This window comes from Actinomyces sp. oral taxon 175 str. F0384 (assembly GCF_000223355.1).
Classification (GTDB): Bacteria; Actinomycetota; Actinomycetes; order Actinomycetales; family Actinomycetaceae; genus Actinomyces; species Actinomyces oris.
The window spans coordinates 687,325-744,995 of sequence record NZ_AFUR01000001.1 but is presented as its reverse complement, the minus strand read 5'-3'; the positions used below and the strand labels follow the sequence as shown (position 1 = coordinate 744,995).

Below are 57,671 nucleotides of genomic sequence, written 5' to 3'. Positions count from 1 at the left end.
ATAGCTGTTCATGAGACCGAGCTTCACCATCGTGATGGTGTACGGGATGGCGAGCAGAATCGGCGGGAACATGTAGGTGCCGATGAGGAGCTTGGTCAGCTGCTTGCCGACACGGGGGAAGAATCTCACGATCCCGTAGGCGCCCAGCATCGAGACCAGGACCGCAATCACCGTCGAGCAGCCCGCGATCAGCAGCGAGTTCTTCAGGTTCGTCAAGAACCCGATCTCGTTGACCACCTTGCTGTAGTGCTCGAGGGTCGGCGAGCTCGAGAACAGCTGCAGCGGATTCTGCGCCAGCTCGTGGGAGGTCTTGAACGATGAGGAGACCACCCATACGAGCGGGAAGACCGCAACGAAAGCAGCCACGATGAGAATGAGATACACGCACACGGTGCCCCACGGGCCACGACCAGCACGTCGCATGATTCAGCCCCTTTCCTTTTCCCAGCGGTTGAGCATCTTGAAGGCGCCGAAGGCCAGCGCCAGCAGGAAGAGGAGCAGCAGGATCGTCACGGTGGAGGCGACCCCGAGCTGCCGCAGATTCCAGCCCTCCTGGTAGGCGAAGATCGGTAGCGTCGTCGTCCTCTCCCCCGGACCTCCGCCCGTCAGGAGGAAGAGCATGTCGAAGTTGTTGAAGACCCAGATGGTGCGCAAGATGACCAGCAGGCCGATGACCTCTCGAATATGAGTCAGCGTGATGAACCTGAACCTCTGCAGCCCAGAGGCACCATCCACCATGGCCGCCTCGTACTGCTCCTGAGGGATGGTCTTGAGGGCAGAGAGGATATTCACCATGAACATCGGGGCGCCGAACCAGATGTTGATTCCCAATGCCACCCAGAAGGTCGTCGAGGGGTTGCCCAGCAACGCCATGTTCTTATCAGTGAGACCGAGAGTGGTCGCAAGATTGGGCAGGAACCCGTAGACGTCGTTGAGGATCCACTTCCAGGCGAACGCGGTGATGATCGCCGGGAAGGCCCAGGGCACGATGAGGAGTGTCCGGAACACCCCAGAGCCCCGGGGCACCCGGTCCAGCGCCAGGGCCAGAACCAGGCCCACAGCGAGCTGGCCGATGATCGACGCCGCGGTCCACTTGATCGACACCCCGAACGCGTTCCAGAAGCTGGAGGATGCCAGAAGGTCGGTGTAGTTGGACAGACCCACCACGTGATAGCTGTGGCGCAAGAGGTGCTTGTCGGTGAAGGAGTACCAGATGCTTGAGAACACCGGGTAGATCAGCAGGGCAAGAACAATGAGTATGGATGGCGCCACGAAGACGACGCCCGTCCAGTTCATTCGCTTCATTCGAGTCATGAGCTCACCTTTCGGACTGGGCGGTGGGGAGATTCCTCTCCCCACCGCGTTGCCGAATCACTTGATGCTGGCTCCGGCGGCCTTGAAGGCCTCGTTGAGCTTCTTCTCGCAGTCCTTGGCGGCGGCCTCGACATCGGTCTTGTCGATGATGATCGAGTGGTACATCTTCTCGATCAGCCCCTGGCTGGTGAGGACTCCTGCCTGGACGAGCGGGCCCTTCTCCATGCCGATAGCGGTGCCGACACCCACCTGGTCCTGAATCACCTTGATGGAGTCGGAGTACTTCTTGATCGTCTCGTTGTTCGTGTAGCTCGGGTCCTTGGCGATGTCGTTGAGAACCGGCAGCATGCCTCCGGGGACCGAGTGCAGGAACTCGATGTACTTGTCCTTGGTGAACAGGAACTCCAGGAAGGCCTTGGCCTCCCGCTTGACCTTGGAGGCCTCCCACACCACCAGGGGCACGTTGGATACCTCGGCCGGGTAGTTCGCCGGGTCGGAGGCCTTCATACGGGGAAGAGGCGCCGCAGCGATGGAGTCGACCAGGTTGGGGCTGTCCTTGGCCACTCCGGAGATGTGGAAGCCGGAGTTGAAGTCGAAGGCGGTCTTGCCCTGGTAGAAGAGCGTTGCCTGGTCGAGGACCGCGTAGTCCAGCGATCCCTCCGGGGAGACTGACTTGTACAGGTCAGTCCAGTACTTGATGCCGCCCAAGGCGGCCTCGGAGGTGAGGTTGGCCGTCCCGTCGTCCTTGAGCAGCCTCTGGCCGGCGGAACGAACATAGAAGTTGAGGTAGCGGGCGCCCAGCATATCCCCCGTCCCCAGAGGCACGGAGAGCCCGTAGAGGCTGTCGGACTTTCCGATGGCCTTGGCGGCCTTGGCCAGCTCCTCCCAGGTCGTGGGCACGGACAGCCCCTTGGAGCTCAGCACGTCCTTGCGGTACCACATCACCTGGGCGTGGGAGTAGATGGGCACGGAGTAGGACTTTCCGTCCGACTGCCCCTCGGCCAGCGCCTGCTTGGGGAAGCGGTCCCGGCCAATGGAGTCGATGACCTTGTCCAGCGGCACCAGGGCCTCGGAGTTAATCATCTCCACGACGTCGTTGGGCAGGGCGGTGGAGATATCCGGCACCTGGCCCGCGGTCAGTCCAGTGGTCCACTTCGTCTTGAACTCGGACCAGGAGAACTGCTCGATCTTGACGGTGACGTCGGGGTTCTTCTTGTGGAACTCCTCGGCCATCTTCTTCATCCAGTCCGCACGGGGCCCCTGGGTGAAGGAGGACCACATGGTGACCGTGCCACGCAGGGGCCCGGTCCCCTCGTCCTCGGCGGAGTCCTTGCCGCCGCATGCGGCCAGCGCGCCGCACATGCCGATGCCGCCCAGGACCATGAAGCCGCGACGGCTGAGTGCGGAGGCCGAGTGGGATGAGACGGGGGTGGAGGGAGTCATGACAGTTCTCCTTTGAACGGGGGATGACGGATGGGTGGTGAAGTGAGGTGTGGATGACGGGTGATTCATCGTCATGACTGTGAGTCCTGCGACTCGGCCTGACGGGGATCGACGGTCTCGAGGCCGTCGGAGAACCAGCTCAGGGGCAGGCGTGAGAAGTACAGGCCCTGACACTCGTTCTCCCAAAGAATCCCGATCCTGCCGTCGGGTAGGACGCACATGCACTGGTAGACGTAGTGCCCGGGGTTGAAGGTCCGCGAGTACTTCCAGCTGCGTCCGCCGTCGAGGCTGAGCCGAATGACTCCGCAGCCTCGAAACGGGAGCATGAGCGAGGCGTTGGCGAAGACGATGCGGTCCTCCCCCTCGGGCGAGGGCAGACTGATCGCATTGGGCTGGCACCAGATCTCGGGCAGCGCCTCATCGAAGCGGATCGGCCCCCAGGTCTGCCCCGCGTCGTGGGACTCGCTGACGGCGACCCGCCCACGGGGGTGCTGGTTGCGCATGAACAGCACGAGCACGCCGTCGTGCCGTTCGACCACGGCGGCCTCGTGCAGCGACCAGGTCTCGTCAACGAAGGTCTGCGGGTCGAGCTCCCCCTGGGGGGTCTGCCGCCCTTCATTGGGGCCGTGACCGAGCTGCCAGGTCTCGCCGTGGTCGTCGGAGTAGGCGACTGTGGCGCACATCGCCAGCCAGTTCTGGTCGTTGTTGAAGTAGAGGGGAACGATGAGGCGTCCGGCGTGAGGGGCGTTCCTCAGGGAGATGCCGTTACCCGGGCAGGTTCCCAGGAACCTCATCCACGGCTGCTTCAGTTCGGGGTTGAGGTCCCGCGGCCGGCTCCATGTGAGGCCGTCGTCGTCGGAGTAGGCGATCTGCAGGTAGCTGGTGGGGATGGCCAGGAGGGTCTCGGCCGGGTCCGCTCCGGGGGCCAGCTCGATGTTGCCTGCCGGGTTGCCGTCACGCAGCACGGTGCCGTCATCCAGCACTCGGAACTCGGTGGCCTGGCCCTCGATCGTTGTGACCGTGCCATCGGGCTCGACGACGTAGCGTCCGTCGTCGAGGTCTCTGAGCTGCCGCCTGCCGTGCTCGTCGAATCCGGTGGAGGCCCAGCAGTTGGGCTGTCCGATCCCTCCCGGGAAGTGGTCGATGAGGACGTAGACCCGTCCGGTACTCGGATCCTGAACCATGCAGGAGTCGATGACTGACGAGGCGTCCTCCCCAATTCCCGGGCAGTCGATGACGGTGCTCGCCGGTTCCCAGCTCCGTCCCGCATCCAGGGATCGGCGCACGACGAAGTTGATGTCGTTGGGAGAGTCGTTGGCATTGGAGACCCGCTGGTCGGCCCCGGCCAGGATGGTGCCGGAGGACAGCGTCAGCAGGGAGGGGATCCGGTAGGAGGCCGAGCCGCAGTAGCCGCGGTCGAACAGGGCGTCGGTCTCGATCGGCTCCACCTCGGACAAGCGCTTGATCTGCGCGTCGCTAAGCGCGTGATCGTAGAGCCCCGCTCGTTGGACCTCTCCGGACAGACGCACCCCCTCGCAGTCCTGGCCGACGACGATCTCGTCGAGCCCCTCGACCCCTGCGAGGAAGAACTCACCTGGAGCGTGCGTCTCACGGAAGCCGTCGACGTAGAGGTCGACCGCACCGTGCCCCACAGAGACCACGACCTCGTGCCAGCCGCCGTCGCTCCAGGCCCCTGTGGCCTTGACCTGTCTGCGCTCCCCCGTGGTGCTCACGGCCGTGTAGGCGATCCCCTCGGGCCCCACGGACACGGTGAGCTGCTCGCGCCCGTGTCCGCCGGCGGCGAGGAGGGCCCCTTGTTGCATCCGTCCCCGCACCCGGAAGCGCAGCCAGAAGGAGCCGTGCCGCACGTCGGCGAAGCGGGCGACGTCGTGAGGGCTCAGACGGTTGGCGGCGACCTCGACCAGGGGCTCGGCTCGCTTGGACAGGGCGAGGACCTCCCTGGATGTCAGGACCCGGGGGTGCACCGTGAAGGCTGTGACCTCAGGACTGTCCCCCTGCCCCACGACGGCCTGCGTCAGACCGGGAAGGTCCTTGAGGAAGGTCGTGGTGGTACCGCAGAAGACCTGGTAGCCGTCGAGGTAGAGGCGGGTACCGGCAGAGCTGACGGTGACGACGGCGCTGTGCCAGCGCCCGTCGTCGAGTGAGCGCACGTCCTCGGCCTCCAGCTTGCTCCACCTGCCTGGAACCGTCACCTCGTACACGAGTGACGATCCCACGATGCGCAGCTCAAGACCGGCCCCGTCGCCGCCTCGCAGCGCGAAGAGATTACCGTCGGACCTCGACCGGAACTCACAGGAGATGCTTCCTGTCTCAGAGTCGAGGATTTCTTCATCAAGCCGCAATGCGGCACAGACTGACTCAGTCACTTGTCACCTGTTTCTTAAAATGGGCATAGAAGTACCCATCAGTCACTATGTGGATCACAATCCCTGGAATTCCGCACCCAACATCATGGGCCGGCCTCATCAAGAATGCGTCTGATCGCAGACGCGCCCGGCTTCAGCGACTCACGCGCGTCTCGACTTTCTCATCACCTCATGCTTCGCCGCGATGAGGCGGCACCGGAGGAGCGCTTACCGCGCCTCACTCGCCCCTGACGCGACCCTCTGGTTTCTCACCAGCTGGTCAGAGGCGAATCAAGGACGGGCCCCGACCCTCACGCACGACGGACTGGCGACGCGCCGTCGTGGTCACACGCCATGGCGCTGTGACATACATAGGAGACCCTCCTTTACATTCAACACCTTTGTTGGCGGCTGTGTGTGCCGCTATCAGCTCCTCTCTGAACTGATAAAAGTAATCTACACGACATGTGACCCAGAAGTCAATGCTCACACGCTCAGATTTCATACGAGATCGGAAGAGAAATCTCTCGCAATCACCACACCAGCACCCGGCCTCTAACAGCATCGACATAGATAACAATCCCCCTCTTGAACGGAACCGATAGACAGGTGAGGGGCGGACCCAGTGGGTACGCCCCTCACCTGGAGGTGCTAACGCCGCCGGCCGCGACCGGGCGCCGTCTACTCAGACATCGAGCAGTGAGGGCACTGCCGACAGCAGAGTGCGCGTGTACTCCTCCTGAGGGTTGTTGAAGATCTCCTCAGTGGTGTTGAGCTCGAGGATCTTGCCGAAGTACATGACGGCGATCCGGTCCGAGACGTAGCGCACCGTGTTGATGTCGTGACTGATGAACACCAGCCCCAGTCCCAAGGAGGCCTTGAGGTCCTGGAGGAGGTTGAGCACCTGGGCGCGCACCGAGACGTCCAGTGCGGAGGTGGGCTCGTCGGCCACGATGATGTCGGGGTCCAGGGCGAGCGCTCGGGCGATGGCGACGCGCTGGCGCTGACCACCGGAGATCTGCCGAGGCAGCACGTTGAGTGCGCTGGGGGGCAGCCCGACCAGGTGGAGCAGGTCGCGCACCTTGGCCTCACGCTCCTTGGGCGACCCGATTCCGTGCACGTTGAGCGGGTCGATGAGCGCGTCGTGCACGATCATGCGCGGGTTGAGGGCCGTGGCCGGGTCCTGGAAGACCACCGAGATACTGCGCCCCAGATCGCGACGGTCCGAGGCCGAGCGCCCCAAGGGACGACCCTTGAAGATGACCTCACCGGAGGTGACCGGCTGCAGCCCCACCATGACTCGGGCCGTGGTGGACTTGCCGCAACCCGACTCCCCCACGAGTCCCAGAGTCTCTCCGCGCTTGACGCTCAGCGAGACGTCGTTGACCGCGTGAACCGTGTCCGGGTGGAACAGGCCACCGGTGCGAGACTTGTGGATGACATTGACATTCCTGAGCTCGACGACCGGCTGGTCCTCGCTCCATGAGGACGATGCAGACGTGTTGGGCGACATCAGTGCTTCTCCTTAGCGAGCAGAGCCTCGAGCTCGGGGGTGATGGCGTAGCTGTGCTCCGTCGTGCCCGGCACGGGCTTGAGCACCGGACGGGTCTCAAGTCCGACCGTCGGGTGGGACGATCGCGGAGCGAACCGGTCGCCCTTGACGAACTCGCTGGGTGAGGGGACGACCCCTCGCACCTGGTGGAGTCGCTTGGAGCCGGACTCGATGGAGAGCACCGCGCCGAGAAGGCCCCGGGTGTACTCGTGAACCGGGTTGGCCAGCAGCTCGCTGGTGGGCGCCTGCTCAACCACCTGGCCCGCGTACATCACGGTGATCCGGTGGGCCAGCTTGGCCACGAGGGCCAGGTCGTGCGAGACGAAGACCATCGCGAAGCCGAGCTTCTCGCGCAGCTCGTTGAGCAGGTCGATGACCTGCTTCTGAACGGTCACGTCCAGCGCGGTCGTCGGCTCGTCGGCCAGGACCAGGGAGGGGTCTCGGGTCAGCGCCATGGCGATGAGGACGCGCTGACGCTGACCGCCGGAGAGCTCGTGCGGGTAGCTGCGCAGCGTACGCTTGGGGTCGAGCCCCACCAGCTCGAGCAGCTCGGCGGCACTACGGGTGCCTCCGCGCGCGCTCAGCTGGGCCATCTGGGTGCGGATGAGCATGGAGGGGTTCAGTGAGGACAGAGCGTCCTGGTAGACCATGCTCATCTCGTGACCACGCAGCGCGTTGTGCTCAGCCGGCGTCATCTCAAGGATGTTGCGTCCCTTGAAGAGGATCTCGCCGGAGATCCGGGCCGAGGGAGGCAGCAGCCCCATGACGGCCATCGAGCTGATGGACTTGCCGCAGCCGGACTCGCCCACCAGGCCCATGGTCTCGCCGGGACGCACGGAGAAGGACACGCCATCGACGATGTTGACCTCACCGTGCTGCTCGGGGAAGGCGATCGTGAGGTTCTTGACCTCCAGAACCGGGTCCTCGCCGGTGTCCTCGTAAACCAGGCGGTCTCGCCGGGCGAGCTCGGCCACCCGTAGGGAGCTGAGCCGCTCGGACAGAGGAACATCCTCGGTTGCCGGGGCGGCGACGCCGGTCAGTGAGCTGAACCCATTCGTGGCGTCGTCCCCGTCGGCGACGGAGGCGTTGGCGACCACCGCCTCAGCGGCGTCGTCCCAGGCGTTCAGGGTCTCCTGGGCCTCCATGGCCTCCTCATCGGCCTGGACGTCGGGCTTGGCCTTGATGCGCGGGGAGGCCATCGCATCAGTGAGCCCCTCGGACAGGATGTTGAGGCACAGGGTGGTGATGAGGATGAGCAGGCCGGGGAAGAAGGTCGGCCACCAGTGGCCCGACAGGAGCAGTTTCTTGCCCTCGGCGAGCATGTTGCCCCAGGTCGGGGTGTTGACGGACTTGATGCCCGCACCGATGAAGGACAGCGAGGCCTCGAAGACGATCGCGTCGGCCACCAGGACGGTCGCGAAGACCATGATGGGGGCGATGCAGTTGCGGGCCACGTGCTTGAGGAGGATCCACGGCACCGGGGCGCCCATCACCTTGGAGGCGGCCACATAGTCCTCGCCGAACTGGGAGATGATGTTGGCGCGCACCACGCGGGTGAGCTGGGGGATGTAGAGGATGCCGATGGAGACGATGATGACCGGCAGCATCGGCAGGCGGGTCGACATCGCCGAGACGAGGACGGCCGCCAGAGCGATGCCGGGGAAGGACATGACGACGTCGAGCACGCGCATGAGGGTCTCAGCGATCCACTTGCGCGACGTGGCGGCGACGGCACCGAGGACCGAGGCCACCAGGAGGGCCAGGCCCGTGGCCGTCAGGCCGACGACCAGCGAGACCCTGGAGCCGTAGACGGCGCGGGAGAAGATATCGCGGCCAGTGTCGTCGGTGCCGAACAGGTGCGACATCGAGGGGGCCACGGAGAGGTCGCTGGTGGTCAGATTGCCGGCGCCCTCGATATTGGCGGTCGACTTGGCCACCGCGAGCCCGGTCTCGTTAGGAGAGTAGGGGGCGACGACGGGGGCCAGGATGGCGATGAGAGCGATGAGGCCGAGCACGACGACAGCGATCTTGGAACCCAGGGGAAGCGCCTTCCAGCCCTGAAAGCGGGTCCCGGGCTTGGAGGCCTTGTCCAGTGTGGAGCGGTGCAGCATCAGATGCTCCTGATTCGTGGGTTGACGAGGACGTAGAGCATGTCAACAACAATGTTGATGATGATGAAGGCCAGTGCCACCGTGATGGAGACTCCCTGAACGACGTTCACGTCATTACTGGTGATGCCCTCGTAGATGAGCTTGCCCATCCCCTGGATGTTGAAGATCATCTCGATGACGACGGCGCCACCCATGGCGTAGCCGAAGCGCAGGCCCAGCACGGTCAGTGGCGTGATGAGCGCGTTGCGCAGCACGTTGCGAGCCACGACGACGTTCCTGGGGACACCGCCGCCGATGGCGGTGCGCACGTAGTCACGGTCGAGCTCCTCGACCATGGCGGTACGCACCACACGAGTCAACGATCCGGCATTGGGCACCGCGATGGCCAGGGCCGGCAGGAAGATCTGATTGACATAGGCAGCAGGATCCTCATCAAGAGGCACCCATTCGGCAACCAGCGCAGGGAAGGTCCCCGTGCCGCCCGGGACCGTGGAGAACCACTGAATGAGCAACAGGGCGAGCCAGAAGGACGGGGTGGCCAGGCACGCGATGGAGATGACGCGGATGACCTGGTCCTGCCACTTGTCGCGATAGAGGGCCGCAGTGATGCCCAGGACCGTGGCCACGATGACGGCGGCGAAGATTCCGATGAAGGTCAGCTGGAGCGTGATGGGGAAGGCCTCGGCAACCCGCTGGGAAGTATCGACTCCGGTGAAGGAGGTGCCGAGGTCTCCGTGGACCAGGCCCACGAGGTAGTCCCAGTACCGCTGAAGGAGGGGATCGTTGAGGTGGTGGGCGACTCGGTACTGCTCGAGGGCGTCTGGCGTGGCCGACTCACCCAGCGCGAGGCGCGCCGGGTCTGCCGAGGAGAACGACATGACGACGAAGACGAGCAGCGTCACGCCCAGCACCATGACCGGAAGCGCGACCAGGCGCCGTCCGATCAGGCGGATGAGGTTGGACACTGAAATGCTCCTTTGCGTTAGCGTCCTGCCGCCTTAAGCGGGCGGCTGGGTGACGTGGCGGTCGCAAGGTCGACCACCACCCCAATTGTCTGATGTCTGACGTCAGATCGCAAGTCCGTTACTTTCACCTCGGACACACTGACGCCGCGAGCGCAACGCGGGCGGCGCGGCACCTTCCAGTGGTAGCCACACCGCCCGTGCGCGATTCTCAGGACTTGGTCGACCCCGTCCCCACGAAGGACAGGGCAGTCAGCTTGATCGGCTGGAAGTCCTTGAGGGTCGAGGAGTTGTAGGCAATCGGGCTCTTGCGGTGGAAGATCGGATAGAGGGGAACCTCCTCCGAGATCTTGTCCAAGGCCTCCTGCCACTTGGCGATCTGCTTGTCACCCTCGAGCTTGGCCCCCTCCTCGAGCAGCGCATAGATCGCTTTCTGCCCCTCCGAGCCCTTCCAGTGCATGCGCTTCTCAGTCCATACAGGCTGCTCATACCACCAGCGCATGAGCAGGTCCGCATCATCACCGAAGACCGAGGGATCCCCGGGCGCGATGACGACGTCCCACGCCTTCGCCCCATCCTCGGAGTCAATGAAGCTGTACAGATCAAGCGACTTCTTCTCGTCATAGGTGACCGTCACCCCGAGGGCCTCGAGGTTCTCCCGAATGACGGGACGCACCCCGGAGAACCAGCCGTGGTCCGAGCACAGCATCCTGATGCTGGTGATCCCCGCCTCAGCCAGGAGTGCCTTGGCCTTGTCGAGATCCTTGGAGTAGACCGTCTTGGCCTTCTTGTACGCGGGGTGCCCCTCCTGGAGGAAGCAGGTCGCCGGCGTCGCCAGCCCGGCCATGACGTCCTTGCAGATCTTGTCGTAGTCCAGGGCGTAGAGCACCGCCTGACGGGCCTTGACGTCGGAGAACGTCGAGGTGTTGAACATGGCGAAGAGCAGGCCGAATCCCTGCAGCGCCGACACCTTGACCGGCTCCGTGAAGGTCGGCAGGTTGGCCGCAGGCACTGCGTCGATGGCCTGTACCGTCCCCGAGGTCATCGCGTTGGTGCGGGTGGTGTCATCAGGCATGATGTTCCACTTCATGGTCTTGACCAGCGCCGGGTACGGACCGTTGTAGTGGTCATTGCGCTCGAACACGATGACCTGCTTCGCCGCACCGTTGTCCGTCATCTTGTAGGGTCCAGTGCCGACGACCTTGTAGGTGAAGTTCTTGGGGTCGGCCTCGACAACCGCCTTGGGGACGATCTTGACGACGCTGAGACGCTCAGGCAGGAGCACGAAGGCGTGCTTGAGCTTGAAGGTGATGGTGCTGGCATCCTTGGCCTCCACCTTGTCGACGAAGGACAGGAACTGGGCGTACAACGACTTGTTGGCCGGGTCGATCACGCGCTGGAAGGAGTAGAGGACATCCTCGGTGGTCACGGGCGAGCCGTTGGAGAACTTCGCATCCTTGCGCAGCGTCACCTCGTAGGTGGTGTCGTCGACCTTCTTGGGCATCTCCGCCGCCAGAGCCGCGTACACCTTACGGGTCGCCGGGTGGATCTCGGTGAGCCCCTCCATGGTGTGCCAGTTGGCCGCAATCGTGAGAGCGGCGGTGGTCGACGCGGGGTCGTAGCCGTTGGTGCCCAACTCATAGGAGATGCCCGCCGTGATGACACCATCCTTCTTCGCCGCCTTCCCTCCCTTGCCGCACGCCGCCACACTGGCCGCAAGGCCGGCAGCCATACCCAGGGTGCCAGTCAGCCTGATGAAGTTGCGGCGGCTGGTACCCGCCGGAGTCGTGATCGCCATTGATTCTCTCCTGATGTCTGACGTCTTATGTCTGACGTTGGTAGGATGACTGTAGCAGAAGTCAGGGCGTCCAGACCACTCACGACCTCGCAGGCAAGGCGTTCGCGAACTGCCGCCCCACCGCTGGGGCGAGTCGTTCGACGAGCGGAATCACATCGTAGTGACCAACAATGATTGACAGAGCAAGAACCGTGGCCGACACCAAGAAGAGCAGCACCATGAACAGAGCCTCCACGCCGCAAGCAACCACCACCACAGGAAAAGAGATGAACCTCACGTCCGCAGTCGATGAGCCGATCATCCCTCATGGCCCCTACTCCACACTGATGGCGTCGCCCACTACCCAGGCGGAAGCCACGATGGCGGAGATCAAGAACTACATCCTGCGCTCCGGTCTGCAGATGGGTGACGCGTTGCCCACGGAGTCCCAGCTGTGCACCGACCTAGGAGTATCCCGCTCCTCCGTGCGCGAAGCCGTCCGCACCCTCGTCGCCCTCGACATCGTCGAAGTACGCCACGGACACGGCATGTTCGTCGGCCAAGTCTCCATGCGCCCCATGGTCGAGTCCCTCATCTTCAAAGGCCTCCTCAACCCCGGAGACGACCACCGCGGACTACGCGACATCGTCGAAGTACGCATCACCCTCGACAACGCCCTGGCCGAACCCGTCACCCACGCCTGGCACAACCGCCACGACCCCGAGCTCAACACCCTCGTCGACAACATCGAGCACCTCGCCTCCCAAGGCAAGCTCTTCACCGACCAGGACCGCTGCTTCCACACCCGCCTGCTCCAACCCCTCGACAACCACCTCTACCTCCACCTCACCGAAGCCTTCTGGGCCATCCACACCCTCACCGTCCCCCTCCTGGACGCCCCCAAGCTCGAAGACCTCACCAGCACCGCCAAAGCCCACCGAGCCATGCTCCAAGCCGCCCACGCCGGAGACACCCCCGCCTACCGCAAAGCCATCACCGACCACTACGCCCCACTCCTCGCCGTCCTCACCTAAGACAACCCAGCGGAGAACTCCTCCGTCAGGGCCGGATAGGTGCCGGCCTGCGCCACGGCCACGACATTGAGGCGCGGGTCCTCCGGACGAAGCAGCCTGTCCATCCACAGATCGCGTGCCGCCGTCAGCCCCTGCGCGAGCCAACGCGCGTTGACGAACTCCATGGCGTGAGTGCCCCCGGGATAGACGTGCAGCTCGGCATCTCCGCCATCGCGCCACACCCTGGAGGCGAAGGCGACGTCCTCGTCCCGGAAGACCTCTGCGGAGGCCACCGAGATGAACAGCGGCGGCAGCCCGCCCAGCCAGGGGGCACGGGCGGGGGCCTCATAGGGGGTGACCGATTCCGTGCCTCGCCGCTCCCCCAGCGCCGCGTCCCAGGCGACGTTGTTGTACGCCGTCGGCCAGGTGCCGTCGTCCGGGTACTGACGCGCCGAGACCGATCCCTGCCAGTGCGGCATGCCGGTGCGGTCATCCAGCATGGGGTAGTCCAGCAGCCCGCCAAGAACGGCCGGCCCTCGCCTGTCTCGCGCCATGAGCAGCGTGCCGGCGCTCAGCCCGCCCCCGGCACTCGGCCCGACGACGATGACGCGCTCCGGATCAGCACCGAGCTCCCCGGCGTGCTCGACCGCCCAGCACAGCGTGGTGTAGCAGTCCTCGACGCCGGCCGGTGCCGGCTCCTCGGGAGCCAGACGGTACTCGGGGCTGACGATGACGCCCCCGTACCGCCGCAGCCACGGGACAACGGTCGACAGACCATTGAAACGGCACCCCATCACCAGCCCTCCCCCGTGCAGGGAGAGGAACAGGGGGCCGGGGCGGCCCACGCAGGCGCCCTGGGCGCTTCGTGCAACCGCAGCGAGAAGCGTCGTCCCGTCCTGCCGAAGGACGTCAACGTCCTCCAGGTCGATGTCGGGGTGCCTGAGCTGGAAACCTGCCCGGACCTCGTCAGCCGGTGCACGCCAGCTCGGAATGGCCTGCACCGTCATGGTCCCGAAGACGCCGAGCGGCTCGATACGCTCGAGCAGGGCGGCGGTGGCACTGTCGTAGGCAGGACGAGCGGGGAGTTCCTCATGCGTGCGAGACATGCCGCAACTGTTGCACTGTGAGCGCTATAGCAGCAAGCCGCTCACAATCGGTCACTGACCTGCGGTACCAAGCCCCACTTCCGACAGCCGCCCGACGATGGACTCCCTCGAAGGCTTCCTCCCTCAGCACTGCAGCTGCTCGAAGCCTTGAGAACGCACGGGTGAGTGCGGTTCGACATTCACCAGCGTAAATGAACCAAAAGTCGGACAATGGGGCCATGCAGATCTCCCGCGGTGTCATGTCCGGCCTCACCACCACCCCGATGACTCAGTCATCCACGGCGATGGCCGAGATCAAGAACTACATCCTCACCAAGGGTCTGCATCCTGGTGACGCGTTGCCCACGGAGTCCCAGCTGTGCACCGACCTAGGAGTATCCCGCTCCTCCGTGCGCGAAGCCGTCCGCACCCTCGTCGCCCTCGACATCGTCGAAGTACGCCACGGACACGGCATGTTCGTCGGCCAAGTCTCCATGCGCCCCATGGTCGAGTCCCTCATCTTCAAAGGCCTCCTCAACCCCGGAGACGACCACCGCGGACTACGCGACATCGTCGAAGTACGCATCACCCTCGACAACGCCCTAGCCGAACCCGTCACCCACGCCTGGCACAACCGCCACGACCCCGAGCTCAACACCCTCGTCGACAACATCGAGCACCTCGCCTCCCAAGGCAAGCTCTTCACCGACCAGGACCGCTGCTTCCACACCCGCCTGCTCCAACCCCTCGACAACCACCTCTACCTCCACCTCACCGAAGCCTTCTGGGCCATCCACACCCTCACCGTCCCCCTCCTGGACGCCCCCAAGCTCGAAGACCTCACCAGCACCGCCAAAGCCCACCGAGCCATGCTCCAAGCCGCCCACGCCGGAGACACCCCCGCCTACCGCAAAGCCATCACCGACCACTACGCCCCACTCCTCGCCGTCCTCACCTAAAACAACCCAGCGGAGGACCCGACGCCTGGAGCGCTGCCACAGCAGGACAAAACGAGGCCCCGCCACCCTCAATGTGGGTCGCTACCCAACTGCAGCGGTTCGTGCTATGCTGGATACAGCTCATCAACCATGCGTTGAAGGAGTATCTGGAGCCGTTCACTGGGTGGGCGGCTCTTGTTTTGCCCAGTAGCCGTCATGCTCTCGCTTGAGCTTTCGCCGGCGATGCGCTTGTTCAGCGTAGTAGGCAGTAACCAGTAATGCGTAGCCCTTACGTTGCTCGACGACCACGACATAGTCGAAGTTTGGACGAGTGATGACATATCGTGGCTTCGACGCGCGTTTCGTATCAATCCACCAGCGAATATCGAATTCGCGAGGGAACTCCGCGTTGAAGATCTCGATGATAATTCGAATCCAACGCAAACGTATGCACCGTTGAGGCTCCAGTTGTCGACAAGACTCATCGCCAGATCCACCTGAGATGATATGCCAAAAGATCGCATGACGGCCATCAATTTCTGGATTCCTGCGGAGGCTTACCGTCAAACCGTCTCGCTTCCAATAGAGAGGGCGAGATACGAGGTCCGCGAGAAAGATTTTATACAGGGCATGGACGTATTCGTCACGCGTCGTGATACCTGAGTCGAACCTCGGACCAAGAGGAAACAGTTTGTTCACTGTGATCACTGGGCCCGCCATCGAAAGATGTTCATCTTTGTCTCGGATAGCAACGTTGTATGAGTCAGACTCACGCCAGACCGGCCCCGAATTCGCTCGATCAACCGCAGCTTTGCCACACTCGAACTGTCACCACGGTTGGCATAGTTGACTGCACCAATGAGTAGATCCGCAAGCTGGAGGGGTCCGACTTGATTTGACTCAACGATTTGAAGACGTCGAATCTTGCTGCGTCCGAAATCGTATTCCGCATTGGCGATCACGTTACGGAGTCGCTCGATCTTCTCTTGCCCGTTAGTATCTTTCTTATCGAGATAGATGAAAGCCTCGTCTTGAGCTGGGAGTACGTTCCTGACGAGATAGAACATCATTTTATAGTACCAGTCATCGTGCGTCTGTGCGAAGCGCTCATGATCGAGTCCCGCCTTGGGGGCTACGACGGCACGAAAACTAAGATCATCATCATCAAAGAAGTAGTCGATAACATCGAGGTAGAAATCGATTTTCGACGGGGAAACCTTTGTCCATTTGATCTCGACATCCGGACGAATTTTATGCTTTGCGCGAATCTCCCTTAGTCGAACGGCAATCTCTCGGGCACGGTTTGCGGGGCACACGATAGCCCCAAGAACCATGTAAGGTCGACCGTCATTGGGCAGATGTGTACTCTCATCACAGTAGATATTCAATGAGGACACCGCTTCGCCTCCTTCAAGCGGAAAGATGCACAAGGACGCGACACCGGAAGCGACGGGACTTGGCTGGAAGACACCTGAGGTGGCTCAGAGTCTAACGAGGCTGCGCCCCTGGTTGCGAGCGGGCGCGCCGCGCACCTTCGGGACGCTAAGACCAGCAGCCCTGGACACCCACCGAAGCGGGCAGCGGAACCGGTCATGTTGCCCCCGATGCTACCCCACCTGCCCCATATCGACTAACCTGTTTCAGCGTTAATGTCCGTTTTAGGCGATTGGATCAGACATCATCGTGGTCTTCTGGGTTGGTTTGATTGTGTCGTTGTCGTCGGTTGTAAGCAAGTCGTTGCCGGCGGCTCGCTCCAGGCCGTCCTGGCGGGCTTTGCGGATGGCTGTTCCGCGTCCCTCGTGCTCGTTGAGAGGAGTGACGTAGCCGATACCTGAGTGCAGTCACCGGCTGTTGTACTCGGTCCACACCAAGTCGAGCTCGGCTCTGAGCACGGCGGGGTCGGTGATGGCCAGCAGATGAGGCCACTCGGCCTTGAGCATTCCGTTGAGTGACTCGAGCCAGGCCTGATCAGTGGGTGTTGCCGGGCGGCAGAAGTGTCAAAAATCGGCCAGAACTAGCCAGCAATCCGTCATCTCTGACGCGCGTCATAACGCTCTCACTAGGGCTTTTGCGTCGAAAACGTGAAGTCTCACGCACGGGGGGCCAAAATGGCACACGCGCAAAACAAAGCGCCTGCTGGCACGTGAGCGCATCAGCGCCAGCAGGCACATGGTGGAGATGGGGGGAATCGAACCCCCGTCCGACGGCCGCACAACAGGACTTCTCCGGGTGCAGCTCGCTAGCGTTTTTCTCAGCCCCGGCGTCTCACGCGAGCAAGGACGCCGACGGGCTCAGTCGATGAAAAGTCCCAAGAGCCCTACCGACACGGGCTCTCAGCAGTGGCTTCCTAGATGACGCCAGGAACCGGGGCGGAAGCGCTCCCCGGGCTGACGGACTTCGAGGCTCGCTCAGGCGGCGAGGGCGAAGTCGGTGCGAGTGTTATCGGCACCTATTGGTTCGCGCAGAGCGTTGACGAGATGACTGCGCATCCTCGACCCGCTTCTCCTGAACCTACGACCGTCGTCGAAACCGATCATCCCCTATGAAGGTGTCACCGGGCTCCTGCAGGAGACCCGGAACGCGCTCTCAGCAGAGCCAGGCCATTCTAGCAGAACCAGGAGACGAGAGCACTGAGGGCTACTGCTCCATACCTCACGCGGCCGGTCAGCAGGTAGAAACGCTCGGGGAGCCCTGCTCCCTCCTGCCTCAGCCCCGACGCCGGTTGGCGGCTGCCATGGCCCGGGCCGCCTCCCGCTTGTCCTGCGCCTCACGCAGCGCCTGGCGCTTGTCCCAGTCCTGCTTCCCTCGAGCCAGGGCGATCTCCAGCTTGGCGCGTCCCCCGATGAAGTACAGCTCCAGCGGGACCACCGTGTAGCCCTTGGCCTGGACCCTGGTCTCGAGGCGTTCCAGCTCGCTGCGGTGCAGGAGCAGCTTGCGCTTGCGACGCGGGGAGTGGTTGTTCCACGTCCCCTGCAGGTACTCGGGGATATGCGCCCCCTGGAGCCAGGCCTCGCCATGGCGGTCGATCTCGATCCAGGCCTCGGTCAGCGAGGCCCGCCCCATGCGCAGCGCCTTGACCTCGGTGCCGGTGAGGACCAGCCCCGCCTCGTAGCGGTCCTCGATGAAGTAGTCATGAGTCGCCTTGCGGTTGCGGGCCACCGTCTTGTGGGCGTCGGAGGCGGCCTTCGCCTTCTGCCCTGCCGTTGGCTTGGGCGCCCGAGCGGACTTGGAGGCAGGGGTCATCGGCCTGTCCTTTCACGAGTACGGGATGGCTGGCACTCCCCGTCAGGACGACCCGGAGTTCCCTCCGAGCGGGCCGAGCCCGACCGGGGCATCGTGGCGCGACACGACGACGCGCAGGGACAGGAGTCTACGGGCCCCGTCAAGAACGACCCGACTAGAAGCCGGGCAGGGACATCGGGTCGATGTACGCCCCGTCCTGGGCCACCTGGAAGTGGACGTGCGCCCCGGTGGCGTAACCGGTTGAGCCGGTCGCACCGACGACGTCACCGCGCTTGACCTGCTGGCCGTCGGCGATGCTGCGCGAGGAGAGGTGGCACAGGGTGATGACGTAGGAGTGCCCGTCGATGATGCCGCCGTTGATGTCAATGCCGATGCCGCAGGACTCGGAGTCCCAGTAGGTGGCCACTCCGGAGACCGCCGCGTACTGGGGCGTTCCCTCACTCGCGGCGAAGTCGACCCCCTGGTGTCCTGTGGCAACACCGGTGACCGGGTGGACGCGGTACCCGAAGGGTGAGGTCACCTCGAGCGGGCCGGTGATCGGGTGTCCGATGTACCCGCTTCCCAGGGAGTCGGCGCCGATCGAGCTGGCGGGGACCGAGGGCATCGTTCCGGCGCTGGCCGCGGCACGGTTGGCGGCGTCGATCTGGGCGACTCGTGCGGCCGCTGCCGCGGCATCGGCGTTGGCCTGGTTGAGCTGGGACTGCAGATCGCTCTTACGGCTCTCCAGCGCCTCGGCGGCCGACTTCTTCTGGGCAGCCAGCTTGGCGACCTCGTCCCGCTTGGTCTTGGCCGCGTCCCGGGCGGCCTTGGCGTTCGCCTCGGCGGTGTCAGCCTCGGTCTTGAGCGTGCTGACTCGCGTGGTGGCAGCATTCTGCCTGGCCTCACGGTTGGCGTTCTGAGCACGCTCGACCTCGGCGGCGGACAGTACCGCCTCCTGGACTCCCGAGCCGATCTCAACCGCTGAGGCGCGCTGGCTGAGCTCCTCGACGTCCTGAGAGGCGAGGACATAGCTCCAGGAGGTCACCGAGTTGTCCCCCTGATAGGTGGACACCACGATCTCCGCCACCGAGTCGGAGGTCTCCTCGGCCGTCTTCTTGGACGCCTCGGACTCCTTCTTGACCGTCTCCAGGCTGTTCTGCGCCGTGGTCAGGCGGTCACTGGCGATCTGCTGCTCTCTCTCCTTGGCGGCCAGATTCGTCTCAGCGGTGGTCAGCTGAGTCTCCGCGGTACTCAAGGAGGCCTGGGCATTCTGAAGCGAGATGTATGCCTGTCCCAGATCGGCGCTGACCCCCTCCAGCGAGGACATCACCTGCTGCTGCTTGCGCTGCGCCTCATTCTGCTTGGCAACGGCGTCGTCTCGCTCATCGGCCAGGGAGATGTCCCCGGAGTAGAAGAAGACGAGGCTGGCGGCCGCCAGGGCGCAGACTGCGGCACGCCGGCGTGAACGGCGCAGGAACAGACGAGACAGCATGTGAGATCAGATCCTCGTGTACTTGGACAGCGATAGGGCGGAGGAGACCGCGGCCAGGGCGATGGCGGCCAGGATCAGCCAGGGCGACAGGAAGAGGACATCCCTGGTGCTGATGAAGGCGCTCGTGAAGGAGATGGATGAGGCGAGCCACCCCTCCACGACGTAGCGGACTCCCAGCCACAACGTGGCCACGGCAAGAATCGCCCCGGTCAGTGCGGCGATGACCCCTTCGAGGATGAAGGGCAGCTGGATGAAGAGGTTCGAGGCCCCCACCAGACGCATGATCCCGGTCTGTCGGGAGCGGGACATGGCCGACAGCCTGATGGTCGTCGAGATGAGCAGCACCGCGGCCACCGCCATGATGGTCGCCAGCCCTCCCGTGATCCAGGAGGCCCGGTTCATCACGAGGAAGAGCGGCTCGAGGGTGGAGCGCTGGTCGACCACCCGCTCCACGCCGCTGTGCCCCTCGAACTGCTCGGCCACCAGCTTGTAGTTCTCGGCGTCCTTGAGCTTGATGCGGAAGGACACGGGCATCATGTCCTCCGTCGCGTTCCTCCCGACGGCGGACTTGGCGTAGGCCTTCATGAAGTTCTGATAGGCCTGGGCCTTGGTCTCCATCTGGTAGGACTTGACGTAGCCGGAGGGGGCGCCGCTGGTGATGAGGTTCTCGACCTCGCTGATCTGAGCGGCGGTGGCCTCGCCGTTGGCGCAGTTGGAGGAGGCCGAGGACTTGGGGCACATGTAGACCGAGACCTCGACCTTGTCGTACCAGTCGCCCTTCATGGTCGAGATCTGGCTCTGCAGCAGCGACGAGGCCCCGACGAAGAGCAGCGACACGAAGGCAACGAGAATCACGGACACCGTCATCGCCAGGTTGCGGTACATGCCCTTGGCGGTCTCCGACAGGACGAAACGCAGTCTCACAGTTCTTCTCCTTCAGCGGTCCGAGCCGTAGACGCCGCGGTCCTGGTCGCGCACGACCTCGCCGCCCTTGAGCTCGATGACGCGTTTACGCATCTGGTCGACGATCTCGTCGTCGTGAGTCGCCATGACGACCGTGGTCCCCTGCCGGTTGATGCGGTCGAGCAGACGCATGATCCCGACCGACGTCGAGGGGTCCAGGTTCCCGGTGGGCTCATCGGCCAGGAGGAGCTTGGGCCGGTTGACCATGGCGCGGGCGATCGCCACGCGCTGCTGCTCACCCCCGGAGAGCTCGTGCGGCAGGCGCCTCTCCTTGCCGGCCAGCCCCACCAGGTCGAGGGCCTCGGGCACAGCGGAGAGGATGTAGTGGCGCGGCTTACCAATGACCTGGGAGGCCAGCGCCACGTTCTCCAGAACGGTCTTGTTCTCCAGGAGCCGGAAGTCCTGGAAGACGAAGCCGATCTCCTGCCGCAGCTGGGGCACCTTCCACGAGGAGATCTTCGACAGGTCACGTCCCAGGACGTGGATGCGTCCCTTGGTGGGGCGCTCCTCCCGGATGACCAGCCTCAGGAAGGTCGACTTTCCCGATCCCGAGGCGCCGACAAGGAACACGAACTCGTCACGATTGATCTTGATATCGACGTCGTCGAGCGCCGGACGCATCCCCCGGTCATAGACCTTCGAGACGTGGTTGAAGCGGATCATCTGCTCGTTGCTCCCCTGCTGCGCCCCGAGCACGGCACTCGGGTTCATGGCGTTGTGGCCACCGTATGCGCCGACACGCCATTTTTCCGCCGTGACACGCCCAGCGTCGATGTGGCTTGTGATGGCCGGGACGCGGCGTGATCCTCCTGTGATCCCAGACCCCGACAGCCCCAAGCTCCAACCACTGACCGGCAACGCGCCCTAGGCTTGGGAGCATGAGTGAGACCTCCCTATCGCCCGCGCTGACACGTGCCTTCGAGGATCGCGTCGACCTGGGTTCCTGGGCGGGCTTCACCTCGTCGCTGGCCCGGTTCCTCGACGAGGTGTGCAGGCCGCCCGCGCACCGGGGAGAATCCGCCGAGGCCGCCGTTGACCCCTCCGGCGGTACCCTGCTGCTGACTGCCCCGCTCCCCATGGTCAAGCCCGAGGAGCTGGTTCCCCAGGGGCGCTGGTCGCAGCTGCTGACGAGGCTGTCCCTCGTCACTCCCCCGGTCCCCTCCCCGGACCTGCCGGGCGTGGTCCTCGTCGGCCGCTCCGACGGCGTCGAGGTATCGCTTCCCGAGCTCGATGCGCAGGGACGGGTGCTACTGGGCCCCACCGAGCGCAGGATCCTGGGGGCGATCGGTTGGCAGGAGAGCCATCACGTCTTCGCCAGGCTGCTGTCCGACGCAGACGAGACCGCCGACCTGGTGACCCGCATCCTTATCGAGGTGCTCGAGGTCGCTCATCCCGCGGACCTGGACTACCTCCTGCGCGCACACTCCGACATCAGCTGACCCCGAGGGCCTGCTCGACGAGATCATCGGCGAGCTCATAGACGGGCCACGGCTCCCCGGTCTGGTCCTCAGTGCGCGCACAGGCCGGATCGATGACGAAGGACTCAGGCCTCTGCGCGTGCGTCGCGCTGGACTGACCAAGCCCGGTGGGCTCAGTGGACTCGGTGGACTCACTGAGCTCGGTGGACTCTGCGGACTCTCGGGGGTCTCCAGGCCCCGGGGCCGGTGAAGCCGAGGCGCCTGAGGCCACCGCCTCAACCTCCCAGTGATCCGACGGGACGCGCTCCTCGCCACCGGGCTCTAGCTCGGCATCACCGGTTCCCGCCCCGGAGGAGGCCGACGGCGCCGACTCCGCGGCTCTGACGCGCGCAAAGCGGGACTCCCCTCTGGTCAGGTCGTGACCGGCGGCCTGAAGCGTGATGACGTTGGTCTCGTGCTTCCTGCCGTTGCTCTCCCAGGACTCCTGGGAGAAGCGTCCGGTGAGCAGGACTGCGTCCCCTTTGCGCAGGGAGTGGCTCAGATTGGCGGCGAGCTGGCCCCACGCCTTGGCGGTGAACCAGATCGTCTCGGCATTGTTCCAGCCCTGCTCGGTGCGGTAGGTGGGGGTGACGGCGACACGGAAACGGCAGTAGGGACGGGCATTGTCCCCGACACGGGACAGGGCCGGATTGGTTCCGACGACGCCCTGGACGGTGAGGTCGAGCTGACGAGTCATGAGGGGCTCCTTGGTTGTGGGCGGGCGGCCCTCTGCCGCCCCTTCACCACAACGGTGCTCGGACCGTCCCTCAAGTGCCCAGCCGGCCGCGCGCTCAGTCCCCACCTCTGTCTCGCCGAAGGGCAGGCTCAGGGCTGTGGCCACACGGCTGCCTTGCACAGACGGGGTTAGAGCCCCAAAGCCGATTGCAGCACCCGGTGCTTGTCCAGAATCTTGGCGGCCGGCCGGCTCAGTCCTCGCTCAACCACGGACTCCAGGCGGTCACGCACCCGTTGTCCATAGCGCTGCGCCTCACGGCGCGCTCTGCTGCGCCGGCGCACCGTGGCGATCAGGAGCGCCAGGAGTCCGACGGCGACGAGGCAGACCGGGGCGATCTCGATGCTGCGGTGCAGGACCTCGAGCCCCTCTCGCACCACGGAGGCGGTCAGCCACGACACCCCGCCGAGCACCATGAGCAGGCCTCCCCACCACAGCAGGTCGATCAGCGGCTGGCGGTGCCCCGGCAGCGCCACTGAACCGACCGCCTCGGCGGTCTGCCCCGCTAAGGTCTCCGGGGAGGCGACGGAGGCCTCCAAACTCCGGGCCCACGTGGGCGGCAGCCCCTGCGAGGTGCGGTGGACCCAGGTGGAGTGGGCCGAGGACACCGCGGTGCGCGAGGGCGGTTCGGGACGGGCCAGGGCCCTGGGCAGCACCCTGGACAGCCCGGCCCTCACCGAGTCCTCCACCGCCTGGGCGCCGGAAGCCTGCAGCAGCACCTTGGTGGTCTCCTCAGTGAGCTCGGCATCGAGCTCCACCTTGTTGCGAGCCACCGTGGGACGCAGACGACGGGTGATCGCGTCGAGCTCGGCCGAGGCCGTGCGTGCCGCGTTGGACTCCCGGGCGACGCGCTGGCGCAGCATGCTGCGCACGACGTCGAGGTTGTCGCCGCGCACGGCCGAGACCGGGAGCACCTGAACCTGGCTGAGCCCGTCGTCCTTGAGAAGAGACCCGACGTCGTCGAGCAGACTCGCCAAGCCGCTCTCCGGGAGGGTGTCCACCTGGTTGACCAGGACGAGCATGTCCTCCTGGCGGGCGCCCAGTCCGCGCAGGTAGCCGTCGTGCAGGGCCGCGTCGGCGTACTTCTGAGGATCGACCACCCACACGAGGATGTCCGCCAGCGGAACGAGGCGATCCACCTGTAGGGAATGCTCCGTCGTCACCGAGTCGTAATCGGGGACGTCGAGCAGGACCAGACCGGCCATGGAGCCCTGGTCCTCGCCGTCGAGGATCGAGTCCCTCCGGATTCGCCGTTCCGAGGAGACCCCGAGGAAGTCCAGGAGCGGGCCGGCGTCGTCACCCCAGGAGCAGGCGGCGGCCCGCGACGTCGTGGGGCGACGCGCGCCGACATCCGCGAAGTTCAGCTGAGTCAAGGCGTTGAACAGCGACGACTTGCCCGAGCCGGTGCCCCCGAAGAGCGCGACGACGGTGTGATCCACTCCCAGCGCCAGACGCTGGGCCACGGCATCAAGTGCCTTGTGAGCAGGGATCGACAGGGAGGCCGGAACCTCCGTGGGGCACAGACGCAGCGCCTCCCGAACCGCGCTGAGACGGGCATCGAGGTGCTCGGCGTCGAGCACCTCGAACCCTCGGTGCGCCGAGGAGGTGGAGGGGACGGATTCGGAATGGCTCATGCTGTGGCTCCGGGACGGGTAAAGGGCTTGAGCTCGCCCGAGCGCAGACGCAGCGCAGCGGCGAACCCAGGGGCGGGGGCGAGCGAGGTGGCCGCCCCCTTGGGGACTGTGGCAGTCAGCGCCTCGGTGACCGCTTCCACCAGGAGAGCACTGGCCTGAGCGGTCTGCTCCTCCAGTCCCAGGCGTCTGGCGGCTGCAACAGCCCCGTCGACACCGGCCGCCGCGGAGATGAGGAGGTCGATGACACTACCGGGGCTCAGTCTACGGATGTCCTGCGGGTTCTCGATATTGGCCTCCAGGTAGCCGACCCAGGCCTCAATGGTCGCGGCTGCGTCATCACCCTGCCCCAGGAGCCTGCGGGCATGCTCCTCGGCCCCCGCTTCGGCCCAGGCCCTACGAGCCTCGGCACTCAAGGCGATCATGGCGGCCTGGAGCTGGTTGGCCAGGGCCTCGCGGGCATCGGTGGCCAGCTGGGAGAGCCCCTCGGCCCGGGCCTTGTCCGCCCGCCCCAGGAATCCTCTGCGCAGCCTGCCTCCCTGGGCCAGCGAGGCCAGAGGGCCTCCGGAGGAGGCCAGGGTGATCCACCGGGTGGCGGTGGCGCCCTGACCTGCTGAACCGGCCCTGATGTCAGCGCTCAACGCCTCAATGGCGGTCTCCCTCAGCTCCTGGCACGTCCTCTCCAGCTCCTGGGCCACCGCGTCCTGGGCGTCGACGTCGTCGGCCAGGCGCTCCAGGTCGGCGCGCAGAGTGCTCCACACCCCCCTGCCGGTACGCCGCACGAGACCGGCTGCACGGTGACGCCCGGCGAGGAGCTGCAGCCAGTCACGCAGCTCGCTGACGCCGTCATCCGACAGGAGCCCCTCGTGCGGCCCGGCATCCGGAACGACGAAGAAGGGCGCCTCCGACAGCCCCAGCCCCTGCAGGCGGGTAATGAGATCCCGACGCACCTCGGGCAGGATCTTCGCCGGTACCCGGTTGAGAACCACGCCGATGGGGGTCTCGCGGCGCGCGGCCTCCTCCAGCGTCGTCCACGGCGTCTGGTCGCCGTAACGCGCCGCGGTGGTGACGAAGAGCCACAGGTCGGCGGCCTCCAGCAGCCTGCCGGCCAGAGCCCGGTTGGCCTCGTGCACGGAGTCCAGGTCCGAGGCATCGATCAGGGCCAGGCCGGCCGGAATGGCAGCGGAGACCTCCTGGCGGCAGACCTGGGTCAGAGGGTGCTCGGACAGCGAGTCCATATCCTCAGGATTGGCCACCAGGACCGGGGTTCGAGTGGTGGGCCGGAGTACTCCGGCGACTGAGACCTCCTGGCCGAGCACGGAGTTGACGAGTGTGGACTTCCCGGCTCCCGTGGATCCCCCAACCACCACGATGGAGGGAACATCAGCATCCTGGAGGCGGGGAACGACCTGGTCACGGACCTGCCCGATGAGACCGTCGCGCAACGTGCGCGCAGCCTCGATGCCATCGGCACTCAGGGCCAGGTCGAGGCGCTCGAGGTCCCGGACCAGGTCGGACAGGACATCGAGGAGCTGAGCGCGACTCAGGGCGGAGACGGGGGCGTCGTCCTTGGAGTGGCGCGAGGGGACAGGAGCGGGCATGTGCCAACACTATGAGCACAGCGCAGCAGAGTCGACGATTGATCTCGACAGTTCACACCACATGTGTCGCAAGCTCAGTGAGAATCTCCTGTCACTCCGCTGTGACCACCGCGAGCGCGCGCCGAGTCCCCCTCGAGAAGGCGGATGACACTCTCAGGCGGGCCGGGAACGCAGCCGCCGGCCACGTCCTCAGAAGCGGGGAGCTCACGGGGCGATGAGTGCGACACCATCGTCACAGCCCCGGCGAGCCGGCGACCCGAACGGTCGATAGTCCGCGGAATATCAACCTTCTCGGCCTCGACCGCCAGTGCCCCCGGCCGGACTCGAACCGGCAACCTGCGGATTAGAAGGCCGATGCTCTATCCATTGAGCTACGGAGGCGTGCGCGAAGCGCCTCACCAGCCTACGCCATCAACCCGACGGCCCCACCCCCGACGAGGGGGACGTCCCGAGGCGGTCATCAACACCAGAAAGCGATCTCGAGAAGATCACATCGCCATGACGAGAACGCATCGATCTGAACGAGCGAATGGTTCTGCGCAGCCGCGACGTTCACGCCTCACACTGCTGAGCACAATCACCGCAATACGACCGTGATCGCACTGCAACAACCCTGTGACCGATTCGATCGACACCGGGGAGGGCCCGCACCTGCCCCGACGGCGTCGTCCGCATGTATCCAACCTCACGCTGGGGAGTCCTCACTCTTAGCGACGACGGCGAAACACCAGTATCGTGGCCGCAGCCCCATCCCACACCTCCGGAAGGACTGCGCCTTGCCCACTCCCGCACTCATCGTGCGTTCCCTCTCTGCCCAGTCATCACTGGAGCCCCACACCTTCACCGCTCCTTTCACCGTGGGACGCTCACCGGACAGCGACGTTCAGATCGTCCACCCCCTCGTCTCCCGCACTCACCTCCAGGTGACCCCCACCCCGACCGGGTGGGCGGTGAGGTGCCAGGGCCGTAACGGGATGCTCGTCAACGGGGCCGTGACGCGCGAGGCTCTCGTGACTCAGGGGACTCGAATCCAGCTGGGCGACGCCTCCGGGCCAGCGCTGGGGCTCACTCCGGTCGTCTCCGGCAGCGCGCCTCAGGCCGGCGCCCCCAACCAGCCCCGGCAGATGGGCCGGCCCGCGCCATCCGCGCCGAGCGCCCCGTTCATCCCATCGCAGCCGAGTGCGGCCTCCGCCCCGCAAGCCGTACCCCTCCAGCGCCCGGCAGGCCCGACCCCGGCCGCGGCCCTCCCGGCGCAGGCCGCGCCCATGCCCCAGGCCATGGCATCGGCGTCCTCTGCAGCCACCTACGTGGCACCCCCGGGCCGCCAGGCGCCTCCCTCATCGAGCTCAGCGGGCTCGGGAGCCTTCCCCACCTCACGCCACACGCTCAAGTCCTTCCGCGTCACCTCCTCGGGCACCATCGGGCGCGCGCCCGACAACACCCTGGTCCTGGATGACCCGCTCATCTCCAAGCACCACGCCCGTATCGACGTCTCCCCCAACGGCATGGTCGTCACCGACCTGGGATCCACCAACGGTCTGTACGTCGCCGGGCAGCGCGTGTCACAGGTCCAGGTCACCCAGCCCGTGCTGATGGGTCTGGGATCGACCTTCATCGCCCTGAGCCCGGACGGTCTGTGCGAGGTCCAGGTCGCCGGCGGAGCCGGCGGCGAGCTGGTGGGTAAGGACCTGACCTTCCGGGTCAACAACGGCAGCATGACGCTGCTCGACGGCATCTCCTTCTCGCTGCCGGGCAACGAGCTGCTGGCCGTCGTCGGCCCGTCGGGAGCCGGGAAGTCGACGCTGCTCAAGGCCCTCACCGGCGAGCAGAAGGCCCAGGAGGGCCAGGTGCTCTTCAACGGGCTGGACGTGTACGAGCACTACCCGGTCATGCGCAACAAGATCGGCGTGGTCCCCCAGAGCGACGTCATCCACTCGGCCCTCACTGTCCGCAAGACCCTCGAGTACGCCGCTGAGCTGCGCTTCGCCAAGGACGTGTCCAAGGCCGAGCGGCGCCAACGCATCGCCGAGGTCCTGGAGGATCTTGACCTGACCGCGCACGTGGACAAGCGGGTCAAGAAGCTCTCCGGAGGCCAGCGCAAGCGGGTCTCCACCGCCATCGAGCTGCTGACACGCCCCAGCCTCCTGTTCCTCGACGAGCCCACCTCCGGCCTGGACCCCCAGCTGGACCGTGACGTCATGGACCTGCTGGCGTCCCTGGCTCACGGCACACGTCCTGGTGACACCGGCCGCACGGTCGTCGTCGTCACCCACAATGAGAACCACATCGACCGCGCGGACAAGGTCCTCATCCTGGCTGCGGGAGGCAAGCCCGTCTACTACGGCTCCCCCCGCGAGGTACTCCCCTACTTCCGCCAGAGGCTCAACGAGATCGCCTCCCAGGGCCGCCTGCTGCTCAACACGCCGAAGGGCACCCTGCCCGACCCACCCGCCGTGGACGGCTACGCCGATGTCTACGCCCTCATCCGCAACCACACCGCGGAACTGCGTCAGTACATGGAGGCCACGGTGCCCTCGACGCGGCGCGGAGGGGCTCCCGCAGCGGCCGCGGGGCCGGCGACGCAGGAGAAGCCGCCCAAGCAGCAGTCCGTGCTCAGGCAGGTCTCGACCCTCGTGCGGCGCCAGCTGCGGATCGTGGCGGCGGACCCGTCCTACCTCGCCTTCATGCTGCTGCTCCCCATCATCATGGGACTGCTCACCAAGGCCATCGAGGGCAGCGACGGCTTCGCGGTCCCCCACTACCCGGAGCCCACTCCCCCAACACCGGAGAACCCCACTCCCCCGATCATCAGGTACTCCAGCCAGGCCCTGCAGCTGTTGGTCATCCTCATCACCGGGGCGGCGTTCTCCGGGATGTCAGCAACCATCCGCGACCTCATCGGGGAGCGGGACGTCTTCCTGCGGGAGAAGGCCGTCGGGCTGAGATCCGGCGCCTACCTGTTCTCCAAGGCGACCATCCTGGCGCTCATCACCACCATTCAGACCGCACTGATGCTGGGCATCGCCCTGGCCCTCAACAAGGGCCCCTCAGATGCCGTCATCCTGGAAGGGTGGCCGGGGCTGGAGCTGGCCTTCTGCTGCTGGGCCGTCGCCTTCGTCTCCGGGCTCCTGGGGCTGGCCGTCTCCGCGATGGTCTCCTCCTCCGAACAGGTCATGCCGGTCCTGGTGGTCTCCATCATGGCCCAGCTGGTCCTGTCCGGTGGCATCATCCCGATCTCGGGACGGGCGGTCTTCGAGCAGCTCGCCTGGTTCATGCCGTCGCGGTGGGGTTATGCCATGGCCTCCTCCACGTTGGAGATGCTCGCCATCCTGCCCAACCGTGACGACGCGTTGTGGAAGCACGAGACCGCGCAGTGGCTGACGGACTACGGCATGCTCTCAGCCATCGGCCTGGTCTGCATGGTGGTGTGCTACGCCGCTCTGGCCCGCCGCGGGCGTCGCTGATCCTTCCAAGTCCTCCCGACATGAGCGCCGGGGTGCCGACCACTGATCTGGTCGGCACCCCGGCGCCACGTATCAGCCGTGTATCGCAGGTGCTCCTACTTGCTGGTGATCCGGGAGACCACCAGATCGAAGTAGAAGGAGGCGCCTTGGGCGACCAGAAGACGGGCCTCGCTCTTGCCCTTGGCGGGAGGGACCGTGCCGCCATAGGCGCCGGGGGTCTTCCAACCGACCTTGCCCGTATCGGGCGACACGGCGACGACGAGGTTGCCCGGTTCACTGTCCCAGATGCTCTGCCTTCCTACCTCAACCAGCACCTGTCCGTCACTGAGTAGCCCGATGGGCCTGATGTGGCAGCCCTCGCGCTGCGAGAACTCAGGCAGCGCGAGCTTCTTGCTGCCGACCTTGGCCGTGCAGGCGCTCGTATCAATGGCGACGTTGACCGTGCCGCTGGGGCCGATGACCGGAGTGGTCGAGGACGGTGCCTTGGCCAAGGAGGAGTAGGCATCCTTCAGCGCCGAGACATTCAGGGGCGCCGACGCCGCCCACCAGTGCTTCTCCGAGAACTTGCCTGAGACGGATGCCGCCTCGCTGCCGTTGGCCTTGTAGATCGTGGCACCCGAGGACGTCACTCTCGAGAAGGCCTCTGGCCCGGACACGATATTGAACCCACCGGGGAATCGAGTGTCCTCATCGAAGTCCGAATCCGGCTGCTTTCCGGGCTCGGAGACGAGCACCTCACCGTTCTTGGCCGACAGCACCTGGAACTGTCGCGACTTGATCTCGTAGGTGAGGATGAAACCGTTGTCGACCCTGCCTCCCTTGTACTGCCCGGAAGCAGTCCACTTCTCCTTGCCGGATGCGTCGTAGGCCTTCATGATGCCTCCGTCGGAGGACTCCCCCTTGTCGGACACGATGCCGAGGTCAGGTGTCGCGCCGATGTAGAAGGAGCCCTTGGAGAAAGGCACCTTGGAGGTCTTGCCCGCAGCCCCGATCACTGTGGACTCGTCACTGGTCTGGGTGCAGAGCATCGAACCACCGACCCAGGGGCGCACCTTGAAGCACTCACCGCTCCACACCGGCGTCGTCGTGCTCTTCGTAAGATCCACAAGGTGCTTCTTGCCATCGCGTTGGAAGGCGATCGTGGTTCCGTCTGCGGATGCGACGGGCTCGGAGACCTCCGCGTAGCGCAGCTCCTCCTGGACACCGTTGCCGGCTGGTAGCGCCGCCGCCCACCGGTTGTCGATCTCCGCTCCGGAGAAGAAGTACCACCAGGTCGCGCTCGCCCCCACCACTGCCAGGACGGTGACCACGGCGGCCACAGCCACCCACCGACGGCGCCACCACCGCCGACGCGCGCCGGCCTGCGGTCCCCCCGCCGTAGCCTGCGGGTGCTGCGAGCCCGGCTGACTGTAGAAGGCGGGCGTGGAAGGACTGGAGATACCGGGGCCGGCCGGCATCGCAGGAGCGGCGAAGCCCGCGGTCCCTGCCGTTCCCGGGCTGAGGGGAACCTGTCCGGGTCCCGGGACGTACTGCTGCCCGCCCACCAGTGTCGGCGCATCCGGGGCGAAGGCCATCGTGGCCGAGGTCACCGCCGGACTCGGCAGCGTCGCCGGCGGAGCCGCGGGCTCGGCAGGAGGGAGGGCGTCCCAGTCGTAGGGAACGAGCGAGGCCGTCGACTGCGGGGGTGAGACCAGTCGCCGCGCTGCGGGAAGACCGGCCAGAGCGGACTGCATGACGTCCAGGCGCTGGGCGACGTCCTCAATGGAGGGACGCATGTCGGGCTGCTTGGAGATCATCGCGGCGATGAGCTCCCACAGCGGGTCGGGCACTCCCAGAGGCCGGCCCGCATCGCGTCGGGCGTGCTGGCTCAGCAGCTGGGCGGGCTCCCCCACGAACGGCGTCGTCCCGCACGTCATCTCGTAGAGCATGATGCCCAGCGAGTAGATGTCGGCGGCGGAGGTCGGGGCCTGCAGCGACAGGATCTCCGGCGCCATATACAGCGGTGTGCCGATGGCCCCGGTGAGGTGGGAGGCGGAGAAGGTGTCGCAGATGCGCGCCACCCCGAAGTCCGCCAGTCGGGGTACAACAGTCTCGGGCACCTCCCCTCCCGGGGCGACACCGACGACGACTGTCTCAGCGGGGTCGCCGCCCCGGCTGGGACGGGAGCTGAGCAGGACATTGGCGGGTTTGATGTCCCGGTGGATCACGCCGGCGCGATGAACCGCGGACAGTCCCTGAGCGATACGCGTCCCCAGGGACGCCACCTGCGCAGGCGGCAGACTGCCGTGAGACCTCAGCAGATCTCGCAGGTCACCGCCGTTGACGTAGTCCATGACGATCGCGAAGGTGGAGCCCTCGATGACGACGTCACGGATGGCGACGACATAGGGGCTGCGCACCCGCAGCAGAGTGGAGCGTTCCTTGATGAAGCGCTCCACGACGTCGGGGTTCTCCACCAGCTCCGCACGCAGAACCTTGAAGGCCAAGGTCTCCCGGGCGTCGGTACGCCGACCGCGCCAGACCTCTCCCTGGGCACCCGCACCGATCCGGGTCTCCATGATGTAGGAGCTTCCGAGGTGACGGGGGTCGGGGCTTTGGGACATGAGTGCTCCGTGTTGCTCAAGGGCGGTCAGACTTCATAGAGACCTTATCGCGATCTTTGCGCCGCCGGACCGCTATGCCAGGACGCGGTCACCCATCCGCCTCGAATCTCACCACCCCATGGGAGGGTCCACGGTTCTGAAGCTCGCCGAGGTGACTACAGTGGTTCCCGTGAGCAAGCAGATGACTACCTCTGACCCGCTGGTGTGGATCGACTGTGAGATGACGGGGCTGGACCAGAGCGCCGACGCGCTCATCGAGGTCGCCGTCGTCGTCACCGACTATGAGCTCAAGCCCCTGGCGGAGGGAATCGATGTGCTCATCAAGCCTCCCGCCGCCGCGCTGGAGCAGATGGACGACTACGTGCGCACCATGCACACCTCCTCGGGCCTCCTGGCCGCCCTGGAGGACGGGGTGACCATGGAGACCGCCCGCACCAAGGTCCTGGACTACGTGACCTCCCTGGTTCCCGAGCCCCGCACCGCCCAGCTCGCGGGCAACTCCGTGGGCACGGACAAGGCGTTCCTGGCCCGCGACATGCCCGAGCTCATCGAGCACCTCCACTACCGGATCGTGGACGTCTCCTCCCTCAAGGAGCTGGCCAAACGCTGGTACCCCAGGACCTTCTTCCACGCGCCGAAGAAGGCCGGCGGCCATCGCGCGCTGGCGGACATCCTGGAGTCCATCGACGAGCTGCGCTACTACCGCGAGGTCCTGTTCCCCGCCGGGGAGGGCCCGAGCTCTCAGGAGTGCAAGGACGTGGCTGAGCGGATCCTCAACACGCCTACCAGGTGAGCGGGACGACAGCGTCCTCGGCGCACCCCTCGAACGTGACGTAGTGCACCGACTCCAGTTTGGTGTGCGGGGAGAGGAGCGGATACAGTACCGACTCGTTGCGGTGATACCGTACATGGTGGCTGTAGCTCAGTCGGCAGAGCGCCTGGTTGTGGTCCAGGAGGTCGCGGGTTCAAACCCCGTCAGCCACCCCACGATGGCGGATCATCCGCCCCCTCCCCCCCTCCTGCGGCAGCAAACGACGCTGCCACCTTAGCGGCGCAGGCTTGCTGCGGACAGCGATGGCTTCAGCCTCTCTCCTGCGCCCCGACAAATGAGCAGCGCGCTCACTGCGACGCCCCTGCCGGCGGAGCAGGTGCTCGATGCTCTGACAACCACCCTTCGAGAAAGTCCCTCCCATGCAACGCCGCGACTTCCTACTCGCCCTGGCCGCCGGAACCGCAGGCTGCCTCAGCGCTTGCAACACCGCACGACCGGCGGCCCATTCCACCTCAGCGGCCTCGTCCCCGACGCAGGGCTCACCCCTGGCCTCCACGTCACCCTCCCCCACACCCTCGCCGACCCCCTCCCTCAGCCCGCTCCACCTTCAGGACGGTCCACCACCACTTCCCGCGCCCAGTCCTGCAGACTCGCTCATCACCGGCCTGCCGGAGAACGTCGGCAACGTCGTGGCCATCACCATCGACGACGGCGTCGACTCCTCAGTCGTGGACGCCTACCTGGACTTCGCCAAGGACTCCGGAGTCCGCCTGACCTTCTTCGTCACCGGCTGCTATCCGAGCTGGACCGACAATCGGGACAAGATGAGGCCCCTGGTGGAATCCGGGCAGATTCAGCTGGCGAACCACACCTGGACGCACCCCGACCTGACGACGCTGTCGGAGGGCGGGATCATCGACGAGCTCACCCAGTGCGAGAACCTGCTGCGCAACACCTACGGTGTCACAGGCGCGCCCTTCATCCGGCCCCCCTACGGCGGCCGCAGCTCCTACACCGACTCGGTCTGCGCCAAGATCGGCTACACGACCACGACCATGTGGTACGGCTCCTTCGGAGACTCAGGGCAGCTCACGCCGGAGGTCCTTCTCGGTGAGGCGCAGAAGTGGCTGCTCGCCCAGCACATCGTCATCGGTCACGCGAACTTCCCCACCGTCACTTCCGTCTACGGTCAGATCATCGACATTCTGCGTCAGCGCTCTTTGCAGACGGCCACGCTCGACGACGTCTACTTCGGCCCCGGACACAATCGTCACGCCTGAGGGCGCTCACCGCACGAGAGTCTCCCGGGCCTCCTCCTGTCCCTCGCCGCACGGTCGCGTCCGATCGAAGGAGCCGATCTCCGGGGTCCGCGGAAGGTAGGAGATCTCGCAGCGGCCTTCGAGCTGCTCGTCGAAGGTGCCGACCCAGTCATCGCCGATGACGAAGACATCGATGCCGTACTCGTCGATGTCCCGACTCTTCTGCCCCCAGGTCTGCTCGGGAACGACCATGTCGACATAGCGGACGGCCTCAAGCATCGCCTTGCGCTGCTCATAGGTGAAGTAGGCGCGCTTCCCCTTGGAGGCGCTGAACTCATCGGTCGACAGCGCAACAATGAGATAGTCACCCATGGCCTTGGCCCGGCGTAGCAGCTCAATGTGCCCGTAGTGGAGCAGGTCGAAGGAGCCGTAGGTGATGATGCGTTTCATAGGGATTGTCCTCGCGGGTTGAACCCGTCGATCTTTGTATGAATCACACAAGAATCGATGGTGTTGTCGTTGGTTGCACGTATGGCGGTTGAACGCGCTCGCCACTAAGTCTAGGCACGAGACACCCCCCAAGAATCCTTTGTTACCCCTCTGAAGCAGGCTTTCAACTATGTCGGCCGTCACCCACTATCGCGTAACCCAATGAATGCGCGAAACTGCCACCCCACCCCTCGGCTCGGGACACCACAAGCTGAGGCCATCATGTGACAGAACCCCAGTATTCCGCGGTATAGCAACGATTACGAGCGGTTTCGGCGCCGTCACGATAAGCCCTGAACATCACAGTCTGATTGCAGACGAGCCAATCATGACGACTACCGCTTTTCCTACTGGGCGACACAACTACCGTTATAAGAAAGCGAGTAAAGAAGGCCGCAACCCCAGGCCTTTACCGTCCCAGAAGACCGGAGGTCACCAGTGGTCGCAGTAGTTCCTGCCCGACCCCTTGCCGCCCCCTCCCGCACCTCCTCCAGTGTCCCCTCCGTGGCCGCTTCAGCGCCCGGCCTCCCGTCTGATTTCTCGGCAGTGAGCCGAGACATCGCCTCCTGGGCGCTGTGGCTCTTCCTGGCGACCCTTATCAGGGCGCTCTTATCAACGCATCGAATTCTTTATCCGCGTCTGCTCCTGATAGGGGTCGCGGCCGCGGTTCTCATTCAGGTGACCGCCTGGTGCGTGACATGGCATTACTGGCCGTGGGCCTCGACGCGGGTCATGCCCTTCATCATCGTGGCCGGGGCTGGGTTCGCAGTCGGTTCCTGCTTCCTCGACCTCGCCACGCAGGTCCATCTGCTTCCGTGGACCGCGGGCCTGGCAGGGTCGGCCGTCGCGGTGGCGGATCAGTGGCGACTCCGCCTGAGATGGCGGGCTCACGCCCGGCGGGCCCTGGAGGCGGCCTCATGACCACCCTGCTCCTGAGCGGACTCGCCGTGACAGCAGCCGTCTGCGCCTCCTTGACCGCGGCCGTGATCCCGCTTCTGAGGAGAGCCCGCGTCGTCGACGTCCCCGGGGACAGATCCCTGCACAGGACGCCTGTCCCCCGCGGTGGTGGACTCGCCATCGTTCTGGCCGCCTCACTGGCCACCTGGACAGCGGTCCTCGCTGCGGTGCACCTGCAAGGCGCTGTTCACGCGATGTCCGGGGTCGACGTCGCGCTCATGGGGCTGGCGACCGTGCTCGCCTTCGCGCTGCTCGGGCTGATCGAGGACCTGTTCTCGGTGTCCGTCAGGGCCCGTCTGGTTCTCCAGCTCGTCCTGGGCGCAGGGCTCGGTCTGGTGGCGCACAGCGCCTTCGAGGTCTCACTGTGGTGGACCCCGGCGATCTGCGTGGGCACCGCCGCGCTGGTCAACGCCACGAACTTCATGGACGGCGCCAATGGTCTGGCCTGCGGCCACGCCCTGCTGACCTCCCTGTGGTACGTCCAGGTGGCGGCCGTCGCCCCGGTCGCCGGGCTGGGGCTCGTCATGGTCTCGGTGGCCGGAGCCTGCCTCGGCTTCCTGCCATTCAACACGCCTCGCGCCAAGGTGTTCCTGGGTGACTCCGGCTCCTACGCCCTGGGCAGCGCCTGGGCCTTCGCCGTGACGGCCTGCCTGTCCCGGGGTGTGGCCGTGGAGGCGGCTCTCGCCCCCGTCCTCGTGCTCCTGGCCGATACCGGCTACACCCTGTGGATGCGGCTGAGAGCGGGCCAGTGCTGGTACGCGCCGCACCGGCTGCACGTCTACCAGCGCCTGGTCTGCGCCGGATGGCCGCACTGGGCCTCGGCCCTCCTGGTGACCCTGGCGGCCGCGTCGTGCTCCGCCCTGGCGGCCAGCAGCCTCCTGACCAGCAACCGGCTCTGGATGCCCCAGGTCGCCATGGCAGCAGTCCTGATCGTCTACCTGAAAATGCCCTCCATCATCGGAGCCCCCAACCCCTTCCCCACCCTTCGAAGGGCGAGGTGAGGACATGCGCATCCTTCTGCTCACCCACTACTGGGCACCGGAGGTCGGCGCCCCCCAACGCCGTTGGAACCGGCTGGCCGAGGCGCTGATCTCACGGGGCCACGAGCTGGCGGTGCTGGCTCCGGCCCCCCACTACCCGGGCGGTCGTCTCCTGCCAGGCGGCGCGGCCCACGTGGCTGGTTCGATCAGGCGGGACGTCACCGGGGCGATGGTGCACCGCACGATCTTCCGCCCCTACAGCAGCGGAATGTGCGGACGCGGCACCGATCAGATGGTCGCGGCGGCCGACTCCGTGCGCCTGGGGGTGGCGCGCTTCCGGGGCGCCAACCGTCCCGACGTCATCCTCGGCTCGGTTCCCGGGCTCCCCACCCTCCCGGCCGCGCTCGCCGTCGGCAGGGCCCTGCGCCGCCCGGTCGTGGTGGAGCTGCGCGACGCCTGGCCGGATCTGCTCCTGTCAGCCGCGCAGTGGTCCGAGCCGGCCACCTGCCCATCGGCCCTGGCATGGGCCCACCGAGCCCGCCGGCTTCACATCGTCGACCACGGTACGCGTAGCCTCCTGCCACCCCTCATCACCCGCCTGGAGCGGGAGGCCACGGCCGTGGTGACGACGACCGACTCCTTCGCCCAGGTCCTGCGCTCGCGCGGGATACGCCGCGTGGTGACGGTGCGCAACACCGGCGCCGCGGTGCAGACAGGCCGCACGGGTGCCGACCGACGCCGCTGGGACGGCACCCTGCACGTGCTGTACCTGGGAACCGTGGGGCGCGCTCAGGGACTGGGCTTCGCGGTGCGGGCCGCACACATCGCTCAGCGCAACGGCACGCCCGTGGTGCTGCGGATCGTCGGCGACGGCGCACAGCTCCAGGAGGTGGCGGCCCTGGCCCACAGGCTCGCCGCCCCCGTGGAGATCCTCCCCCCTGTGCCCTGGAGCGAGGTGGATCAGCACTACGCCTGGGCCGATACGGCGCTGGTGAGCCTGCAGAACTGGCCGGCCATGTCCATGACGGTCCCCTCCAAGCTCTACGAGATCATGTCCGCCGGAGTGCACGTGTGCGCCTCGGTGGACGGGGAGGCCCGGCGTATCGTGGAGGACGCCGGCTGCGGTGACGTCACCGCCCCGCAGGACCCGCAGGCCCTGGCCTCCCTGTGGAGCACCCTGGCTGCCGACCGCAGCCGTCTGGACGTGACGGGCGGACGGCGCTGGCTGGCGGTTCACGCCGACGCCGAGGCCATGACCGACCGCTACGAGTCCCTCCTGAGGCAGGTGGCCGGTGACTGATGACCTCCAGATCCTGAGGAACCTGGCACTGCTGAGCACCTCCGCCACCCGGCAGCTGGTCGAGGATCCGGTGCTGCTCGCCCTGCAGGGGGCGCGTCGGCTCTCTGAGCCCTGGCGCGGTCGCAGCGCTCGGGCTCTCGGCATCGGCGCGGGCGAGCACGAGCTGCGCCGGGCGCTGTCGGCGTTCATCGCCGACCGACCGGACTCGGCTAGTGACGCGCTGAGCCGGGCGGTGCCGCGATCGCCCCTCGGCCGCCGGCTCGCCGCCGAGATGGCGATCCACCTCGGTTCCGCCGAGCGCAGGCATCTTGATGATGCGGGCCTGAGCCCCGCGGTGCGCGCGCGGGACCTGTGGTCCCGGGGCCACCTGAGCGCCGCGCTCAGCGCACTGGAGGCAGCGCCGGGCTCCGGGGCGCTGCGGGCCCGTCTGCGTTCCCAGCTCGCCATGATGAGCCCGGGCTTCCACCTGCCCCGCTTGTCCCCCTCACCGGGCTGGACCGTTCCTGACCCCGGCGAGCCGCTGCGAGTCCTTCACCTGCTGACCAGCTCACTGCCCCACACCCAGTCCGGCTACACCGTGCGCTCGCACGCACTCCTGCGGGCGCAGTGCGACGCCGGCATCGACGTGCGGGCGGTGACCCGCATCGGCTACCCCGTCATCATCGGCAGGCCCTCGGCTCAGGCCACCGACGTCGTCGACGCAGTCACCTACCGGCGGCTTCTGCCCGCGCGGACCCAGGCCGCCCCGATAGCCCGGCTGACTCAGATGAGCCGTCTGCTGGCGCGGGAGGTGGAGGCGTTCCACCCCCACGTGCTGCACACGACCACCAACTACGTCAACGCCCTGGTCACCCAGGCGGTGGCGCGCTCCTACGGCCTGCCCTGGGTCTACGAGATGCGAGGGGTACTGGAGTGCACCTGGGTGGCCTCCAGGCCGGTGGGTCAGCAGACCGAGGCATTGAGCTCCGAGCGCTTCGCGCTGCTGCGGGCCAAGGAGGCCGAGATGGCCCGGAGGGCCGACGCCGTCGTCGTCCTCTCACGGGTCCAGGCCGAGGACCTCGCGGCCCGGGGTGTCGAGCCCGACCAGATCACGGTCATCCCCAACGCCGTGGAGCAGGATGTCGTCAACGCCACTAGGTACTCGCCGGAAGACGCCCGCCAACGGCTGGGCCTGCCCCGCGACGGCCTGTGGGTGGGCAGCGTCTCCTCCCTGGTGGGCTACGAGGGCTTCGACGTGCTCCTGCGGGCCGTGGCGCTCTGCCGCGCTCGGGGGGTCGACGTGCGGTGCGCCGTCGTGGGTGACGGGGTCAGCCGACCCGGGCTGGTGGCCCTGGCCGGAGAGCTGGGGCTGGAGGCCTCGGTGTGCGTCCTTCCCGGACGGGTGGAGCGCGCCACGGCCCTGGACTGGTACCAGGCCCTGGACGTCTTCTGCGTGCCGAGGCTGGATACGCCGGTATGCCGGCTGGTGACACCGCTCAAGCCGATGACGGCGATGGCGCTGGGGCGGCCGGTGGTGGTCTCCGACCTTCCCGCGCTCAGCGAGCTCACCGCCGCAGCGACGAATCGGTCCTTTCCGGCCGGGGACGCTGAGGCGCTCAGCCGAGTGCTGACTGGTATGGCGGCGGGAGAGCCTCTGCCCTCGACGCCCTCAACGCGTCAGCCGCTGCCCACCTGGAGCGGCAACGCAGTCCGTCAGGCCGAGATCTACAAGGAGCTGGTATGAGCAGGGCGTCCTGGGCCCCGTGGTCCGATGGGCAGCCGTTCTGGGGCGGCAGCTCGGAGGTCAGTGTCAGCGTCGTCGAGCTCAGCGAGCTCTACCCGGTGGGCCGGCGCCCGCCGCTGGTGGCCTACATCCGCCAGCTCTGGCAGCGCCGGCACTTCATCTGGGCCGACGCCCGGGCCAAGGCCCTGGGCTCTCAACGGGGCACCTTCCTGGGCAACGCCTGGCTCATCGCCAAGCCGATGCTCGACGCGATCGTCTACTTCCTGGTCTTCGGGCTGCTTCTGCAGACGAGCCGCGGTATTGACAACTTCATCGGCTACCTCATCATCGGCGTCACGTTCTTTCCGCCGCTGCAGCGGGCGGTCACCGGTGGCAGCCAGGTGATCGTCACCGGCAGGAACCTCATTCGAGGCTTCTCCTTCCCTCGGGCCGCCCTGCCCGCGTCGTACACGATTCGCAGCGCGATCGACCTGATCCCGCCGATGATCGCGCTCCTCGTCCTCGTGGTGGTCCTTCCTCCTCACGCCTGGCCGAGCTGGCACTGGGTCCTCATCGTCCCGGTCCTGGCGCTTCAGGTGCTCCTGAGCCTGGGACTGACGCTGGCGGCCTCCCGTATCACGACGACGATCCCGGACATGCGCAACATCTGGCCCTTCCTGACGCAGTTCTGGTTCTACGCCTCGGGAGTCTTCTTCTCCTACGAACGGTTCATCAATCACCCGGTGATGCTGCGGGCCATGGACCTCAATCCCGGTTACCTCATCATCACGATGTACCGGGACGTGATCCTGTACCAGCGTGTTCCGCAGCCGCGCATGTGGCTCATCCTCAGCGCCTGGTCGCTGGGGCTGACCGCCGTGTCCTTCGTGTTCTTCTGGGAGAAGGAGGAGGCCTACGGTGTCGAGCGCTGAGAGCGGGCTGAAGAATGAGTCTGCGGCCCTCCAGGCGGACGGGCCGGGAGAGGTGACACCTCCCTCCCCCATCGTCACGATGACATCGGACGGCGACTCGTCGGCCGCTGTCATGACCGCGGCCGAGGGTCACGAGGCCGGCATCGGCATCGCCACCGTCGTCGTCGACGAGATCGGGGTGAGCTACCGGGCGCCCTCCACGGACGCCGAGGATCTGCGCGCCGCCTCCGTGGCGCAGAAGATCGTCATGGGGATGACTGGGCACAGGCCGAAAGTGAGGGTCGAAGCCCTCAAGAACATCTCCTTCGTGGCTCGCGCCGGGGAGTCGATCGGGATCCTGGGGCGCAACGGGGCGGGGAAGTCCACGCTGCTGCGCGTCATGGGCGGCTTGGAGACGCCGACCTCGGGAACGGTGAGTGCCCGTTCCACCCCGGTGCTCCTGGGCGTCAACGCGGCCCTCGTCCCGGACCTGTCCGGCGAGCGCAATGTGCGCCTGGGCTGCCTGGCCATGGGGCTGACTCCCCAGCAGATCGAGGCGATCATCCCGGAGGTCATTGAGCTGGCCGGGATCGGGAAGGCCATCTACCGCCCGATGAAGACCTATTCCTCGGGAATGGCCTCACGTCTGCGGTTCGCGATCGCCGCCGCGGCGAACCCGGACATCCTCCTCATCGACGAGGCCCTGTCCACCGGTGACGCCGCGTTCAAGGAGCGCAGCGAGATCAAGATGACCGAGCTGCGGCGCGCCGCCGGGACGGTGTTCATCGTCAACCATGCCGCACAGGTCATCGAGGAGATGTGTACCCGGGCGCTGTGGCTCATGGATGGCGAGCTCATCGGTGACGGCCCGGGCCCCCAGATCGCCCACGACTACCGGTGGTGGTCCTGGAACATCGCCAAGAACAAGCCGGACAAGGCCGCCACGATCCTGGCCGAGTGCCGGGAGAAGTGGAAACCGGCGGGGGTGCGGATCCAACGCTCGGAGAGCCGCACCCTGCCCTACCGACACGCTCGAGGAGTATGACCATGCGCAGTGAGGAAAGCACGATGACAGCAGGACGAATCACGGTCTACGGCTCTTGCGTGGCCAGGGACGTGGCCGGTGAGATGGAGCGGCGGGGCTGGAGCGTGGAGCGTTACATCGCCCGCCAGTCCCTCATCAGTGCGGGGTGCCCGGCCGACGTCGGCGACGTCGATCTGTCCCTGCTCAGGTCGTCCTTCGCCCGTCGGTCCTTCCTGTCCGACATGGTGGGCAACCTGGAGGCGCAGCTCACGGCCGTCGCCTCCTACACCGACCTCCTGCTATGGGACCTGACCGATGAGCGCCTCGGCGTCCTGGAGACCTCCCCCGGGACCTTCCTGACGCGTTCGACCGAGGCGCTGACGGCCGGCCTCTACGAGGGGCTTCCCGCCAGGTTCCTCGAGCTGGGGACGGCCGAGCACCTGCACCTGTGGCGGCCCGCCCTGCTGCGTTTCCACGCCCTCCTGGAGCGGCTCGACCTGGCGAGGCGGACGATCCTCATCAACGTTCCCTGGGCGACGCGGACCACATCGGGGATGTCCACCGTCCCGAGCTGGGGGCAGACGGCCATGGAGGCCAACTGGGTCATGACCCGCTACATCGAGCTCGTCTACCAGGAGACCGACCTGCGGATTCTGCAGGTGCCCGACGAGCTCGTGGTGGCCGACGACGCGCACCGCTGGGGGGCCGCCCCCTTCCACTACGCCGGCTCCCTGTACTCGTGGGTCGCCGACGAGCTGGAGGTCGCCCTGGCACCGCGTCACCTCGCCCCGGCGCTGTGAGCCCCACCCCGTGAGGCAGGGCGGCGTCGGGCCGGTAGGGATCGACACGCTTCAACGACGACGCCGCAGCAGCCTGCGAAGGCGCACCGTCCTGGACGCGCGCGGCTCAACCAGCCGTGGCCGGCGGGGCCACAGAGGGATGCGGGGGACATCTGCACCGGAGTAGCGCTGCGCCGCCTCAGCCCCGGTGAGGACCCAGCCGACGTCGGTGCCGGCGTAGCCCAGGGGCTCCGCCTGCCGGCTGACAGGTTCGACGGTGCACAGCTCGATGACCTCGCCGTCACGCACCACCGCCACCTCGGGTCGGCCTTTCCACAGCAGAAGGCGGGCCCGGTCCCGGGCACCGAGGTTCCCCCAAGGGCTGCGGAGGATCTGCTCGGAGTCGAGGCGCTGCGCCAGCCCACGCATCTCGGCCGCGTGAGCCTGGCCCAGTCCGGGTGGCTCGGTGGGCATCCGGCCGGCGTCGACGACCCCGAAGTACCAGCCCAGGTCGTACAGGATCGTCTGCTGAGCCCAGGGCGCCCCACCGGCGGCATCGAGAAGGGCGTGGTAGCGCGTGCGCATCTGAGCGATGTAGCGACCCGGCCGCGACCAGGCGGTCTGAACCGCGGAGTCACCTGCGACCCGCTTGTCATAGTGGTAGACGGCCTCGGGCACGTAGGAGATCCGGCCCCAGCGGCTGCGGATACGCCCCAGGTAGAGAGCGTCCTCGAAGGTGGGGGCCTCACGGTCCTCCGGGAACCGGGCCGCGAGCGCCCGGTCGGCCCGGATGAGGCACTCGTGGACGGAGAGCTGGATGGCCTGCGGCTGCCGGGCGGCGTCGACCCGGGCGGTCCCGCCCTGGAAGCGGAAGTCGAGGGGGTGGGGCATCTCAGCACCGTCCTGGTGGATGAGGGTGCGGCCGGCCAGGAGGACGTCGCCACGACGCCTGGCGGCCAGGAGCCGGGTGAGGAAGTCGGGGGCGAGCCAGTCATCGGGATCGGGGAAGCCGATCCAGTGCCCCCGGGCCCGCTCCATCCCGAGGTTTCGGGCGCGTCCCTGTCCGCCGTTGTCCGTCTCGATGATCTCGACGTCGAGGTCGGTTCGCCGCGCCCAGCTCCAGCAGGCCCGCAGTGAGTCGTCGCAGGCCCCGTCCAGGACGAGCACGACCTGAAGACGGTCGTGGGGGTGGTCCTGGGCGTCGAGCGAGCTCAGGAAGCGGGGCAGGTAAGGGGCCACCCCGTAGACGGGGATGACGAGGCTGACCAGGGGCGGGCGGCGGCGCATCGGCGGGGCCCCCGCCAGCGGGGCCGGCATCAGATCACGTCGCGTCGGAGCTGGGCGGTCAGGCGGGCGCAGGCTCCGGCGTCGAGCAGGAGGAGGTCCTCGGGGGCGGTGACTCGTCCGGCGACGACGTCCTCCACCGCCTGATGCACCTGCGCGCTGGTGTCGGCGCCAATGGCTCCGATGGCCTCGTGAAGGGCGCGGTAGCGGTCTGTGTCGGGCCGTGCGCGGGGGTCCCAGACGATACCGACGCAGCCGGCGATCATGCCCTCGTCGAGGACGGATGAGCGGTCCGAGACCACCGCCCAGGAGCGGGCCAGGGTCTCGGGCAGCTCGCGGCCGGTGACTGCGGGCACGCCCAGGGCCCGGAACCACTCGGGTGCGTGCAGCACCAGCTTGGGGTGGGCGAACAGGACGGTGCGGTGGCCGTCCTGGATCAGGCCGGCGGCCAGCTCGAGCCAGGGCCGGTAGAGCGCGCTGAGGAGTCCGACGGCGTCGGGGTCGCTCTCCAGGGCTCGTGAGACCTCGGGGTCCCAGGTGGGGGCCAGCAGGATGCTGTCGCGCTCGCGTCCCAGCAGGCTGTGGAGGTGGTCGTGGCGGGGGAAGCCGGTACGCCAGACCTCTCGGTCGGTGAGGGTGTAGGAGGTGTGGTCGGCCGTCAGCCCGGCCTGCTCAGCGGCGGTGGCGCACACGACGACGTCCATGCGGGCGCCGTTGAACCAGCGCCACATGTCACGCATGGTCACGCCGTGCTGGAGGAAGACGAGGCGCTGGTCAGGGCCGACGCCCGTGCCGGTGAGGCGGCCCGCGATGAGCGGATCGCCGATATCGGACAGGAGGATGGTCTCGGCGCCGCTCCAGGCGGCGTCGAATCCGGGGCCGGTCGGGTCCAGCAGGACGAAGCCGTCCTGTGCGAGGCGCTCCCAGTCCGGGCTGCTGCGCTCGATGACGAAGATGTGCCGAACGCTGGGTGCGTGGGTGCGGGCGTAGCGGTACAGCGGCTCGGCGTTGTCACCGGCGCTGTCGTGGCGGTCCATGTAGAGCCAGGTGCGGGGCCAGTCGGAGGGGGATGAGGCGGTGTACGGCGTGGGCGCTGAGGAGGAGGCCACGGAAGTCGTGGAGGACGCCGCGGAGGAGGCCTCCGGGGCCGGTGACGTGCCGTCGGGCGTCTGGGTCTCCTGCGTGGCGGTGGGACTCAGGAGCCGGGCCAGGCGCCGGCGCAGCCCGGATGAGGCCGCTCCCGGGCAGCCTCGCCCCGGAGGCGTCTCAGGCGGCCTGGGATTGCCCCGGTAGGGGCCGACCGGGAGCTCCTGGCCGTCGATGACGGCGGTGATCCGCCCCTTGGGCAGCCAGACGATGCGCTCGTGGAGCACCACGTCGTCGAAGTAGCGGTGGTCGACCGTCTTGGCGCTGGTCGGCCGGGCCCAGGCGCCATCGACCTTCCACTGCTCCTGGGGCATGTCGCCGGCATAGAAGTAGGTGGCCTTCTGGTCGCTGCGGAACCTGCGCGCCGAGGGCAGGATCGGGGCGGGCATGGGGCCGGCGGCCATGGCGACCAGTGCGGTGCGACGGCCCACGGCCAGCGGCGTGGAGCAGTACGCCTCGATCTGGGGGGCGGGGACGCGCTGGGTGACGGCGCGCAGAAGCTGGGCCACCTCGGCGCGGTCGGCGGCCGTGAGCCCCGCCGAGGGGTAGCGCAGTCCGCGGTCGGCGTCGGTGACCTGGATGAGGCGGTGGATGATGAGCTGGTGGACCCAGGCCGGTGGGGGGCTGCCGGCCTGCAGCCACGCCGGCAGCACCGTGCCCAGCAGGTGGCGGTAGTGGTCGATCCTGCCCCAGGGGCCGGGGGGCTGGGGGGCGTGGCGGATGACGGCCGGGCCGTCGTGCAGCCCCACCCGGTTGCCGGTGGCCATGATGTGGGCGATGAGCCCGCTCAGGGCGGTGTGCTCGTCATCGGTCGCGGTCTGCGCGCCGGCGGCGCCGTGGAGGGCCCCCGGTCCGCCCCAGTCCTGCAGGCCGTGGCGGGGGATGGTGAGCACCGCTCCGCCGACGGTGTCGGGGAAGATGTGGGGCTCGACGGTCAGGTCAGCGGTGCGGTTGCCGTGCTTGAAGCGCCACTGCAGCCGCTCGTCGCGGGTGCCGTCGGGGCGGATGGTCACGGTCGGGGTGAGGACGACCGCCTCGCCGGTGCCGTGCTGGGCCACTGAGGTGAGATAGCCCGGCTCAACCCGGTCTCCCGCCTGGAGGAGCAGGACCCGGGTCCCTGCGGCCAGAGGGCGCAGGACCTGGCCCAGCCCCGCCGGATCGGGGCAGCCAATGGGGACGATCCCGCCTTCGGGCGAGTCCTGGTCAAGAGAGCCGAGTGTGTCCTGCCCATCTGCGGAACCGATGATGATGACGTGCAAGGTCTCGGTGCTGCGGGCATTCATGAGGTGGGCATCTCCATTTCGTGGGGCGGTCCCCAATGACTAATGGTGGACGTAGCCAGCACCTCCGCGTTGGAGATGTCCCAGGTGTGTCCGAAAGTCGTCCCTCTCCGTTGGACGAACCCGAATCGGGAGGCCGAATAGATACGGGCCCCGGCACGTGCGCAGTCATTGAGGAAACCGGTGTCCTCGCCAGTGGTCGTCTCGGGAAAAGTCACCTCGCGTGCCAGGTCCGCCCGAGCCACCAGGGTCGGCCCGGAGACGAAAGTCGTATAGCGGTGCTCCCAGTCGGCGAAGCGCAGCACCGTCAGGTCCGGGCCCGTCAGGTGCAGGTAGTGGGCGTGCTTGCCCACGACCTCGGCACGGGCGTAGTCGGCCGCCGCGAGGGACTCGAAGAGGTAGTGATCGCCGTAGAGGTCGTCGTCGTCCATCTTGGCGATGTAGTCGGCCTCGACCCGCGAGAGCATGAGGTTGTAGCAGCCCCCCAAGGGAGTGCTGGTCTCGGCGCCGACCCAGTTGATCTCCAGGCCCAGCTCGCGGGCCCGGGCCCTGCTGCGGGCCGGGGCGGTGAAGCCATGGGTGAGGATGACCGGGGCCATCGTCACCCGCTGCTGACCGGCCAGGGTCTCAAGGACGTGGTCGATCTGCTCGGGCCGGATGGTGGACACCAGCGGTGCGATGGTGGGGCGGCGCGTGGCCCGCTCCCCCATGCCGACGGCTCGCAGCACGGTCTCCACGCGGTGGCTGTAGGTGTGCCGGCTCCAGATCTCCCGTTGCGCCAGATGCGTCATGTACTCCCCGAGGGCCGGGTTGGTCACGAGCGCTCGCACGGTGTGACCGGCCTGGGCGCGGTCGGTGACCTTGGCCAGGGCGCCTGCGGGCAGCAGGCGGTCGGTGGCCGGCGTCGGGGTGCTCACCACGGGAGTGCCGCAGGCCAGGACCTCAATGACGCGGCGCGGAAGCATGGAGGGGCTGTCCACCACGGAGCTGACGTTGAGGAAGACGGCGTAGGCGCGGTAGGCGCTGAGCATCTGGGTGTAGGTGAGGCTGCCGCGCACGTGCGAGTCCCAGGGAGCCGGGAACTGGTAGGTGTCGTCGCCGCCGAGGTACCGGGAGAAGATGTCCAGCCCGTGGGGCAGGCGTGCCGCGACGTCGTGGGCGCCGCCCAGGACGATCTCCATCTGCTCGCGCCGCTCGGGGTACTTGTGAGCGAAGTAGGTGCCGGCGAAGGCGACATCCCTCAGGGGCGCGGGACGCCCCGCCTCGTCCAGCAGGCGGATCGGGTTGTGGATCGCGGGCTGGGCGGCGAAGGGCAGGATCCCGATGCGGTCATGTCCCAGGTCGCGCCGGTAGTGCTCCACCATCGCCTCATCGGTGGTGAAGACCCAGTCGAAGAGGCGTGCGGTCTCGATGGCCTCGTCGTAGTGGGCGGGATCCTCCTTGTTCCAGAAGACCGTCGGCACTCCTCGGTCCCGCAGCACGGTAACCATGTCCCTCAGGTGCCCCGAGGGTCCCTGGGAGCCGATGACCTGGAAGCGCCAGGCGTCGTCGTTGCCGTGCCAGGCGGACTCTACGAAGAGCAGGTCGATGGGGGTCTGCTCGACCTGCTCGCGCCAACCGGTGGGGGTCAGGGGCACCGAGCGCCACTCGTAGCCCAGGGCGAGCGCCGTGAACTCGTCGGCGATCATCCCGACGGTCACGTCGTGACGGGGCCCGGTCTCCTGGGGTGTGGGCAGCGGCCAGTCCGGCAGGAGCGTCCGGCCCCGTCTCTTGGAGGCCCACCGGCGGGGGCGGGCCCAGGCGGTGGCCCGACGACGGCGCAGGTGCTCACGCAGTCCCGCCGGCCCGGAGTGGCGCAGGTGCCACAGGGCGCGCCGCAGCTCGGGGGCGGGTCGATGCGTCATGCGGGCTTCCCTCGCGAGGCCGCCCGCTTGCGCCGCCGCCTCTTGGAAGCCGTCTTCCCCTGGGGCTGCTGGTGGAGTGCCTCGGGGCCGAGCACTGCCTCCAGGGTGTCCCGCAGTGAGCGCGCGTTGTGCTCGGTGACGTCGAAGTCTCCGTGGGCGAGGCGGGGATCAGCCAGTGCCGAGCGGATCGCCTGGGCGATGTCCTGGGGCGAGGTGCCGCTCAGAACCCCGTATCCGAGGTCGATCAGCTCCCGGTTGCCAGGAAGGTCGGAGGCCACGACCCCGGTTCCCAGTGTCATCGCCTCCAGCAGGGTGACCGGCTGTCCCTCGTGCAGGGAGGGCAGGACGAACAGGTCGGCTCCGCCCAGGACCGGGAACGGGTTGTCCATCTGTCCCAGCAGCGCAACGTGCCCGGACAGGCCCAGGGAGTCGATCCTGGCCCGCAGCGTTGCCTCGAGCACCCCGGAGCCGACGATCGCCAGGCCGACGCTCAGTCCCTGAGCGCCGCAGCCCTCGGTGCCGTCCTGCTTGCGCAGAAGGGCGAGCGCCTCGATGAGAGCCGCCTGGTTCTTCTCCATCGACATCCGCCCCATGGTGGCAAGGACGATGTCGTGCTCGTTCTTCAGCGCGGTGAAGGCCTCCGGGGCGGGTGCCTGCGCCCCGCGGCGGACCCGCTCGACGTTCAGGAGGTTGCGGGCCGAGAGCTGGCGCTGGGTGAGGTCGACACCCAGGCCGGCCAGCCCGCTGCGGTTGTGGCGGGCCAGTCCCGGGCTGACGGCGACGACGGCGTCGACAGCGCTGTAGAGGGTGAAGACGCGCTTGAGGCCCGGGTACTTGTCCCGGTACTCGTTGTCCATCTGGTTGTGCTGGTAGCAGGAGGTGCGCGATCCGCGGCGACCCCAGGCAGCGATGAGCGAGACCCAGGTCTCGGCGTAGCCGTCGTACTCGATGGCGGCGTCGGGCACGAAGTCGCCCAGGATGCGGCGCGTCTCGCGCTCGTAGTAGGCCCAGTAGCAGTCCCAGAAGCTCTGCGAGGTGAAGGCCTCGGGGTGCCGGGCGAAGTCGTTGACGCAGGCCCGTTCGTGGATCCGCCAGGGAGCGGCCCCGGGCTTGCAGATGACATGGACGTGGCGGGGCAGGCGTCGGAAGATCTCCTGACGGTCCTCGTTGTTGCGCAGGACGGAGGGCTCGACGATGAGGTTGACCGAGTAGAGGTCCGGATCGAGCGCCTCCAGGAGGGCCAGGAGGGCGGAGGCGATCCCGTTGGGGATCATGGAGGCGTGAAACAGGAGGGTGCGGCGTCTGCGGGAACCGTCGCCAGACGCGGGCTCGAGGGCGTGGTCCCTGATGATCGCCTGTCGTCCGTGGTCGAGGTCGTCGTCGAAGAAGGCTCGGGCCAGGCGTGACGAGGCCTGTCCGTCCTCGTAGGGGCAGTACCGGTCGAGGGCCTTCTGGGGGGCGATCCCCTCTCCGGCCAGGGCACGTCCGATGGCTGAGGCCAGCTCAGCGCGGTCATAGCAGGCCAGCCCGGGGACCTCCCCAGGATCGAGGTACAGGCCCCGTTCGGCCCGGTACTCCTCGATGTCGTGCATGTAGAGCACGATGGGGCGCTTCTGGGGCAGGAAGTCGAAGAGGATCGAGGAGTAGTCGGTCACCAGGACGTCGACGGCGGCCAGTAGCTCATTGGTGTCGATGTCCTTGGGGACGACGCTCACCGGCAGATCGACGCCGGCCAGCAGCTTCTCGGACAGACGGTGGGCGCGGTAGACCACGAGCACGTCGTCACGGGAGGCCATGGCGGTCAGGTCGGCGACCAGGGCCTCGCGGTCCAGCTCTCGCTTGCTGACCCCGCCGCGCCAGGTGGGGGCGAACAGGACCAGACGGCGCTCATCGTCCTCAGCAAGTCCCAGGCGACCTCGCAGCGCCGTGCGCTCCTGGGCGCTCATCGTCAGCGAGGTGTCCAGTCGGGGGGAGCCGGCGACGATGGTGCGGCCCCGGTAGACGTCGAGCAGATCATGGTCCTCCACCAGCGCCCATCGGGTGAGCTCATTGGGCGCCATGAGCGTGGTGCTCAGCTGGAAGTTGCGCTGCAGGTTCTCGTAGTCGAGCAGACCTCCCCGCATGGACCGTCCCAGGGTCTTGAAGGGGGTGCCGTGCCAGGTGTTGAGGTAGCGCTGCTCGCGGCGGCGCACGAAGTAGGGGGCGAATGAGACGTTGTTGACGAGGTACCCGGCGGTGGCGAGGTACTGCATGTACTCGGTGCTGTGCAGGGGGACGAAGACGACGTTGCGACGCCCCAGCAGATCCGCGGGGATGGCGCCCAGGTCATTGACGGCCCACACGTGCAACAGGTGGGAGTACTCCGGCCGGTCCACCATCCAGCGGAAGATGGCCAGGGGATGGCAGCCGATCGAGGCGCCGTGGTTGGACTCCCACAGCACCAGGTGGGGGCTGACGGGAAGGACCTCCAGGGCCTCGGCGTAGCGGATGTTGCGGGCGGCTGTCGCGGTGCGTCCGTAGGCCCGTGGGTCCAGCCCGTCCTTGCAGCCGAACTCCTCGGCCTGCTCGAGGATCTCGCAGGCGAGCTCCACCTGCCCGGCGTCCTGGGCCAGCTGGGCCAGGACCAGGCGGTGATTCCGGTCCCCTTTGAGAACCAGCGGGAGGACATGCCGGATGGACTGAGCGGCCTGACCCGCTGCGGCGGACGGGATCGCCTTGCCGGCACCGGGATCATCCGTGGGGTTGTGGGAGCTGAGAGCCTCGTGAAGGCCGAGCATGACGTCGCCGATGGTGGACTCGACCAGGTCCTCCGGCCGCTGCCGAGGCGGAGGTGTGCTCTTCGCGCGGACCAGGTCGAGGAAGCCCGTGCTGGCCAGCTGCTTGGACACCGATGCCAGCCCGCGCGGGGCCGGCCCCAGGTAGGCCCAGAAGGAGGCCAGCGCCTCGTCGTGGCGTCCCAGCCTCGCCAGGCAGGCCCCACGGCGATAATTCCACCAGCTGCGTGCGGGCTTCTTGAGTGTCCGCAAGGCCTCCTGGTACGAGCGCTCCGCGGTGGCGAGGTCGCCGACACGTTCCGAGGCGAGTCCCAGCTTGTAAAGAGTGTTCCCGTTGCCGGTGTCCAGTGAGGCGGCCAGGGCGTACTGTCCTTGTGCCCGCTCGTGCTCGCGCAGACGGTCCAGGCAGTAGGCCAGCTCGTAGGCCCGCTCCACCCTCGTCATCCCCTCGCCCGGGTAGATCTCGAAGAGCTCGGCCGCCAGCCTCCAGTCTCCCCGGGAGCACGCGAACTGAGCCGGTCCCTTGCTGCAGGCCTTTCCTCCGGCGGCCTTGCAGGCGGCGGCGAAGCTGGCGGCGGCGGAGGCCCGATCACCCTCACGGTGGGCGATGACCCCCTGCTCGAAGAGCTCCTGCGCGCTGAGCTCATCAATGTCGGCCAGGGCGTCCAGGGTGCACCTGGCCGGCCCGTTGAGCCCCAGGTGAAGCTGAGCCTGAAGGAGCTTGCGCAGCCAGGCGGCGTCGTTCTCGTGCTCCGGCAGTCCGGAGAGCAGAACCTCCAGGCGCTGCCACTGCGGGGTGCTCGCGGGCAGGCAGGCGAGCAGGTTCTCCGAGTAGCGCCGGTCCCGCACCCCCGAGGAGAGGGCCCGCGAGAAGAAGACGGAGGCCCCCTCCGGATCGTCCTGACGCTTGAGGAGGCAGCCGGCACGGTAGAAGGCCTCTCCGCAGGAGGGGTCGCGGTCGGCCACCTCGGTGTAGGTCCTCAAGGCCGCCTCGAACCGTTCCTGACGCTCAGCGATGACTCCCAGCCGCAGCCGGCTAGCCGTGTCGTGGCCGCTCTCAGAGAGCTTTTCATACAGACGCATTGCCTCGGCCAGGTTACCGTCCTCGTACTCCCTGGCGGCGGCATAGCGCACCAGCCGGGCGGTGGCCGACAGCTGCAGGCGGCCGGAAACGGCACGCCCCATTTTTCTGAGAACAGCATCCTTACTCATGATGGTCGCCCTTATTTCAGTATGAACATTACGCGTATTTAATCCTGCGCCTGTTGACGCAGCATGCAGCGAGCCTCAACCCGGACCTCCGCCCGGCCCTCGATGCAGCCCGCACAGCGAGCCGCCGCTCAGCGCACCACTCAGCCCAGGCGCATATCACTCTTGATCCGAGTCGTTGATACCTCGGGAGTCCGCGGGAGGTAGACGACCTCACACAGCCCCTTGAGCTGGTCGTCGAACTCGCCGCTCCAGTCGTCCCCCATGACGAAGACATCAATACCGTATTTGGCGATATCCTCGGTCTTCTGCCCCCAGGTCAGCTCAGGCACCACGAGATCGACATACCGGATGGCTTCGAGCATCACCTTGCGCTCCTCGTAGGAGAAGTAGGCCTGCTTGCCCTTTCCGGCATTGAACTCGTCACTGGACAGCGCCACCATCAGGAAGTCCCCCAGCGCTCGCGCACGCTTCAGCAACGCAATATGACCATAGTGGAGCAGGTCATATGTGCCATAGGTAATCACGCGCTTCATGGGGTCACTTCCTGGTCGGACGTTCGAGGCTCGCCCTCAACAACACTCCGGACAAACCACCGTGAGTATTCCCCACCCCGAGAACCAAAATCGAAGATGTCATAGAATCGATGCGATACCGATATGCCGCCGAAATACCCGACATTCGCCGTCGAATATCACAGAGAGTTCCGCCTCACCTTTCCCTCTCCCTCACGCTCTCGTCACATTTTTTCTTTCCAGTTCTTTTGAGAGGCGGTGTTCATCCGCCCTTCCGGTCGCTTATCAGCTCAGGAAACGAGCGATCCATCCCCGGATCCACGTGAGGTTGTCCAGGATCGGCGCGGGTTCCACCTCCAGTGGGGAGTGGCACCCCTCAGCGACGTCGATGTCGCCGAGGAGCCGCTGCAGGTGGGATGCGAGCTCATCGTGGTCGGCGGCGACCGGCAGCCCCGAGCCCAGGGGCCAGTCACCGTACAGGCCCCTTTCGACATCTCGGTAGGAGGCCAGGTCGGGTGCGTAGACCACTGCCGGTTTCCCGGTCAGAGCGAAGTCGAAGAAGATGCTCGAGTAGTCCGAGACCAGGATGTCGGCCGCCAGCATGAGTTCCTCGACACTCGGGTACCCGCTGACATCGATCATCCCTGGGACACATCCGGCCCGGTTCATGTGGTGGCTGCGCATGAGGACCGCCGCGCCGAGGCGTTCAGCCAGACGCGCCCCGTCGGGCTCCCCCGCCGGCCCTGGCCCACCCGCAGCGCTGCAGCCGGCTGCACCCGTCGGGGGCCGCAGACTCTCGCGCCAGGTCGGGGCGTAGAGAACGACCGGTTGCCCCTGACCGATACCGAGCTCGTGGCGCACCCGTCGCCGTACTTCAGCGCCTCCGAGCAGCCTCACGTTGCGGGGGTACTCCCCCACCCGAACCGGCCCGCGGTATCCCAGTGCCTGTTGAAGGCGCCGACCGGCCTGCGGGCTCTGGGCGAGAAGCAGGTCCCACTGGGGGACCTGGCGGTCCATGAGTCGCCGGTACCTCAGGGTGACGGCTCTCGGCGCGTCGTGCAACAGCTTCTTGATCGGAGTGCCGTGCCAGGTCTGGAGCAGGTACTGGCCCTCACGCTTGGAGAACCAGAAGGGGAGGTGGTCGTTGGTGACGATGACACGTGAGGTGCGCAGCGCCTCCACCCACTGCGGGGATCCGACGACGACGGGGCGCGCGCCCGCCGGCACGCGAACCGTCCCGTCGACAACCGACCACCACAGGGGTGCTCCCACGCCGTGGGCCGCCAGGTCCTCGCAGATGGCGGCCGGGTTGTCTCCCGCGCTGCGTCCACCGAAGGACTCCAGGAACACTCCCGGTCTCAGGGGGCCCGCCTCGCGCTCGATGAGGAGCCGGTGGCCCCGTCGTGATCGCTCGCCAGGAGTCAGCGGAGGGATGACAGCGACGGCCACGGAGCCGTCCGTGCGGGTGAGGATCCGCGCGCGGCGCGCCGGGCGCCCGGCATCCGCCCCGGTGACGTCGCTATCGGGTTCCGCCGCGCAGCTAGTGGGCGCCGCGGCGATGGGAACCTCGGTGGCCGGACCGTCGATCCCTTCTCCGGCCAGGCAGGCTCCCTTGATCCGGTTGCCGGGCTCGTCCTGCGATACGGTGCTCCAGCTCAGCGGGTAGGTCGCCAGCTCGACGTCGGGATCAGCCAAATCGATGTGCGCCGACCAGCCGCCGCCAGGGGCCAGGACGGCCGGCACCGTCATCGCCCGAGCCTCGGCGGCCCTGCCGCCCAGGACGATATCCAGCCCATCCGGGGCCGGCGCCACCGTTCCGCTCAGCTCCAGCGTTGCGTCAGTGTCCAGACGCGCACAGAGGAGCACGACGTCGATCTCCCCGCCGGGCCGCGACTCACTCCCCCGGCTCCCACTCGGCGCCGGGGCGACCTGGAGCAGCCCCCGCTGACCGCGCGCCTCCAGATGCTGCCCGGTCTCCGGCGGCGCCGGGTGCCTCCTGCTGGAGCCGGCCGGTTGCGGCATCCATGCCCGCACCTCTCGCCCGGCAACGCGCGTCACCACCCGGAACCAGGAGGAGCGGCCCGCTTCGAGCTGCAGACGCACCACGATCCCCGAGGTGAGGTAGGAGCGGCACGGGTCGCCGGCCTCCAGGTCGGCTCGGGGGGCCTCACAGCGGTCCGCCTCGGCGCGGCCTCGAACTCGTCCGGTCTCATCGACCACCTCGACGGTCGGGCGGTCGATCAGGCCTGGGTCGAGCCCCCAGACCCAGGCGCAGCCGCGTACCTCCAGGGTCCTGGGGCCCAGCCAGCGCACCGCGTCGACACCGACGTGCAGTCTTAAGTCGGCGTCCCGGATCTCGGTGAGTCGGCGGGGCACCGGGGCCCCTTCCAGGAGAGCAGGCTCGGGGCGCACGGTGCCCGCCTCGATGGTCAGGGGAAGGTGGCCCAGGTCCTCGCAGCGTCTGCCGATCAGCTCCTCGAGCTCCACGGCGCCGGCCGGCTCGTCCTGGATGAGGAGCCACAGCACGAGTCGGTCGAGCAGCCCGACCGCCTCCCACACGAGGTCGTCGGCGTCGGCGAGCGCCCTTCTCGCAATGCGGCGCAGCCTGCTGGCGAAGTCGGGCCCCTCCCGGTGAGCGGCCTCGGCCAGACGAACCAGGTCCCGGCTCAGGCGTCCGGCGACCAGGCGCCGACGCACCGCCTCCGGGGCGTCGGCGGCCAGCTGCGCCAAAGCGTCCACCTCCGCCAGGAGGCCGACGGGATCCGTGTCCGCACTGAGGCCACGGGCCGCAGAGCCTGCGCGCCAGGTGTAGACCTCCTCATCCAGGACGTCCATCCGGGTCGCGGCCAGAAGCACCACGAGGGCCCTGGCGGGCAGTGACACGGCGGGGGCGCGGAGTACTCGAGGCCGTCTCGGCGGTGCCCACAGCCTTCGGCGCGCCATGACGGCGCCGGCCACCAGCTCCTCAGCCGCCTCGGGCACCCGGGCCAACGGCTGCGCCAGGCGAGGCGCGCGGGGAGGTCCCGCCCCCGGCCCGGCCCCGGTTGCCGGCGTCAAGGACCGCGAGCGCGCGACGACGACGTCGGAGCCCGACCGCTCCAGGCACTCAATCATCGACTGGCAGGCACCGCCGACAAGTCCGTCCCCACCGTCAACAACGGTGACTAGGCCTCCCCTGGCTCGTTTCAGGGCGGCATCCAGCCAGCCATCCGGGCCAGCACCCCGGCTATCGTCCCGGTCGCAGGACACGACCCGGACGCGCCGGTCCCTGGCGGACAGGCCGGTGGCCACCTGCTCACCGGAGCTCAGCGCATCGGCCCCCGGACCGACGACGACCAGGACCTCCAGGTCCCTGAAGGTCTGGTTGAGTACGGAGCGGATGGCCCCTTCCAGGTGAGGACCGGCCCCCGCTGCTCGGACGATGACGCTGAGTCGGGGCCGGTGCACGCCCCGCACAGCCGCACCGATGAGACGTCTCAGACGCCTGCCGCCCATGTCCTTCTACCCGTCAGCTGGGGCTCTCGGGCGCGCCAGAACCCCGTGGCGTCGATGACGCTGCGCCCCTCGAGCAGGTGCGGATCAAGGTCGGCGAACTCCTGGTGACCAACCAGCACCGCCACGACATCAGCCTGTTCGACGGCCTGCCGCCACCCGGTCAGCCGCACGTTGTCCCACCGCGCCAAGGACGCCGGGAGCTCCTTGGCGTGCGGCTCGGCCACCAGGACCCGGGCATGGGGCGCAGCGGCGGCCACCTGCTCAGTGATCGCAAGCGCCGGCGACTGGCGCAGGTCATCGACATCGGCCTTGAAGGTCAGGCCGAGTACCGCCACGATCGGCGAGGAGAAGGGCTCCATCGCCTCAAGGATGCGCCCGACGTAGTGGGCCGGCCGGGAGTCATTGACCTGGCGGGCCGTGCGGATGAGCCTGGTCTCCTCCGGAGCGCTGGACACCAGGAACCAGGGGTCCACGGCGATGCAGTGGCCGCCCACGCCGGGGCCCGGCTGCAGAATGCTCACCCGCGGATGGCGGTTGGCCAGGTCGACGAGCTCCCAGACATCCACCCCGACCCGCTCGCAGACGAGGGCCAGCTCGTTGGCGAAGGCGATGTTGAGGTCACGGAAGGAGTTCTCCGTCAGCTTGGTCATCTCGGCGGTGGTGGCGTCGGTCAGGACCAGCTCGCCGGCGCAGAAGGTGGCGTACAGGTCTCTGGCCAGGTGCGAGGCCTCGGGGGTCAGGCCGCCGATGACCCGGGAGTTGGTCACCATCTCCGTCATGATGCGCCCGGGCAGCACGCGTTCAGGGCAGTAGGACAGATGCACCTGGGGCCGTGCACCGCTGCCGTCCGTGGACAGGTCCGGGCGCATCGAGCCGATCGCCTCAGCCAGGGCGCGAGTGGTGCCGGGCGGGCAGGTCGACTCCAGGACGATGAGCTCTCCCCCTGTGAGACGAGGGGCGATCTGCCTGGTGGCGGCCTCCACCAGGGACAGATCGGCCGCGTGGTCCGAGCCCGTCGACGGGGTCGGCACCGCGATGATGTAGGTCCGTGCCGAGGGCGTCTCCATCTGGGCGCGCAGGCGGCCGGCCTCGACCTGTTCGGCCAGCACGGTGGCCAGCCCCTCCTCGAGGAAGGGAAGCTCTCCGCGGTTGACGGCCTCGACACGTTCCCGGATCCGGTCCACCCCGACGACGTCGAGCCCGGCGCGGGCCAGGACCGCTGCCGTGGGCAGGCCGATGTACCCCAGCCCGATGACCGCGACGTCGGCTACTTCAGTAGTGTCAGTCATGAGTCTCCATGCATTCGTTCGCGTCCCCGGGGAGCTCCCCGGGGACGCTGCTCCGTGAGCCACGTGTCCGTACCTCTAGTTCACCGTGGCGGGGAGCAGCTCAACGGCGTCGGGGTGCTCGGTGAGGTAGGCGCTCACCCGGTCCTCGGCGAAGGCCTTGAACAAGGGGGTGTCCGCGTCGGCGTCGAGCGTGACGATGGACTGCCCGTCCGTGGAGGTTCCCGTACCGGCGGTCGGCACGGTCATGAACCTGATGTCGTTGCTGTGGAGGTGGCGCGTCTCCAGGGCCAGGGACTGCATCTGGTTGAGCGTGAAGGACTCGTCCACGGCGACTGTCCGCGAGGCGGTCTTGAGGAAGGAGTACAGCGCCGTGGGACTGCTCAGGGTGCCGTTGGTCAGGACCCTGCTCACGATGGAGCGCATCCAGGTCTGCTGGCGCTTGACGCGGTCGAAGTCCCCGTTGGGCAGGGAGGAGCGCTCGCGGGTGTAGGCCAGGGCCTGCTGCCCGTCGAGTACCTGGGCCCCTGCGCCGAGTTCCTTGCCGGCGAGTGTCTGAGGCGTCTTGAGGTTGACTCGCACTCCACCGATCTCATCGGTCAGGGCGACGAAGGACTCGAAGTTCGCCACCGCGAAGTGGTCGATGTGGATGCCGGTGAGGTTCTCCACGGTGTGGATCGTCAGCGAGGGCCCCCCGTAGGAGTAGGCGGCGTTCATCTTCCCCTGGCCGTGACCGGGGATCTCCACCCATGAGTCACGGGGGATCGACATGACTGAGACCGTCTTCCGGTCTCCGCTGACCTGAACGATCATGATCGCGTCCGTGCGCTGGGCCCCCTCCTTCCACTGGGAGGGGTCGGAGGCGGAGCTGCGCGAGT

The 57,671-nt window shown here is 67.2% G+C and carries 42 protein-coding genes, 2 tRNA genes and 1 other RNA gene (2 of these 45 only partly in view); 14 read left to right on the top strand and 31 right to left on the bottom strand.

The features are described from left to right. The 9 genes from HMPREF9058_RS03095 to HMPREF9058_RS13575 form a co-directional block, all read right to left on the bottom strand. A protein-coding gene (locus tag HMPREF9058_RS03095; protein WP_009747433.1) for a carbohydrate ABC transporter permease crosses the window boundary here: on the bottom strand, positions 1-423 show its 5' portion. 414 nt of this gene lie to the left of the window's left edge; 423 of the gene's 837 nt are visible here — the first part of the coding sequence; the start codon lies at positions 421-423; the stop codon falls past the left edge of the window. Positions 424-426: 3 nt separating this feature from the next. Next, complete coding sequence (locus HMPREF9058_RS03090) at positions 427-1,314, bottom strand: carbohydrate ABC transporter permease (RefSeq protein WP_217491279.1); 888 nt, start codon at positions 1,312-1,314, stop codon at positions 427-429. 57 nt (positions 1,315-1,371) lie between these two features. Beyond that, the gene (locus HMPREF9058_RS03085; protein WP_004565285.1) at positions 1,372-2,757 is read right to left on the bottom strand and encodes an ABC transporter substrate-binding protein; all 1,386 of its coding nucleotides are present in this window, start codon (positions 2,755-2,757) and stop codon (positions 1,372-1,374) included. 71 nt (positions 2,758-2,828) lie between these two features. Continuing rightward, positions 2,829-5,144 carry a sialidase family protein gene (locus HMPREF9058_RS03080; protein WP_009406364.1) on the bottom strand — a complete coding sequence of 772 codons (2,316 nt, stop codon included), beginning with the start codon at positions 5,142-5,144 and terminating at the stop codon, positions 2,829-2,831. A gap of 664 nt (positions 5,145-5,808) precedes the next feature. Further along, positions 5,809-6,636 (bottom strand): ATP-binding cassette domain-containing protein, encoded by an 828-nt coding sequence (locus HMPREF9058_RS03075; protein WP_004565287.1) that lies wholly within the window; start codon positions 6,634-6,636, stop codon positions 5,809-5,811. Continuing rightward, complete coding sequence (locus HMPREF9058_RS03070; protein ID WP_009747641.1) at positions 6,636-8,786, bottom strand: dipeptide/oligopeptide/nickel ABC transporter permease/ATP-binding protein; 2,151 nt, start codon at positions 8,784-8,786, stop codon at positions 6,636-6,638. Before HMPREF9058_RS03070 ends, HMPREF9058_RS03075 begins: the two co-directional genes overlap by 1 nt. Beyond that, a complete protein-coding gene (locus tag HMPREF9058_RS03065; protein WP_009406195.1) occupies positions 8,786-9,751 on the bottom strand; it encodes an ABC transporter permease in 966 nt (321 codons plus the stop codon). Before HMPREF9058_RS03065 ends, HMPREF9058_RS03070 begins: the two co-directional genes overlap by 1 nt. Before the next feature lie 208 nt (positions 9,752-9,959). Then, complete coding sequence (locus HMPREF9058_RS03060) at positions 9,960-11,546, bottom strand: ABC transporter substrate-binding protein (protein WP_009747497.1); 1,587 nt, start codon at positions 11,544-11,546, stop codon at positions 9,960-9,962. A 79-nt stretch (positions 11,547-11,625) separates the two neighbouring features. Then, positions 11,626-11,823: a hypothetical protein gene (locus HMPREF9058_RS13575; RefSeq protein ID WP_175284664.1), complete on the bottom strand. Its 198-nt coding sequence runs from the start codon at positions 11,821-11,823 to the stop codon at positions 11,626-11,628. Between HMPREF9058_RS13575 and HMPREF9058_RS03055 the strand changes: the two genes are divergently transcribed. Then, positions 11,813-12,559, top strand: coding sequence for a FadR/GntR family transcriptional regulator (locus HMPREF9058_RS03055; RefSeq protein ID WP_279015306.1), 747 nt, complete (start codon positions 11,813-11,815; stop codon positions 12,557-12,559). The two genes, HMPREF9058_RS13575 and HMPREF9058_RS03055, sit on opposite strands and share 11 nt — an antisense overlap. On the opposite strand, the gene HMPREF9058_RS03050 is transcribed toward HMPREF9058_RS03055, so the two are convergent. Next, positions 12,556-13,644, bottom strand: coding sequence for an alpha/beta hydrolase (locus HMPREF9058_RS03050; RefSeq protein WP_009747251.1), 1,089 nt, complete (start codon positions 13,642-13,644; stop codon positions 12,556-12,558). The two genes, HMPREF9058_RS03055 and HMPREF9058_RS03050, sit on opposite strands and share 4 nt — an antisense overlap. Positions 13,645-13,862: 218 nt before the next feature. On the opposite strand from HMPREF9058_RS03050, the gene HMPREF9058_RS03045 reads away from it, so the two are divergent. Further along, entirely contained in the window at positions 13,863-14,582 is a 720-nt protein-coding gene (locus tag HMPREF9058_RS03045; protein WP_009406019.1) for a FadR/GntR family transcriptional regulator, read from the top strand. 156 nt (positions 14,583-14,738) lie between these two features. On the opposite strand, the gene HMPREF9058_RS13315 is transcribed toward HMPREF9058_RS03045, so the two are convergent. The 7 genes from HMPREF9058_RS13315 to ftsE form a co-directional block, all read right to left on the bottom strand. Further along, positions 14,739-15,269, bottom strand: a complete 531-nt coding sequence (locus tag HMPREF9058_RS13315) for a hypothetical protein (RefSeq protein WP_139018923.1) — start codon at positions 15,267-15,269, stop codon at positions 14,739-14,741. Beyond that, the gene (locus tag HMPREF9058_RS12950; protein WP_009747533.1) at positions 15,266-15,958 is read right to left on the bottom strand and encodes a DUF3800 domain-containing protein; all 693 of its coding nucleotides are present in this window, start codon (positions 15,956-15,958) and stop codon (positions 15,266-15,268) included. Before HMPREF9058_RS12950 ends, HMPREF9058_RS13315 begins: the two co-directional genes overlap by 4 nt. Positions 15,959-16,731: 773 nt before the next feature. Further along, positions 16,732-17,102, bottom strand: a transfer-messenger RNA (tmRNA) gene (gene ssrA, locus HMPREF9058_RS12945). Between the two features lie 165 nt (positions 17,103-17,267). Beyond that, on the bottom strand, positions 17,268-17,804 hold the full coding sequence (smpB, locus tag HMPREF9058_RS03035; protein WP_009747496.1) for an SsrA-binding protein SmpB: 537 nt from the start codon (positions 17,802-17,804) through the stop codon (positions 17,268-17,270). A gap of 154 nt (positions 17,805-17,958) precedes the next feature. Next, positions 17,959-19,275 carry a peptidoglycan DD-metalloendopeptidase family protein gene (locus HMPREF9058_RS03030; protein ID WP_004565298.1) on the bottom strand — a complete coding sequence of 439 codons (1,317 nt, stop codon included), beginning with the start codon at positions 19,273-19,275 and terminating at the stop codon, positions 17,959-17,961. A 6-nt stretch (positions 19,276-19,281) separates the two neighbouring features. Beyond that, positions 19,282-20,199: a permease-like cell division protein FtsX gene (gene ftsX / locus HMPREF9058_RS03025; RefSeq protein WP_004565299.1), complete on the bottom strand. Its 918-nt coding sequence runs from the start codon at positions 20,197-20,199 to the stop codon at positions 19,282-19,284. A gap of 12 nt (positions 20,200-20,211) precedes the next feature. Beyond that, positions 20,212-20,901 (bottom strand): cell division ATP-binding protein FtsE, encoded by a 690-nt coding sequence (gene ftsE / locus HMPREF9058_RS03020; RefSeq protein WP_004565300.1) that lies wholly within the window; start codon positions 20,899-20,901, stop codon positions 20,212-20,214. Between the two features lie 215 nt (positions 20,902-21,116). On the opposite strand from ftsE, the gene HMPREF9058_RS03015 reads away from it, so the two are divergent. Further along, positions 21,117-21,677: a hypothetical protein gene (locus HMPREF9058_RS03015; protein ID WP_009406333.1), complete on the top strand. Its 561-nt coding sequence runs from the start codon at positions 21,117-21,119 to the stop codon at positions 21,675-21,677. Here the strand turns inward: HMPREF9058_RS03015 and HMPREF9058_RS03010 are convergent. From HMPREF9058_RS03010 to HMPREF9058_RS02995, 4 genes are all read right to left on the bottom strand, one after another. Continuing rightward, on the bottom strand, positions 21,670-22,392 hold the full coding sequence (locus tag HMPREF9058_RS03010; protein WP_009405475.1) for a single-stranded DNA-binding protein: 723 nt from the start codon (positions 22,390-22,392) through the stop codon (positions 21,670-21,672). The genes HMPREF9058_RS03015 and HMPREF9058_RS03010 overlap by 8 nt on opposite strands. 167 nt (positions 22,393-22,559) lie before the next feature. Further along, on the bottom strand, positions 22,560-24,062 hold the full coding sequence (locus HMPREF9058_RS03005) for a GTPase (protein ID WP_009405933.1): 1,503 nt from the start codon (positions 24,060-24,062) through the stop codon (positions 22,560-22,562). Then, positions 24,059-25,660 (bottom strand): GTPase domain-containing protein, encoded by a 1,602-nt coding sequence (locus HMPREF9058_RS03000; protein WP_009747438.1) that lies wholly within the window; start codon positions 25,658-25,660, stop codon positions 24,059-24,061. Before HMPREF9058_RS03000 ends, HMPREF9058_RS03005 begins: the two co-directional genes overlap by 4 nt. A 308-nt stretch (positions 25,661-25,968) precedes the next feature. Then, positions 25,969-26,041 (bottom strand) — tRNA-Arg (locus tag HMPREF9058_RS02995). Positions 26,042-26,436: 395 nt separating this feature from the next. Between HMPREF9058_RS02995 and HMPREF9058_RS02990 the strand changes: the two genes are divergently transcribed. Beyond that, positions 26,437-29,124, top strand: coding sequence for an ATP-binding cassette domain-containing protein (locus tag HMPREF9058_RS02990; protein WP_043537594.1), 2,688 nt, complete (start codon positions 26,437-26,439; stop codon positions 29,122-29,124). A 95-nt stretch (positions 29,125-29,219) separates the two neighbouring features. On the opposite strand, the gene HMPREF9058_RS02985 is transcribed toward HMPREF9058_RS02990, so the two are convergent. Next, positions 29,220-31,727 carry a serine/threonine-protein kinase gene (locus HMPREF9058_RS02985; RefSeq protein WP_009406356.1) on the bottom strand — a complete coding sequence of 836 codons (2,508 nt, stop codon included), beginning with the start codon at positions 31,725-31,727 and terminating at the stop codon, positions 29,220-29,222. A gap of 181 nt (positions 31,728-31,908) precedes the next feature. On the opposite strand from HMPREF9058_RS02985, the gene orn reads away from it, so the two are divergent. The 3 genes from orn (at position 31,909) to HMPREF9058_RS02970 (ending at position 33,779) form a co-directional block, all read left to right on the top strand. Continuing rightward, positions 31,909-32,520 carry an oligoribonuclease gene (gene orn / locus HMPREF9058_RS02980; protein ID WP_043537754.1) on the top strand — a complete coding sequence of 204 codons (612 nt, stop codon included), beginning with the start codon at positions 31,909-31,911 and terminating at the stop codon, positions 32,518-32,520. A 118-nt stretch (positions 32,521-32,638) separates the two neighbouring features. After that, a tRNA-His gene (locus tag HMPREF9058_RS02975) sits at positions 32,639-32,714 on the top strand. Positions 32,715-32,918: 204 nt separating this feature from the next. Next, positions 32,919-33,779 carry a polysaccharide deacetylase family protein gene (locus HMPREF9058_RS02970; RefSeq protein WP_009747285.1) on the top strand — a complete coding sequence of 287 codons (861 nt, stop codon included), beginning with the start codon at positions 32,919-32,921 and terminating at the stop codon, positions 33,777-33,779. A gap of 6 nt (positions 33,780-33,785) precedes the next feature. Here HMPREF9058_RS02970 and tagD (HMPREF9058_RS02965) read toward each other — a convergent pair whose 3' ends face one another. After that, positions 33,786-34,208: a glycerol-3-phosphate cytidylyltransferase gene (tagD, locus tag HMPREF9058_RS02965; RefSeq protein WP_009405449.1), complete on the bottom strand. Its 423-nt coding sequence runs from the start codon at positions 34,206-34,208 to the stop codon at positions 33,786-33,788. Positions 34,209-34,940: 732 nt separating this feature from the next. On the opposite strand from tagD (HMPREF9058_RS02965), the gene HMPREF9058_RS13740 reads away from it, so the two are divergent. The 7 genes from HMPREF9058_RS13740 to HMPREF9058_RS02930 are packed head-to-tail and all read left to right on the top strand — an operon-like array spanning position 34,941 to position 41,921. Then, positions 34,941-35,168, top strand: a complete 228-nt coding sequence (locus HMPREF9058_RS13740) for a hypothetical protein (protein ID WP_254654042.1) — start codon at positions 34,941-34,943, stop codon at positions 35,166-35,168. Then, positions 35,165-36,205, top strand: coding sequence for a glycosyl transferase family 4 (locus tag HMPREF9058_RS02955; RefSeq protein WP_009747220.1), 1,041 nt, complete (start codon positions 35,165-35,167; stop codon positions 36,203-36,205). The genes HMPREF9058_RS13740 and HMPREF9058_RS02955 overlap by 4 nt, the downstream gene beginning before the upstream one ends. Before the next feature lie 4 nt (positions 36,206-36,209). Next, the gene (locus HMPREF9058_RS02950) at positions 36,210-37,484 is read left to right on the top strand and encodes a glycosyltransferase family 4 protein (RefSeq protein WP_009747365.1); all 1,275 of its coding nucleotides are present in this window, start codon (positions 36,210-36,212) and stop codon (positions 37,482-37,484) included. Next, positions 37,477-39,207 (top strand): glycosyltransferase family 4 protein, encoded by a 1,731-nt coding sequence (locus tag HMPREF9058_RS02945; protein ID WP_009406168.1) that lies wholly within the window; start codon positions 37,477-37,479, stop codon positions 39,205-39,207. Before HMPREF9058_RS02950 ends, HMPREF9058_RS02945 begins: the two co-directional genes overlap by 8 nt. Beyond that, positions 39,204-40,118: an ABC transporter permease gene (locus HMPREF9058_RS02940; RefSeq protein ID WP_009747375.1), complete on the top strand. Its 915-nt coding sequence runs from the start codon at positions 39,204-39,206 to the stop codon at positions 40,116-40,118. Before HMPREF9058_RS02945 ends, HMPREF9058_RS02940 begins: the two co-directional genes overlap by 4 nt. Then, complete coding sequence (locus tag HMPREF9058_RS02935; protein ID WP_009406039.1) at positions 40,105-41,142, top strand: ABC transporter ATP-binding protein; 1,038 nt, start codon at positions 40,105-40,107, stop codon at positions 41,140-41,142. The genes HMPREF9058_RS02940 and HMPREF9058_RS02935 overlap by 14 nt, the downstream gene beginning before the upstream one ends. Positions 41,143-41,144: 2 nt before the next feature. Further along, positions 41,145-41,921: a DUF6270 domain-containing protein gene (locus HMPREF9058_RS02930; RefSeq protein WP_009747242.1), complete on the top strand. Its 777-nt coding sequence runs from the start codon at positions 41,145-41,147 to the stop codon at positions 41,919-41,921. A gap of 51 nt (positions 41,922-41,972) precedes the next feature. On the opposite strand, the gene HMPREF9058_RS02925 is transcribed toward HMPREF9058_RS02930, so the two are convergent. The 8 genes from HMPREF9058_RS02925 to HMPREF9058_RS02890 all read right to left on the bottom strand — a co-directional run. Further along, the gene (locus HMPREF9058_RS02925) at positions 41,973-43,217 is read right to left on the bottom strand and encodes a glycosyltransferase family 2 protein (protein ID WP_009405918.1); all 1,245 of its coding nucleotides are present in this window, start codon (positions 43,215-43,217) and stop codon (positions 41,973-41,975) included. Beyond that, positions 43,217-45,613, bottom strand: coding sequence for a hypothetical protein (locus HMPREF9058_RS02920; RefSeq protein ID WP_009406317.1), 2,397 nt, complete (start codon positions 45,611-45,613; stop codon positions 43,217-43,219). The genes HMPREF9058_RS02925 and HMPREF9058_RS02920 overlap by 1 nt, the downstream gene beginning before the upstream one ends. After that, positions 45,610-47,514: a glycosyltransferase gene (locus HMPREF9058_RS02915; protein WP_009405417.1), complete on the bottom strand. Its 1,905-nt coding sequence runs from the start codon at positions 47,512-47,514 to the stop codon at positions 45,610-45,612. The genes HMPREF9058_RS02920 and HMPREF9058_RS02915 overlap by 4 nt, the downstream gene beginning before the upstream one ends. Then, positions 47,511-51,500 carry a CDP-glycerol glycerophosphotransferase family protein gene (locus HMPREF9058_RS02910; RefSeq protein WP_009406104.1) on the bottom strand — a complete coding sequence of 1,330 codons (3,990 nt, stop codon included), beginning with the start codon at positions 51,498-51,500 and terminating at the stop codon, positions 47,511-47,513. Before HMPREF9058_RS02910 ends, HMPREF9058_RS02915 begins: the two co-directional genes overlap by 4 nt. Positions 51,501-51,640: 140 nt before the next feature. Next, positions 51,641-52,033, bottom strand: a complete 393-nt coding sequence (gene tagD, locus HMPREF9058_RS02905; RefSeq protein ID WP_009747517.1) for a glycerol-3-phosphate cytidylyltransferase — start codon at positions 52,031-52,033, stop codon at positions 51,641-51,643. A gap of 264 nt (positions 52,034-52,297) precedes the next feature. Further along, the gene (locus tag HMPREF9058_RS02900) at positions 52,298-55,507 is read right to left on the bottom strand and encodes a CDP-glycerol glycerophosphotransferase family protein (RefSeq protein WP_009405736.1); all 3,210 of its coding nucleotides are present in this window, start codon (positions 55,505-55,507) and stop codon (positions 52,298-52,300) included. Beyond that, positions 55,489-56,796, bottom strand: coding sequence for a UDP-N-acetyl-D-mannosamine dehydrogenase (wecC, locus tag HMPREF9058_RS02895; protein ID WP_009747288.1), 1,308 nt, complete (start codon positions 56,794-56,796; stop codon positions 55,489-55,491). The genes HMPREF9058_RS02900 and wecC overlap by 19 nt, the downstream gene beginning before the upstream one ends. A 75-nt stretch (positions 56,797-56,871) precedes the next feature. Beyond that, positions 56,872-57,671: the 3' portion of an LCP family protein gene (locus tag HMPREF9058_RS02890; protein WP_009405479.1), read on the bottom strand. Its footprint extends 337 nt past the window's final position; 800 of the gene's 1,137 nt are visible here — the last part of the coding sequence; the start codon falls outside the window, past its right edge — the gene reads right to left on this strand; it ends in the stop codon at positions 56,872-56,874.

What these genes read in the sequence shown, in the direction of transcription:
- HMPREF9058_RS03055 (WP_279015306.1), top strand. Translation starts at nt 11,813, where the DNA reads ATGAACCTCACGTCCGCAGTCGATGAGCCGATCATCCCTCATGGCCCC.
- HMPREF9058_RS03060 (WP_009747497.1), bottom strand. Translation starts at nt 11,546, where the DNA reads ATGGCGATCACGACTCCGGCGGGTACCAGCCGCCGCAACTTCATCAGG.
- HMPREF9058_RS02985 (WP_009406356.1), bottom strand. Translation starts at nt 31,727, where the DNA reads ATGTCCCAAAGCCCCGACCCCCGTCACCTCGGAAGCTCCTACATCATG.
- HMPREF9058_RS03015 (WP_009406333.1), top strand. Translation starts at nt 21,117, where the DNA reads ATGAGTGAGACCTCCCTATCGCCCGCGCTGACACGTGCCTTCGAGGAT.
- HMPREF9058_RS03030 (WP_004565298.1), bottom strand. Translation starts at nt 19,275, where the DNA reads ATGCTGTCTCGTCTGTTCCTGCGCCGTTCACGCCGGCGTGCCGCAGTC.
- HMPREF9058_RS02930 (WP_009747242.1), top strand. Translation starts at nt 41,145, where the DNA reads ATGCGCAGTGAGGAAAGCACGATGACAGCAGGACGAATCACGGTCTAC.
- HMPREF9058_RS02920 (WP_009406317.1), bottom strand. Translation starts at nt 45,613, where the DNA reads ATGAATGCCCGCAGCACCGAGACCTTGCACGTCATCATCATCGGTTCC.
- HMPREF9058_RS02915 (WP_009405417.1), bottom strand. Translation starts at nt 47,514, where the DNA reads ATGACGCATCGACCCGCCCCCGAGCTGCGGCGCGCCCTGTGGCACCTG.
- tagD (WP_009747517.1), bottom strand. Translation starts at nt 52,033, where the DNA reads ATGAAGCGCGTGATTACCTATGGCACATATGACCTGCTCCACTATGGT.
- HMPREF9058_RS03085 (WP_004565285.1), bottom strand. Translation starts at nt 2,757, where the DNA reads ATGACTCCCTCCACCCCCGTCTCATCCCACTCGGCCTCCGCACTCAGC.
- HMPREF9058_RS03050 (WP_009747251.1), bottom strand. Translation starts at nt 13,644, where the DNA reads ATGTCTCGCACGCATGAGGAACTCCCCGCTCGTCCTGCCTACGACAGT.
- HMPREF9058_RS03005 (WP_009405933.1), bottom strand. Translation starts at nt 24,062, where the DNA reads ATGAGCCATTCCGAATCCGTCCCCTCCACCTCCTCGGCGCACCGAGGG.
- HMPREF9058_RS03070 (WP_009747641.1), bottom strand. Translation starts at nt 8,786, where the DNA reads ATGCTGCACCGCTCCACACTGGACAAGGCCTCCAAGCCCGGGACCCGC.
- HMPREF9058_RS02925 (WP_009405918.1), bottom strand. Translation starts at nt 43,217, where the DNA reads ATGCCGGCCCCGCTGGCGGGGGCCCCGCCGATGCGCCGCCGCCCGCCC.
- HMPREF9058_RS02950 (WP_009747365.1), top strand. Translation starts at nt 36,210, where the DNA reads ATGCGCATCCTTCTGCTCACCCACTACTGGGCACCGGAGGTCGGCGCC.
- HMPREF9058_RS02970 (WP_009747285.1), top strand. Translation starts at nt 32,919, where the DNA reads ATGCAACGCCGCGACTTCCTACTCGCCCTGGCCGCCGGAACCGCAGGC.
- smpB (WP_009747496.1), bottom strand. Translation starts at nt 17,804, where the DNA reads ATGACCCCTGCCTCCAAGTCCGCTCGGGCGCCCAAGCCAACGGCAGGG.
- HMPREF9058_RS03090 (WP_217491279.1), bottom strand. Translation starts at nt 1,314, where the DNA reads ATGACTCGAATGAAGCGAATGAACTGGACGGGCGTCGTCTTCGTGGCG.
- HMPREF9058_RS02910 (WP_009406104.1), bottom strand. Translation starts at nt 51,500, where the DNA reads ATGAGTAAGGATGCTGTTCTCAGAAAAATGGGGCGTGCCGTTTCCGGC.
- wecC (WP_009747288.1), bottom strand. Translation starts at nt 56,796, where the DNA reads ATGACTGACACTACTGAAGTAGCCGACGTCGCGGTCATCGGGCTGGGG.
- tagD (WP_009405449.1), bottom strand. Translation starts at nt 34,208, where the DNA reads ATGAAACGCATCATCACCTACGGCTCCTTCGACCTGCTCCACTACGGG.
- HMPREF9058_RS02940 (WP_009747375.1), top strand. Translation starts at nt 39,204, where the DNA reads ATGAGCAGGGCGTCCTGGGCCCCGTGGTCCGATGGGCAGCCGTTCTGG.
- HMPREF9058_RS03010 (WP_009405475.1), bottom strand. Translation starts at nt 22,392, where the DNA reads ATGACTCGTCAGCTCGACCTCACCGTCCAGGGCGTCGTCGGAACCAAT.
- HMPREF9058_RS02955 (WP_009747220.1), top strand. Translation starts at nt 35,165, where the DNA reads ATGACCACCCTGCTCCTGAGCGGACTCGCCGTGACAGCAGCCGTCTGC.
- orn (WP_043537754.1), top strand. Translation starts at nt 31,909, where the DNA reads ATGACTACCTCTGACCCGCTGGTGTGGATCGACTGTGAGATGACGGGG.
- ftsE (WP_004565300.1), bottom strand. Translation starts at nt 20,901, where the DNA reads ATGATCCGCTTCAACCACGTCTCGAAGGTCTATGACCGGGGGATGCGT.
- HMPREF9058_RS02900 (WP_009405736.1), bottom strand. Translation starts at nt 55,507, where the DNA reads ATGGGCGGCAGGCGTCTGAGACGTCTCATCGGTGCGGCTGTGCGGGGC.
- HMPREF9058_RS03045 (WP_009406019.1), top strand. Translation starts at nt 13,863, where the DNA reads ATGCAGATCTCCCGCGGTGTCATGTCCGGCCTCACCACCACCCCGATG.
- HMPREF9058_RS03075 (WP_004565287.1), bottom strand. Translation starts at nt 6,636, where the DNA reads ATGTCGCCCAACACGTCTGCATCGTCCTCATGGAGCGAGGACCAGCCG.
- HMPREF9058_RS03000 (WP_009747438.1), bottom strand. Translation starts at nt 25,660, where the DNA reads ATGCCCGCTCCTGTCCCCTCGCGCCACTCCAAGGACGACGCCCCCGTC.